This is a genomic window from Brevibacillus gelatini (assembly GCF_050920745.1).
Taxonomy (GTDB): domain Bacteria; phylum Bacillota; class Bacilli; order Brevibacillales; family Brevibacillaceae; genus Brevibacillus; species Brevibacillus gelatini.
Genome location: NZ_CP154342.1, coordinates 79,591 through 127,500, shown reverse-complemented (window position 1 = coordinate 127,500; position 47,910 = coordinate 79,591). Strand labels below are relative to the sequence as shown.

Annotated in this window: 46 protein-coding genes (1 of these 46 only partly in view); 3 read left to right on the top strand and 43 right to left on the bottom strand. The window is 52.3% G+C overall.

Annotated elements, in window-relative coordinates:
- Positions 1–187: 187 nt before the first annotated feature.
- From AAFJ72_RS00750 to AAFJ72_RS00720, 7 genes are all read right to left on the bottom strand, one after another.
- On the bottom strand, positions 188–952 hold the full coding sequence (locus tag AAFJ72_RS00750) for a type III pantothenate kinase (protein WP_432775740.1): 765 nt from the start codon (positions 950–952) through the stop codon (positions 188–190).
- A 12-nt stretch (positions 953–964) separates the two neighbouring features.
- Complete coding sequence (nadC, locus tag AAFJ72_RS00745; RefSeq protein WP_432775739.1) at positions 965–1,810, bottom strand: carboxylating nicotinate-nucleotide diphosphorylase; 846 nt, start codon at positions 1,808–1,810, stop codon at positions 965–967.
- Complete coding sequence (gene nadB / locus AAFJ72_RS00740; protein WP_432775738.1) at positions 1,800–3,422, bottom strand: L-aspartate oxidase; 1,623 nt, start codon at positions 3,420–3,422, stop codon at positions 1,800–1,802. The genes nadC and nadB overlap by 11 nt, the downstream gene beginning before the upstream one ends.
- Positions 3,423–3,571: 149 nt before the next feature.
- Complete coding sequence (locus tag AAFJ72_RS00735) at positions 3,572–3,997, bottom strand: Fur family transcriptional regulator (RefSeq protein ID WP_432775737.1); 426 nt, start codon at positions 3,995–3,997, stop codon at positions 3,572–3,574.
- Positions 3,998–4,035: 38 nt separating this feature from the next.
- A complete protein-coding gene (locus AAFJ72_RS00730) occupies positions 4,036–4,875 on the bottom strand; it encodes a metal ABC transporter permease (RefSeq protein WP_432775736.1) in 840 nt (279 codons plus the stop codon).
- Positions 4,876–4,912: 37 nt separating this feature from the next.
- The gene (locus AAFJ72_RS00725; RefSeq protein ID WP_122905257.1) at positions 4,913–5,683 is read right to left on the bottom strand and encodes a metal ABC transporter ATP-binding protein; all 771 of its coding nucleotides are present in this window, start codon (positions 5,681–5,683) and stop codon (positions 4,913–4,915) included.
- A gap of 180 nt (positions 5,684–5,863) precedes the next feature.
- Positions 5,864–6,844, bottom strand: coding sequence for a metal ABC transporter substrate-binding protein (locus AAFJ72_RS00720; RefSeq protein WP_432775735.1), 981 nt, complete (start codon positions 6,842–6,844; stop codon positions 5,864–5,866).
- Positions 6,845–7,037: 193 nt separating this feature from the next.
- Here AAFJ72_RS00720 and AAFJ72_RS00715 point away from each other — a divergent pair, with 193 nt between their 5' ends.
- Entirely contained in the window at positions 7,038–7,529 is a 492-nt protein-coding gene (locus tag AAFJ72_RS00715; protein ID WP_432775734.1) for a PCYCGC motif-containing (lipo)protein, read from the top strand.
- Between the two features lie 347 nt (positions 7,530–7,876).
- Here AAFJ72_RS00715 and nadA read toward each other — a convergent pair whose 3' ends face one another.
- The 16 genes from nadA to AAFJ72_RS00635 form a co-directional block, all read right to left on the bottom strand.
- Positions 7,877–8,821: a quinolinate synthase NadA gene (gene nadA, locus AAFJ72_RS00710; RefSeq protein WP_122905252.1), complete on the bottom strand. Its 945-nt coding sequence runs from the start codon at positions 8,819–8,821 to the stop codon at positions 7,877–7,879.
- A gap of 211 nt (positions 8,822–9,032) precedes the next feature.
- Positions 9,033–9,902 (bottom strand): HAD family hydrolase, encoded by an 870-nt coding sequence (locus tag AAFJ72_RS00705; RefSeq protein WP_432775733.1) that lies wholly within the window; start codon positions 9,900–9,902, stop codon positions 9,033–9,035.
- Positions 9,903–9,996: 94 nt separating this feature from the next.
- Positions 9,997–11,922: an ATP-dependent zinc metalloprotease FtsH gene (gene ftsH / locus AAFJ72_RS00700; protein ID WP_432775732.1), complete on the bottom strand. Its 1,926-nt coding sequence runs from the start codon at positions 11,920–11,922 to the stop codon at positions 9,997–9,999.
- 69 nt (positions 11,923–11,991) lie between these two features.
- Positions 11,992–12,531: a hypoxanthine phosphoribosyltransferase gene (gene hpt / locus AAFJ72_RS00695; protein ID WP_122905249.1), complete on the bottom strand. Its 540-nt coding sequence runs from the start codon at positions 12,529–12,531 to the stop codon at positions 11,992–11,994.
- Positions 12,528–13,955 carry a tRNA lysidine(34) synthetase TilS gene (gene tilS / locus AAFJ72_RS00690; protein WP_432775731.1) on the bottom strand — a complete coding sequence of 476 codons (1,428 nt, stop codon included), beginning with the start codon at positions 13,953–13,955 and terminating at the stop codon, positions 12,528–12,530. Before tilS ends, hpt begins: the two co-directional genes overlap by 4 nt.
- On the bottom strand, positions 13,927–14,379 hold the full coding sequence (locus AAFJ72_RS00685) for a threonine/serine exporter family protein (RefSeq protein WP_122905247.1): 453 nt from the start codon (positions 14,377–14,379) through the stop codon (positions 13,927–13,929). The genes tilS and AAFJ72_RS00685 overlap by 29 nt, the downstream gene beginning before the upstream one ends.
- A gap of 5 nt (positions 14,380–14,384) precedes the next feature.
- A complete protein-coding gene (locus AAFJ72_RS00680) occupies positions 14,385–15,131 on the bottom strand; it encodes a threonine/serine exporter family protein (RefSeq protein ID WP_432775730.1) in 747 nt (248 codons plus the stop codon).
- Positions 15,132–15,146: 15 nt separating this feature from the next.
- A complete protein-coding gene (locus tag AAFJ72_RS00675) occupies positions 15,147–16,076 on the bottom strand; it encodes a serine/threonine protein kinase (RefSeq protein ID WP_432775729.1) in 930 nt (309 codons plus the stop codon).
- Positions 16,066–16,827: a VWA domain-containing protein gene (locus AAFJ72_RS00670; protein ID WP_432775728.1), complete on the bottom strand. Its 762-nt coding sequence runs from the start codon at positions 16,825–16,827 to the stop codon at positions 16,066–16,068. The genes AAFJ72_RS00675 and AAFJ72_RS00670 overlap by 11 nt, the downstream gene beginning before the upstream one ends.
- A gap of 64 nt (positions 16,828–16,891) precedes the next feature.
- Positions 16,892–19,366 carry a stage II sporulation protein E gene (gene spoIIE, locus AAFJ72_RS00665; protein ID WP_432775727.1) on the bottom strand — a complete coding sequence of 825 codons (2,475 nt, stop codon included), beginning with the start codon at positions 19,364–19,366 and terminating at the stop codon, positions 16,892–16,894.
- Between the two features lie 291 nt (positions 19,367–19,657).
- Positions 19,658–20,023: a S1 RNA-binding domain-containing protein gene (locus AAFJ72_RS00660; RefSeq protein ID WP_432775726.1), complete on the bottom strand. Its 366-nt coding sequence runs from the start codon at positions 20,021–20,023 to the stop codon at positions 19,658–19,660.
- Positions 20,024–20,066: 43 nt separating this feature from the next.
- Positions 20,067–20,375: an FtsB family cell division protein gene (locus tag AAFJ72_RS00655; protein WP_122905241.1), complete on the bottom strand. Its 309-nt coding sequence runs from the start codon at positions 20,373–20,375 to the stop codon at positions 20,067–20,069.
- A 17-nt stretch (positions 20,376–20,392) separates the two neighbouring features.
- Positions 20,393–20,965 carry a spore cortex biosynthesis protein YabQ gene (yabQ, locus tag AAFJ72_RS00650; RefSeq protein ID WP_432775725.1) on the bottom strand — a complete coding sequence of 191 codons (573 nt, stop codon included), beginning with the start codon at positions 20,963–20,965 and terminating at the stop codon, positions 20,393–20,395.
- Positions 20,962–21,246 carry a sporulation protein YabP gene (gene yabP, locus AAFJ72_RS00645; protein WP_122905239.1) on the bottom strand — a complete coding sequence of 95 codons (285 nt, stop codon included), beginning with the start codon at positions 21,244–21,246 and terminating at the stop codon, positions 20,962–20,964. Before yabP ends, yabQ begins: the two co-directional genes overlap by 4 nt.
- Positions 21,247–21,350: 104 nt before the next feature.
- Complete coding sequence (locus tag AAFJ72_RS00640) at positions 21,351–23,381, bottom strand: copper amine oxidase N-terminal domain-containing protein (RefSeq protein ID WP_432775724.1); 2,031 nt, start codon at positions 23,379–23,381, stop codon at positions 21,351–21,353.
- Between the two features lie 253 nt (positions 23,382–23,634).
- Entirely contained in the window at positions 23,635–25,776 is a 2,142-nt protein-coding gene (locus tag AAFJ72_RS00635; RefSeq protein ID WP_432775723.1) for a GDYXXLXY domain-containing protein, read from the bottom strand.
- A 568-nt stretch (positions 25,777–26,344) separates the two neighbouring features.
- On the opposite strand from AAFJ72_RS00635, the gene AAFJ72_RS00630 reads away from it, so the two are divergent.
- Positions 26,345–26,875: a type II toxin-antitoxin system PemK/MazF family toxin gene (locus tag AAFJ72_RS00630; RefSeq protein WP_122905237.1), complete on the top strand. Its 531-nt coding sequence runs from the start codon at positions 26,345–26,347 to the stop codon at positions 26,873–26,875.
- A 409-nt stretch (positions 26,876–27,284) separates the two neighbouring features.
- Here the strand turns inward: AAFJ72_RS00630 and AAFJ72_RS00625 are convergent, their stop codons facing one another.
- From AAFJ72_RS00625 to glmU, 11 genes are all read right to left on the bottom strand, one after another.
- Entirely contained in the window at positions 27,285–27,581 is a 297-nt protein-coding gene (locus tag AAFJ72_RS00625; RefSeq protein WP_122905236.1) for an RNA-binding S4 domain-containing protein, read from the bottom strand.
- A 2-nt stretch (positions 27,582–27,583) separates the two neighbouring features.
- The gene (gene mazG, locus AAFJ72_RS00620; RefSeq protein WP_432775722.1) at positions 27,584–29,071 is read right to left on the bottom strand and encodes a nucleoside triphosphate pyrophosphohydrolase; all 1,488 of its coding nucleotides are present in this window, start codon (positions 29,069–29,071) and stop codon (positions 27,584–27,586) included.
- A 23-nt stretch (positions 29,072–29,094) separates the two neighbouring features.
- Positions 29,095–30,723: a putative polysaccharide biosynthesis protein gene (locus AAFJ72_RS00615; protein WP_432775721.1), complete on the bottom strand. Its 1,629-nt coding sequence runs from the start codon at positions 30,721–30,723 to the stop codon at positions 29,095–29,097.
- Between the two features lie 162 nt (positions 30,724–30,885).
- Positions 30,886–31,428: a stage V sporulation protein T gene (gene spoVT, locus AAFJ72_RS00610; RefSeq protein WP_122905233.1), complete on the bottom strand. Its 543-nt coding sequence runs from the start codon at positions 31,426–31,428 to the stop codon at positions 30,886–30,888.
- A gap of 238 nt (positions 31,429–31,666) precedes the next feature.
- Positions 31,667–32,743 (bottom strand): peptidylprolyl isomerase, encoded by a 1,077-nt coding sequence (locus tag AAFJ72_RS00605; RefSeq protein ID WP_432775720.1) that lies wholly within the window; start codon positions 32,741–32,743, stop codon positions 31,667–31,669.
- A 35-nt stretch (positions 32,744–32,778) separates the two neighbouring features.
- Positions 32,779–36,327 carry a transcription-repair coupling factor gene (gene mfd / locus AAFJ72_RS00600; protein WP_432775719.1) on the bottom strand — a complete coding sequence of 1,183 codons (3,549 nt, stop codon included), beginning with the start codon at positions 36,325–36,327 and terminating at the stop codon, positions 32,779–32,781.
- A gap of 154 nt (positions 36,328–36,481) precedes the next feature.
- Positions 36,482–36,712, bottom strand: coding sequence for an anti-sigma-F factor Fin (locus AAFJ72_RS00595; RefSeq protein ID WP_122905230.1), 231 nt, complete (start codon positions 36,710–36,712; stop codon positions 36,482–36,484).
- 104 nt (positions 36,713–36,816) lie between these two features.
- Complete coding sequence (gene pth / locus AAFJ72_RS00590) at positions 36,817–37,386, bottom strand: aminoacyl-tRNA hydrolase (protein ID WP_432775718.1); 570 nt, start codon at positions 37,384–37,386, stop codon at positions 36,817–36,819.
- A 111-nt stretch (positions 37,387–37,497) separates the two neighbouring features.
- A complete protein-coding gene (locus AAFJ72_RS00585; protein ID WP_432775717.1) occupies positions 37,498–38,103 on the bottom strand; it encodes a 50S ribosomal protein L25 in 606 nt (201 codons plus the stop codon).
- A 90-nt stretch (positions 38,104–38,193) separates the two neighbouring features.
- Positions 38,194–39,144 carry a ribose-phosphate diphosphokinase gene (locus tag AAFJ72_RS00580; RefSeq protein ID WP_122905227.1) on the bottom strand — a complete coding sequence of 317 codons (951 nt, stop codon included), beginning with the start codon at positions 39,142–39,144 and terminating at the stop codon, positions 38,194–38,196.
- 22 nt (positions 39,145–39,166) lie between these two features.
- On the bottom strand, positions 39,167–40,552 hold the full coding sequence (gene glmU / locus AAFJ72_RS00575; protein ID WP_122905226.1) for a bifunctional UDP-N-acetylglucosamine diphosphorylase/glucosamine-1-phosphate N-acetyltransferase GlmU: 1,386 nt from the start codon (positions 40,550–40,552) through the stop codon (positions 39,167–39,169).
- A 195-nt stretch (positions 40,553–40,747) separates the two neighbouring features.
- Here glmU and AAFJ72_RS00570 point away from each other — a divergent pair, with 195 nt between their 5' ends.
- Positions 40,748–41,758 (top strand): CobW family GTP-binding protein, encoded by a 1,011-nt coding sequence (locus tag AAFJ72_RS00570; protein WP_432775716.1) that lies wholly within the window; start codon positions 40,748–40,750, stop codon positions 41,756–41,758.
- 57 nt (positions 41,759–41,815) lie between these two features.
- On the opposite strand, the gene spoVG is transcribed toward AAFJ72_RS00570, so the two are convergent.
- The 9 genes from spoVG to AAFJ72_RS00525 all read right to left on the bottom strand — a co-directional run.
- Positions 41,816–42,103 carry a septation regulator SpoVG gene (spoVG, locus tag AAFJ72_RS00565; protein ID WP_005828662.1) on the bottom strand — a complete coding sequence of 96 codons (288 nt, stop codon included), beginning with the start codon at positions 42,101–42,103 and terminating at the stop codon, positions 41,816–41,818.
- Positions 42,104–42,330: 227 nt separating this feature from the next.
- Complete coding sequence (locus AAFJ72_RS00560) at positions 42,331–42,714, bottom strand: RidA family protein (protein ID WP_122905224.1); 384 nt, start codon at positions 42,712–42,714, stop codon at positions 42,331–42,333.
- Positions 42,715–42,720: 6 nt separating this feature from the next.
- A complete protein-coding gene (gene purR, locus AAFJ72_RS00555; RefSeq protein ID WP_122905223.1) occupies positions 42,721–43,554 on the bottom strand; it encodes a pur operon repressor in 834 nt (277 codons plus the stop codon).
- A 55-nt stretch (positions 43,555–43,609) separates the two neighbouring features.
- Positions 43,610–44,488, bottom strand: coding sequence for a 4-(cytidine 5'-diphospho)-2-C-methyl-D-erythritol kinase (ispE, locus tag AAFJ72_RS00550; RefSeq protein ID WP_122905268.1), 879 nt, complete (start codon positions 44,486–44,488; stop codon positions 43,610–43,612).
- Between the two features lie 240 nt (positions 44,489–44,728).
- The gene (locus AAFJ72_RS00545; RefSeq protein WP_122905222.1) at positions 44,729–44,908 is read right to left on the bottom strand and encodes a small, acid-soluble spore protein, alpha/beta type; all 180 of its coding nucleotides are present in this window, start codon (positions 44,906–44,908) and stop codon (positions 44,729–44,731) included.
- 120 nt (positions 44,909–45,028) lie between these two features.
- Positions 45,029–45,301, bottom strand: coding sequence for a biofilm formation stimulator Veg (veg, locus tag AAFJ72_RS00540; RefSeq protein ID WP_005830485.1), 273 nt, complete (start codon positions 45,299–45,301; stop codon positions 45,029–45,031).
- Between the two features lie 290 nt (positions 45,302–45,591).
- Positions 45,592–46,488: a 16S rRNA (adenine(1518)-N(6)/adenine(1519)-N(6))-dimethyltransferase RsmA gene (rsmA, locus tag AAFJ72_RS00535; protein WP_122905221.1), complete on the bottom strand. Its 897-nt coding sequence runs from the start codon at positions 46,486–46,488 to the stop codon at positions 45,592–45,594.
- Between the two features lie 3 nt (positions 46,489–46,491).
- Complete coding sequence (rnmV, locus tag AAFJ72_RS00530; RefSeq protein ID WP_122905220.1) at positions 46,492–47,040, bottom strand: ribonuclease M5; 549 nt, start codon at positions 47,038–47,040, stop codon at positions 46,492–46,494.
- 177 nt (positions 47,041–47,217) lie between these two features.
- Positions 47,218–47,910: the 3' portion of a ubiquitin-like domain-containing protein gene (locus tag AAFJ72_RS00525; protein WP_432775715.1), read on the bottom strand. 405 nt of this gene lie beyond the right edge of the window; the window shows 693 of its 1,098 coding nt (coding positions 406–1,098); the start codon falls outside the window, past its right edge; it ends in the stop codon at positions 47,218–47,220.

Here is a 47,910-nt window from a genome sequence, read left to right as displayed (position 1 = left end):
GTCCGCTGGTTTTGTAATCATGCGCGCCGTGGGCGTGCCACAGCTTCTTGTCCAGGGAGTCAAGTGCCGCTGCAACGGCTTTGGCTCCTTTTCATTCGTATGCCGAAAAACGCAAAGTCTATACTCCCAGTTTAACACCTTTGGCCTTCTTCATACAAGGAAGGAGGGGATCACCATTCTTCACCATTCATTGATTCCGCTCATAAACCAGGCGCAATCCTTTTAAGGTCAAATAAGGATCGACCACCTGAATGCACGATGTCTCGTCTGCCAAAAGCGAAGCCATCCCGCCTGTCGCTACTACTGTCGGTTCTGTCTGGTACTCCGCTTTGATCCGGCGAACAATTCCCTCGACCTGGCCTACAAAGCCGTAAAAAATGCCTGCCTGCATGGCCGCAATCGTATTTCTCCCGACTACGCTCGCAGGCTTTGCAATTTCGATGCGCGGAAGCTTCGCCGCCCGGCTGAACAGCGCCTCTGTGGAAATGCCGATACCCGGGGCAATCGCTCCCCCCAAATACTGCCCACGCTCGTCCACATAGCAAAAAGTCGTCGCCGTCCCAAAATCGACAACAATCAGAGGGGCCCCGTATTCGTGAATGGCCGCCACTGCGTTGACGATCCGGTCCGAGCCTACTTCGCGCGGATACTCGTACTTGATGTTCAGCCCGGTCTTGACCCCCGGCCCGACGATGAGCGCTTTTTGCCGCAAATATTTGCCGCACATACGCTCAATTACCGTATTCAAAGGCGGCACAACCGAGGAAAAAATGATCCCTTTAACCTGCTGCAAAGTCAGCCCCGCGCTGTCAAACAAACTTTTTACCAGCATGCCGTACTCGTCTTCTGTCTTGTTCCGGTCGGCGGCAATCCGCCAATGATGCCGCAGTACCTCGCCCTCGTACAGACCAAGGACGATGTTGGAGTTGCCTATGTCGATCACCAGTAGCATACAGGTCGCTCCTTACCGTTTGCGCGTATTCAAATCCAGGCTAATATCAAACGCCTTGACCGAGTGGGTCAGAGCGCCGACAGAAATGACATCCACGCCCGTTTTGGCAATATTTCCGATCGTCTCCAGACTGACGCCTCCGGAAGCCTCGACAACCGCCCGTCCATCAATGAGCGTCACTGCTTCTCTCATGGTTTCCAAAGACATGTTGTCCAGCATGATAATGTCCGCGCCCGCTTCCAGTGCTTCACGCACCTGCTCCAGCGACTCCGCCTCCACCTCTACCGTCATCGTGTGCGGAATCGCTGCGCGCGCCGCGGCGACTGCCTGTGCGATGCCGCCCGCTCCCTTGATGTGATTGTCCTTAATCATCACGGCGTCGTACAGGGCAAAACGGTGATTGTGGCCACCTCCGACACGAACAGCGTACTTTTCCAGAAAACGAAGTCCCGGAGTCGTCTTGCGCGTATCCACTACCCGGGCTTTCGTTCCCGCTACCGCCGCCACGTATTCGCTCGTCTGCGTCGCGATACCGGACAGACGCTGCATCAAATTAAGCGCAAGCCGCTCGCCGCTCAGAATGGAACGCACGGAGCCGCTCACCTCCGCCAGCTCCTGACCGACTTCTACCCGCTGACCTTCTTCCACTTTTGCCGTGAACACCAGGTCGGGGTCAACCGTCGCAAAAACTTGCCGGGCAATCGGCAGTCCGGCTATCACGCCCGCTTCCTTTGCGTACAAAATTCCCGTTCCTTGCTCAGACTCCGGGATCGTGCTCAGCGTCGTCACATCGCCAAAGCCGATGTCCTCCTGCAGCCACTCTTCAATCTTGCGTTCCAGCTCTCGTTTATTCCACATCGTTTTTTCCACACTCCTCTTGAACGCCGTCCGCAAACGTCTGGATCAAATGCTTGCGCCATAACAAATCGTCCTTATTCGGAAAATCATTGCGATAATGTCCGCCGCGACTTTCCTCGCGAAGCAGCGCAGCTCTCGTCGTCAGCACCGCTGCGTTCAGCAGGTTCAAAAACTCGAACGTCTCCCGATCCTGCGCCGCATATTGGTAAAACCGCCCCATTCGCTCCAGCTCCGACAGTGCTTTCAACAAGCCTTTTTCGTCGCGTTTGACGCCGACATGCCGCAGCATCAGCTTTTGCAGCTTCACTCTCTGTTCACGTGTACTAAACTTGCGCGCCTCCCGGTATTCCGATACAGCCCGGACCGGGCGAATGTCAGGCAGTGCATGCAGCTGCTTGATCCGCTGCGCGATGCGATGTCCAAACACGACCGCTTCCGACAACGAATTGCTCGCCAGTCTGTTGGCACCGTGCACCCCGGTGCAGGACGCTTCCCCGCAGGCAAACAGCCGTCTGGTCGTCGTCTCCCCGTTCAGATCGGTCTGAACGCCGCCCATGATGTAGTGGCACGCAGGGGCAACCGGAATCCAGTCTGTTACCATGTCCAGCCCGTATTGCAGACAAAAGTTGTAGATCGTCGGGAAGCGGCGCTTGATTAGCTCCTCCGGCTCGTGCGTGATGTCCAGATAGACAAACGACGATTTGGTCTGCTCCATCTCCGAAACGATGGCGCGGGCTACAATGTCGCGTGGTGCCAGCTCTTTTTGCGGGTGGTACTTGTCCATGAAGCGGTCACCGTTGCTGTTGCGCAAAATGGCGCCTTCTCCCCGTACTGCCTCGGAGATCAGGAAGCGCGGCGCTCCCGGATAGTACAGCGCCGTTGGGTGAAACTGGATGAACTCGACATCCTTGATGCGCGCCCCGGCGCGATAGGCGATGCCGATACCGTCGGCAGTGGCGATGTCCGGATTGGTCGTATAGCGGTACAGTTGCCCTGCTCCCCCCGTTGCCAGCACGGTTGCTTTTGCCTCCAGGAAAAACATGTCTCCCTCCGGCTTTTGCACGATAACCCCCACGCACTCCCCATCCTGTGTGACCACATCAATGGCAAAATGGTGCTCCAGCACGCGAATGTTCGCCTGCTCCATCACCCGCTTCGACAGAGCGCGGACGATTTCTGCTCCGGTCGCATCCCCGTTGGCGTGCAAAATGCGCCGCTTGCTGTGTGCACCCTCCTGCGTCAGTTCATACTGGCCTTGTTCATCCCGGTCAAACTCCGTACCGTATGCAATCAGTTCCTTCAGACGCTCAGGACCTTCGTGTACGAGCACTTCCACCGCTTCGTACGAGCAAAGTCCAGCTCCCGCGATCAGCGTATCCTGACGATGCAAGGCCGGAGAATCCGACTTGGCCGTCACGGCGGCAATGCCTCCCTGCGCCCAGCGGGTATTGCTGTCATCCAGCCCTTTTTTGCTTATCAAAACTACATCGGCATACTCGCTCGTCTGCAAGGCCGTATACAACCCGGCGATCCCTGCTCCTACAACGGCTACGTCTGTTTTCATTCGAGGCAACGATTGCAAATCAAAATCCGCAATATAACGGGGAATCATGGCTGCTGTCCCTTCTCTCCGTAACTGATGATTTCCCACCCATTATAGCAAATACCGACCGGATGAAAACTACATTGGGCGAGTTCCTGTTCAGGCGTACAAAAAAGAGCATCCGCACTCAAGCGAACACTCTTTGCAAGACACGATTTTCAGTTGGACTGGGCGACACATTCCTTGCAGGTTCCGTACACTTCAAACTTGTGTCCGGTCACTTGAAAATCATCCGGGACAGCCGCCAGGACGTTCATCGGACAGCCTGGCAGAGAAGAGGTCTTCCCGCATTCCGTACAGATGACGTGGTGATGATGATGCCCGTCGGCAGAGCAAGCGAGACGGTAACGGCCTTCTCCGTCCAGCTCTGTTTCTTCCAAAATCCCCAGTTCAACAAAAGTGGAGATGTTGCGATAAACCGTATCGAAGCTGAGCGTCGGATACTGCTCCTTGATTCGTTCCATAATATCTTTGGCAGACAAGTAGCGCTTTTCGGCTGCGCAGATGCGGATCATCTCCTCCCGCTTGCCGGTATATTTGTACCCGTTCGCCTTCAAAATTTGCAGGGCTTCTTCCACTTTCATCGACAAACACTCCTTCCTTTTGTCTTGACGTGATGACTCTATCGCATGATTACACGCAGCTTTTTGACCCCGAGGACAACGAGCATAATCAAAACAGCCATCAACACAATTGTACCACCAGATGCCCAATCGAAGAGATAGGCAAAATACAGACCGCTCAGCACGGAAATTTCCGCAAAAAGAATGGAGAAAAAGATCGTCTGGCGAAAGCTTCGCGCAATTTGCAGGCTCGCCGCAACGGGAAGCGTAATCAGCGCGGAAATCAAGAGCACGCCGACAATGCGCATGGAAGCGGCAATCGTAAGCGCCACGAGCACCATGAACCACAGATTGATCGATCTGCGCGCGACACCGGACACTCGGGCGAACTCTTCGTCAAAGGAGACAGCAAACAGCTCCTTGTAAATCAAAAAGACGGTGCCCAGCACAACGACTGCCACGCCAATCAGCGCATACAAGTCCTCGATGGAGACGGTGACAATTTTCCCGAACAAATACGAGTACAGGTCAGCGTTGAATCCGTCCGCCACACTGATTAACACCGTAAACAGCCCAAGACCCGTGGACAAAATGATCGGGATCGCCAAGTCCTGATACGCTTTGTACACTTTGCGCAGCCGTTCAATGAACAAAGAGCCGACTACCGCAAAAAGCATCCCGAAAAACAGCGGGTTTACTGCCGAGAAAAAGGCAATTTTTTTCGAGACCAGCATCCCCGCCGCGACACCCGAGAGCGTGACGTGAGAAAGACCGTCGGCCATCATCGACAGGCGCCGGACGATGAGAAACGTCCCGAGCAACGGGCAAATCAGGCCAATCAAAAGCCCTGAAAACAGGGTATACCGCAAAAAATCATACTGCCACCAATCAGCCAGCATGGTCATACTCCTTCTTTTTTATCTCGTTTGCAACGGCTTAATGGTGATGAGACAAAAGGCGCACAGAATCACCATACATGCTCTGCAATATTTTTTCCTGATTGTGCTCAAACTCGTGAGCTGTTCCATGGAAGTGAATCTTCTTCTGCACGCAAGCTACCTTTGTCACCCATTGCGACATGACGCCGACATCGTGGCTCACGATCATCATCGTCAGGCCGTTTTCCTCCTTGAGCGAGCGAAGCAGGCCGTAAAACTGCTCAATCGATTCCTGGTCCACACCGACTGTAGGCTCGTCGAGAATCAGCAGCTCAGGCTCTGCGACAAGTGCCCGCGCGATGAACACACGCTGCAACTGTCCGCCAGACAGGCTGCCGATGCGCTGGTTGAGCTTTTCCGCCAGGCCGACACGCTCAACGGCGGCGCGCACGCTTTCATGATGCCGGGCAGTCAATCTGCGGAAAAGGCCGACCTTGCCCACCAGACCGGAAGCCACGACTTCCTGCACCGTCGCGGGGAAGCCGCCAGCCCCGTGAGCTACCTGCTGTGCAACATAGCCAATCCGGTTCCATTCGCGGAATTTGGACAAAGGCTGCCCGAACAGCTCGACCGTTCCTTTGTTCGGGGTGAGCAGGCCAAGGATCAGTTTCATCAGTGTCGATTTTCCCGAGCCATTCGGGCCGACAATCCCGACAAACTCTCCCCGTTCAAGCGAAAATTCGACTCCATCCAGCACCAGTTTGTCTTCATATTGAAAGGAGACGTCCGTGAGCTTTACCACAGGCACTCCTTGAGTCATTGCTTCCATGCAATCATCATCCTTTAAATCGGATTTGTTCTGATTTGCTACCTTACATCCTACTACGATTTTGCCCGAACCACAACCCTTCCAGCGGCAAAAAAGCCGGAATACGGCAGTCAGGTCAAAAGCGTAGGCGGGAAAAGAAAAAATGCCGCTTTGTGTAGCGACATTTTGTTCACGCTGCTTTTATTGCAAGGCGACCTTCAAAGTCTCCAGGTTGTCACGCATGATGGACAAGTAGTCACGTCCGCCTTTTGCATCGTCCTCTGTCAAACCTTCGAGCGGGTTGAGGGTAGCTGTCTTCACGCCGGCTTCCTTCGCGATGACTTCCGCTACTTTTGGCGAGACGAGTGATTCAAACAAGACGTAGGAGATGTTGTGTTCCTTCACATGCTCCACCAGGCTTTTCAATTCTGCCGGAGACGGCTCGTCAGCCGGATTCAGCCCGGAAATGGCCACCTGCTCCAGTCCGTACCGATTTGCCAAATAGGAGAAGGCGCTGTGCGAGGTCATGAACTCTTTTTTGGCAGCTTGTGCAGCCATGTTTTGAAACTCCTGGTCCAGCTGATCCAGGTCAGCAGCCAATTGGGCGTAGTTTTTCTCATAATCGGCAGCGTGGGCCTGGTCTTTTTGCACCAGCGTATTTTTCACTTTTTCTGCCTGCGCTTTCAGCTTCGTAGGGTCCAGCCAGACGTGCGGGTCAAATTCGCCGTGGTCATGGCCGTGCTCCTCGGTGGCCGCTTCTCCTTCGTGCTCGTGCTCATGTTCATGCTCTTCTGTCGCTTTCAGCAACTCAAGACCTTCCGACGCATTGACGATGACCGTCTTGTTTTTGTCGAGGTTGCCTACCGCTTTATCGACCCACAGCTCCAGGCCGCTGCCGTTGTAGGCAAAAATGTCTGCGCCAGCCAACGCGACCATATCTTTTGCGGTTGGCTCGAAATCGTGCGGCTCCACTCCAATTGGAATGATGTTCGTCACTTCCACGTGGTCGCCCCCGATGCGCTTGGCTACGTATTCGAGCGGATAAATAGTCGTATATACTTTTGGCTTGGCATTCGCATCGCCGCCGGTTTGCGGTGTGCTTGCAGTCTGCTCGGCTGCGCCGCATCCGGCAATGCTGACCGCTGCAATCAGGCTCACGATCGCCATCAGACCCTTTTTCATCTCTATGCTCCTCCTACCCAATTCAAAATGATTCCGATTTAGTTTCATGATCGTTTTTCATTATACGGACAGAAGCCCAAAAAGTAAATAGGATTTATTCCGATTTAATTGTCATTTGCTTGCAACGTTGCGCATCGCTTCACAATTTCTTCAAGCCGTTATGATAAGATAATGGGCAGGAGGTATGTCCAAAATGAAACGTCAATCATGGTTAGCTGTCAGCTTCATCACCGCAGCTCTGCTTGCTGGCTGCGGCTCTGCCGATCAGGCTGCCGAGGATCACACGATTCACGCACAGCACGCCCCGAATGGGGACCTGCAGGAAATGACCGCTTCTGTCGACCAGCTGCCGAAGTTTTTGGATAATCAAGACCCTGTCATTATCGAATCGTACAAAATCGCCGCCGCAAACCGCGAACTGCTCAAATCCATCCCCTGCTACTGCGGCTGCGGAGAGAGCGCTGGGCATCTGCACAACGGCAACTGCTTTATCAAAGAGGAAAAGCCGGATGGCTCCATCGTCTGGGATGACCACGGGACACGCTGCGGCGTCTGCATGGAGATTGCCGTTATTTCCTCCAAGCTGAAGCAGGCGGGTAAATCGACAAAAGAAATCCGCGAATACATCGACCACACCTACAAAGAAGGCTACGGAAAACCGACACCGACTCCTATGCCATCTTGAGCAGCGGGAGATGGCTGTCAGGTTCAGGCGCTTGGTCGCAAAAAAGCTTCCTCACGCTCACGAGGGAGCTTTTTTGCTGAGAACCCGAGCCATGTTAACAGTTACCATCCGGGACATGACCGTTTACCATTATACCTAGATTTCCGATGCATCTAAGGTACCCATGACGATTAACAAAGAGCTGATGAAGGGCAGTACGGTTATTCTGGTTCTGACCGGCGAAAAGACATCCAGCCTCTGGCGCAGTCCTACACTGGCCTTTTGCGTGCCTGCCCAACAAAACAAAGGGAGCAAAGCTTCTGACAAGCCTTGCTCCCTTTCCTATTTCTCGATCCACAGCCACCCGTTTACGCCGGAGCTACTTCCAGCATCCGCTCCAACGAAGCGCGCGCCGCGTCTGCAATATCTTTTGGCACGTAAATTTCCGGCTTCATCGTTTCCAGCGCCTCGACGCATTTTTTCAGGTTGTTCACCTTCATGTTCGGACAGACAAGGTATTTGGACGCGAAAATAAACTTTTTGTCCGGGCTGTCCTTTTCCAGCATGTAACGTGTGCCGTCCTCGGTCCCGATGATAAATTCCTTGTGGGACGATTCGCGGCAATATTTGAGGATTCCGGTTGTGGAGCCTACATAGTCGGCCAAGGCAACCACTTCCGGGCGGCATTCCGGATGCACGACAACCAACGCCTCTGGATGCTGCCGCTTCAACGTCATGATGTCTTCGACAGACAACTGGTCATGCGTATTGCAGTAGCCTTCCCAAATAATCATCTTCTTGTCCGTGAACTGGGATACATAGTGGCCCAGGTTTTTGTCTGGAACCCAGATGATCTCATCGCTGTCCACAGATTCAATCACCCGCTTTGCGTTAGACGACGTACAGCAGATGTGTGTCTCTGCCTTGACGTCAGCAGAAGTGTTGATGTACGCCACGACTTTCGCATTCGGATGCTGTGCCTTCAGCTTGCGCAGCCCCTCTACGTTCACCATGTCCGCCATTGGACAGCCTGCACGCTCATCAGGGATGATGACCTTCTTTTGGGGATTGAGAATTTTTGCACTTTCTCCCATGAAGTGAACCCCGCAGAACAAGATGACATCTGCATCGGTTTCCTTTGCTTTTTGTGCCAGTCCAAAGGAGTCCCCAATGAAGTCTGCTACTTCCTGAATCTCAGGACGTTGGTAAAAATGAGCAAGAATGATGGCATTACGCTCTTTCTTCAGCTGCATCAATCGTTCACGTAACTCAGCGTTGCGCTGGGCTTTTTTTTCTAACGCTAAAGCGTCCATGGAAAAAATCCCCCTACGGTGGTGTCATAATTTACGGTCATTGTAAGCTGATTACCGGGTCTTGTCAATGTAAGCGTTGTTACATGATTTTTCTATGCTTTCCTTTTCCCAGAACCCTATACAAAAGGCCCATAGCTCCCGCGTGTTCTCGCCGCAGGCAGCAAAAAACCGTCCCGGTCAAGGACGGTTTCAGGGGCAGAGCAGTCTCGCCCTATTTCGACGGCTCGCCAATCACGCGTTCCAAAATAAATCTGGCAACGCCATCGTCGTTATGATGCGGCGCGATATATTTGGCAATCTCCTTGAGCGCTGGCGACGCGTTTTCCATCGCGACCGAATAGCCAGCCCCGGTCAGTGCCTCGCGGTCGTTTTCTGCATCACCGAACGCCATCACCTGCTCTGGTGCAATTCCCCATGTTTTGCAAAAATACAGCAGCCCTTCCCATTTGGAGACGCCCTGGGGAATGACCTCGATATTATCCTTGCCGGACGAAGTGATCGTCACCTGCTCCTGCCACGGGCTGAATTGTTCGGCAACCCACTTGAGGCGCTCCGGATTGTTGTCCCAGATGAAAAACTTGACGATTTCCGCTTCTCCGGATTCGATGTGCTGCAGCACTTCCGCAAGCGGCGCGACACGAGCAAGTCTGTAAAACGCAAACTGCCGCATGGAGACTCCTTCCACTGATGCATCCTGCTCAATGATTGCCTCCAGACGCTCCCGATCCTCCTGCACCATCCAGCGATTGCTGTTTGTATCATGCAGCTCGTAGTAAATCGGCTCCTGTCGCAGCGCATGGATTGCATCGATCACTATTTGCTTCGGCAAGAAAAAGCGGCGAACGAGCGTGCCGTCTTTTTCGTAAATGGCAGCCCCGTTGCTGCATACGTATCCGTCAAAGGGAAACGAGTCAATCGGGACTTGGGCCGAGCCAAACATTCTGCCAGTCGACAGCACCAGCTTGCAGCCCTTCTCCTGCAGCTTGAACAGTGCCTCTCTCGTCCCTTCTGTCATTTGCGATGCCTTGTTCAACAGCGTACCGTCCATATCAAATGCGGCCATTTCCGGTGTAAGCAACATCTTGTCTCCTCCTCCATCGATTCGGTTGCGTATGCTTTTTGCCACTGCGCGCTTCTTGTCCATTGATGAAGAAAAGAGGCACCTGAGGCGCCCCTTATTGTTTCGGTTCTTCGTTTGTTTCTTCTTGTTTTGGTTGAATGTTGACGACCACATCACCGTTATCCGGATTGTCGGGATCGTTGTCCATTCTTCCTGTCTCGATCAATTGCTTGATTTGCTCAGCATCGAGCGTCTCTACGCGCAGCAAAGTGTTGGCAATCAGATCAAGCTGATCGCGGTGCTTGGTCAACAGTTCTTTACATCTTGCGTAGCATTCGTTGATAATGTTTTGCATTTCCAGATCGATCTCATAGGCGATCTGATCGGAGTAGTTGCGCTCGTTGCCATAATCGCGGCCCAGGAATACCTGTCCCTGGCTCTTGCCGAACTGCATCGGGCCGAGCTTGCTCATCCCGTATTCGGTAATCATGCTGCGGGCAATCGCGGTTGCGCGCTGGAAGTCGTTATGTGCCCCGGTACTAATATCCCCGAGCACCAGCTCCTCAGCCACTCGTCCACCCAACAGCCCGACGATTTTGTCGAGCAAATCTGTTTTTGTTGCAAAGAAACGGTCTTCTTTTGGCAGCATCACGGTGTATCCGCCAGCCTGGCCGCGCGGAATGATCGTTACCTTATGTACCATTTCTGCATTTCTCAGGTGATAGCCGATAATGGTGTGACCGGCTTCGTGGAAAGCAACCAGGCGTCTTTCCTCTTCGCTGACAACGCGAGATTTTTTCGCCGGACCAGCAATGACGCGGTCGATCGCTTCGTCGATTTCCTTCATGCTGATTTGCTTTTTGTTTTTGCGGGCGGTAAGGAGAGCAGCTTCGTTGAGCAGGTTCTCCAAATCTGCACCCGTGAAGCCCGAAGTACCACGGGCAATCACATCCAGCTTCACGTCATCGCCAAGCGGCTTGTTGCGGGCATGAACCTTGAGCACCGCTTCACGGCCTTTGATGTCGGGACGATCCACTGTAATTTGACGGTCAAAACGTCCTGGACGCAAAAGCGCCGGATCGAGAATGTCAGGTCGGTTGGTCGCAGCCACCATGATGATGCCTTCGTTGCCGCCGAAACCGTCCATCTCTACGAGCAACTGGTTGAGTGTTTGCTCGCGCTCGTCATGACCGCCACCGAGACCAGCTCCACGCTGGCGACCTACGGCGTCGATCTCGTCGATAAAGATAATGCACGGAGCATTTTTCTTCGCGTTTTCAAACAGGTCACGCACGCGGGATGCACCCACCCCGACGAACATTTCCACAAAGTCAGAACCGGAAATGCTGAAGAACGGAACGCCTGCCTCACCGGCAACAGCGCGGGCGAGCAAGGTTTTACCAGTACCCGGAGGACCTACGAGCAGAACCCCTTTTGGAATACGGGCACCGACGGCGTTGAATTTGCGCGGGTCTTTCAGGAACTCAACGACTTCCTCCAGCTCCGCTTTTTCTTCATCTGCACCCGCTACGTCGTCAAACGTAACGCGTTTCTTCTCTTCGTTGTACAGCTTCGCGCGGCTTTTTCCGAAGTTCATCACCCGGCTGCCGCCACCCTGAGCATTGTTCAGAAGGAAGAAAAACAGGATGAAAATGATGACAAAAGGAATGATCGAGGTCAGGAACGTGAGCCAAATGCTGTTGCCCTCCGCTGGATTGAACTCTACCTTTTTCAGTTTTTGTTCATCAATTTTCGTCTCGACCAACTTGACAACATCAGAGTCGTACAAAGGAACGTTGGTAAAAAATTTGTTGCTTTCCTGTCCCGGAATAGCTTTAGCCAGTGTACCCTCTACCCTGTATGTACCGTTTTCAGGACGCATGGATAGCTCTGTAACATTGTCAGCTTTCAGCTGTACCCGGAAATCCTGATATGTAAGTTTCCCAACCTTATCAGTACCGGAGAGGATGAAATTCACGATCCCGACCGTGACAAGAAAAATCAGCAGGTAGAACCCGGTATTACGAAAAAAGCGATTCATTCCTTACCTCCTCTCACGAACAGACACTTTTCACATTTTATCATATTTTGCTAAGTCTCCACAACAAAGCTACTTGGTGTAGACCTCAGGCTTCAATATCCCGATGTACGGCAAATTGCGGTACTTCTCGGCATAGTCCAGACCGTATCCGACGACGAACTCGTCCGGAATGTCGTAACCGCTGTAGTCTGGCGAAATATCTACCTTGCGACGCTCCGGTTTGTTGAGGAGTGTCACAACCTTCACAGAGGCGGCTTCCCGATGGCGCAAAAGCTCTACCAGTCGGCTCAGTGTCAGTCCGCTGTCCATGATGTCTTCGACAATCAGCACATGTCTGTTTTGCACGGAGGTATCCAGGTCCTTCAGGATTTTCACCATACCCGAGGACTCGGTGCCGCTTCCGTAGCTGGAAACCGCCATGAAATCCATTTCGCACGGAATATCCATATGACGGATCAGATCAGCCATGAAAAGAACCGCGCCTTTCAGAACGCAAATCACCAACGGATTTTTGTCCTTGTATTCGGCAGCCAGTGTCTTGCCCAATTCCTTTACCTTTCTTGCAATGTCCTCTTCTGATAGCAAAATCTTCTCGATGTCTTGATTCATGAAAAAACCTCCCGCCAATCTTCTCCAAACTCAACCCGCACGTGCAGAAAACGCCTGGTCTGTTCATTTACCGGCGCTACGGCGGAACGGCGCACGCCTGGTACCAAAATCACCTCATCGCCCGCCGTCAGAAGCGGAAGTTTGTCCCGCCATGCTCGCGGGATTTTGGCATCAATGAGTAGATCTTTCAGCTTCTTTCCATCTGCCGAGCCAAACAGAGTGAGTCGGTCTCCTGGTTTCCGGTTACGCAAATACAGCGCTCCTGGAAGCTGATCGGCGTCAAACACCGCTTCGTTGTCCGGGAGACGCCCCCAATCCATGGGACCTTCAAGGTAAGAAATATGTACCGTGGCATTGCTCTCGTCGATCCGGGTCACCCCTGGAACTGCGAGTTCGTAACTATAGGTATGTATGCAGTCTTGCCGCTTTCTACGACTGAAAAGAATTTGTCCGTACATCCGGCTTACCACCAGCTTGTCGGGCAAATGCAGTTCCGCAGAAGGGCGACTCCCCCCTAGCATGTGCAAAACGGTCTCCACATGCTGCGAAGACCATTCGGTATGTTTTGAGAGATAACTTAATATTAGAGTAATCATTCTCCTTTGTAAAGCAACGTCACAAGTTTGAAACTTGTCATTGTCAATCAGAAATGCTTCCTGTTTCTTTTCAATTGTCACCTCATCCAGACGTTCGCGGGCCAGCCCTGTCAAGCAAGCTTCATCCTGGGAAATCGCCCTGGCCAGATCGAGAATATGCTCGCGGTACTTTTCGTTCACCTTGGCAAGCAAAGGCATCACGTCAAGGCGCAGCAGATTGCGCTTGTACTTGCGCGAGCGGTTGCTGCTGTCCTCGCGCGGGACAAGACCATTTTCCTGGCAATAGGCTTCCAGTTCCTGACGCGTTTTATACAACAGGGGACGCACCAGTTCAATCTGGCTATTTTCCAGCATGCGGCGCTGCGGCATGCCAGTCAGTCCCTGCAGCCTGCTGCCGCGGACGAGCCGAAACAAAATCGTCTCTACCTGGTCGTCTGCATGATGCGCCAATGCCAGCTTGCTTGCCCCGTGCGCGACCCCTACCTCGCGATAAAAACGGTAGCGCAGCTCGCGGCTCGCCTCCTGGCTCCCTTTTCCCGTCTTTTTCATATAAGAGGGGACATCGTACTCAAACAGGTGAAAAACTGCGCCAAGCTCGCTGCACAACGCCTCTGCGTACCGGGCGTCCAGCCTGGCCTCCTCTCCGCGAAAGCCGTGATTCAGGTGTACGGCATGCAGCTTCCAGCCGTAGTCATATTTTTTATTAAGAGAAGCCAATATATGCAAAAGAGCTGTAGAATCGTTGCCACCGGAAACCCCTACCACAATCGTTTCACCGGGAAGCAGAAGCCCGGCAGCCTCAATCTCGTTGTGTACGCTTGCCAGCATAGCGGGCTCCTTTCCAAATCGTCACGACAGAAATACCAAAAATAAGTCCAGATGCAATGGCTCCGGCTACCATCAATGTCTTGGTCGCCAGGGTAATGCCTTCCACGTAGTTGTTGTTGACGAAAGCAAGCATCGACTTGTAAGCCAAAGACCCCGGAACGAGCGGGATGATGCCCGCAACGCTAAAGTTGGTCGAAGGAACGCGAAGCAAGATGGATAAAAATTGACTCAGCAACGAGACGATTGCCGCAGATGCAAATGTCGAGAGCAACACTTCCGCGCCCAGGCTCGGCAAAAGCGAGTACACGCAAAAACCGACCATCCCCGCCAATCCGCCTGCAAAAATGGTGCGGACCGGGACGTTAAACAGCACACACCACGCCATTGACGAGACGAAGCTCAGCGCCAAACCTTGAAAAAACATACTTCTCACCCCACCCAGAGAATAATCGCGGTGGCTACCGCTACGGAGACGGCCGTCAGCATGGCCTCGACTCCCCGCGAAACACCTGCAACCAGATCACCCGCCAGCAAATCCCGCAGCGAGTTGGTGATCGCGATCCCTGGGAACAACGGAAGCATGGCACCGATAATAATGATGCTGATGTGCAACTGTGGAAAGATCGTCACAGCCAGCAAGGCGAACAGCCCGCCCAGCAAGGCAGCCGAAAATTCCGTAAAAAACTTCATTCGAACAAACTGTTCCAAAAATTCAAGGCTGAGATTGACGGTCAGCCCCGCCAATGCGGACGGGATGAGGTCAAACCACGTACCGCCCGCCAGCATGGCAAAGGAGCCGCTGGCGGTAGCGGCTGCCGCATGCTGAAGCCATATCGGGTAAATCGGCTTTTCCTGATCGATTTGGCGCAGCAGGCGATACGCTTGCTCCAAATTGATTTTTCCGCCGACGAACCGGCGGGACACATCGTTTACGAGTGTGATTTTATTCAAATTGGTAGTCCGCTTCGGGGTCCGCACCATCCGGGTATGATCGAACCCGCTGCACCGGAAAGACAAAATAATGCTCGTAGGCGTCGCAGAGCTGTTGACGTCATCCATGCCCGCTGCCTCCGCGATCAAGGCCATCGTCTCTTCCGTGCGGTACGTTTCACCACCACTTTTCAATATAATTGATCCTGCCAACAAGCAAGTATCCATCACCAAATCCGGGGACACAAACCGTCACATCCTTCACATGAACCATGCATAATACAACGTGCCAGCCAATAGCAAAAGCGAGGCGACGAACAAGCCGCTTATGCCTCCCCCTGCCTTGCCTGCGGCGGCCGAAGCCTTTTTTTGCGGCTTCTCGACAGTTCGCTCCCGAAGCACTGCCAACAGCTCCGCTCTCATTTCCTGCGCGGTGGCAAACTTCCCGTGAAAAGCCTTCAACAAAGGCACTCGATAAGGGTACAGGCTGTCACTTTTTCGTATTATATCACAGAGCAATCCCGTGTGAAGCGGTCCACTTTGGCTGCTTTTCCACCTCTCTTTTCCCACTGTCAAACGCACCATCATGACGGCTGCGGAAAACAGATCATAGCCGATTTCAGCCCGTCTGTCCCCTGCGTGCCAAAATGCCCGATCGTACTCCTCGGTAAACTGGCGCACGGCATTTCCCAGTTTTGTCACACCGCCAAAATCAATCAGCCGCACCGTCTTGTCCGTCCGGCTCACCATGATGTTCTCCGGCTTGAGGTCTCCGAAAATGTAGCCGTGCCTGTGCAAGACGTCGAGACGGGCCAAAAGCTGGACGATCATGACGGGCACCCATTCCTCCCCTTCCTTTTGAATGTACCTATCCAGCTGTTCGCCCTCCAGGTATTCCATGGCGTAAAACGTGCACGGCTTTCCGTTTACGACCAGGTCGTCCACATCACAGAGGAGCGGTCCCACTTTGGAATCCCGCCCCTGCTGTATGCTTTTTAGCACGTTTACTTCCATTAAAATATCCATGCCTTCCGCGCCGACCTTGACAGCGCGGCGCACGCCGTCCTGGGACACGAGGTAGACAGTGCCGTTCGCACCACGTCCCAACTCCCGCAGAACGTGGTACGACCGACGGTTCCATTTGCCCTGAAAATGTTTGGGCAGATCAGGAGTCGCAGCCTTAGAAGACATGGTCGCGCAGACTTCCGTTCATGTCGTCATTTTCTGCTTCGTCGCGATAGCGCTCCTGCAGCGAGCCTGGGAGTTTATCCTGCTCAAACAAGGCAATCGCTTCGACAATGGCGGGTCCAGTCGGTGTAATTCCGCTCATCGTCAAATCGCTGGTCAGCTGATGAGCCTGTTCCACCTTGTCCGTCCATGGAATGCGTATATCCAAATATTTATGTTTCCCAGGAAATGAACCAACAGCCATTCTGCTTTTCCCGCTTCGGGATTGCAAGCTGATGCTAAAGTCGTGAATGGCTTGCTGAACTGCCGACAGCTTTGGCTTCATGCTGCCGGATGTATCGACCAGCATCACGACGTTCAGACTGCTTTTTTCCCCCAGCTCGTCCACCATGCCTGCTACCTGCACGCGCTTGTCGGGAGCCAGTTCCTCTATTCCGGAATCGCCCAAAATCTCTTTCAATTCTTTATTGACCACCTGATGGATCGTTCTCGTCATCGCCTTGCGCGTCAACATCTGTACTGTTTGCGCCAGCTGCTGCGGGTAGACGATGTCGCACAGCCCGCCTCCGGCTTCGGCGATTTCACGGATTTCACGCTCCCCTTTTTCGCCCATTTCGCTTTTGTCAATGACACCAATGACGTTTACCGTAATCCCTTGCTCACGGGCAAGAGCTGCCGCTGCTACCGGGCTCATCCCCGTATTGGAGCAGCCGTCTGTTACTACCAGAATCTGACGAAGTGTCGCTTCTTTCACAAATAATCTCCCCATTCAGCCTGTTTTAGCAACAGTATCGACGCTCTGAAGGGAAAACATACCCTTAGCTTACAATCCGCGGCCGCTCCAGCTTCTCCATTCCGTGCACCTGGATGGCTGACCACTGCGGTACAAAGCGGTCAATCCGCGCCACGAGGACGGTCATGTCATCGACAATTTTGCCGGAGTGCTGGCGAATGACTTTTTCCAGCAGCAAATCGGCGACTTCCTGCGGGTCGTTTGTCTGCAGCTCACCAATGATTCGCTTCATCCACATTTGCCGGTTTTCAATATGCCGCGGCGCTTCGTAGATGCCGTCAGACATCATGACCAGCAGATCGCCCGGCTTGAGCATTCTCGACACGACGTCGACCTCGATTTCTTCGAGAATGCCGACGGGCAGGTTGTTGGCGGTAATCGTGAAAACATCGTTTTTACGTTTGACGAAGCTCGGCGTGGAGCCGATTTTGATGAAACGGGTGTGGGCTGTCTGCAAATCAATCAGCGCCAAATCCACCGTCGCGAACATTTCGTCTGTTGAGCGCAGCGCCAGGATGGAGTTGACCGTCTTGATCGAGATTTTTTCGTCCAAGCCCGAACGCAGCAGCTGCTGGAGCATGTCGAGAGCCGACTGACTCTCCAAAAAGGCCCGCTCGCCGTTGCCCATGCCGTCGCTGATCGCCAGGGCCATCTTGCCATTGCCGAGATCCATCGTGCGGAAGCTGTCGCCGGACAGCAGCTTGCCGTCCTTGGCAGCGCCCGCCACGCCGATTTCGATTTCATACGTTTTGGCGGAAGCGAGGCACATCGTGCAAGAACCGTCTTTTTGCGCTTCACATTGCCGCTCGCGTACCACGATGTTCTCGCCCAAAATTTCCGTCAGCATCGGCGCGACGATTTTGCCGCACTCGTCATGCCCGTAGCAAGTCGGCTGGCTGATTTCGATGTCGACCTTGCCTTCTTCCAGGCTGTGAATTTCCACCCGTCGCACAGACAGTCCCAAGCCTTCCAGCGCCTTTGAAACCTGCTTTTCCTGCAAAGACAGCTCCATCCCTTCCCGCTGGATCTCGCGGGCAAAGTCGCTCATGACCCGGGAAACGCCCGAGAGTTGATCGGCTACCAGCTTGCGACTTTCCTTCACTTGTTTTTTCAACTGGTCAAAAGCCAGCTGACGATCGTACTCCTGCTCGATCACGGTCAGCACCTTTTCCGTCTTGACGCATTTTCGCTCCCAGTCGCGCGGCGGGGTTACGCCCGCGAGTGTGCCATTTTCGTACACTTTTTCCATAAGATAGCGCATGCCTTCGTATGTGGCTTGCGTGTCCTTTTCCCAGCATTGTTCCTTTTTCCAGCATTTTTGGCAGGTGAACTCGGAGACGCGGCTGAGGAAGGCATCTGCCTGTTCCTCCAGTTCCTCCGGATCGGCCGTTTGCGCAAAGCTGCGGGAGAGCTGGGTAAACAAATCGGAGAACTGCTGAATTTTGCCCGCCGTCACGTCGCGGACTCTGCGCATGTATTCCTGATGGGATTGCAAATTTTCGGGCGTGCCTGGAATGAAGCGGGCTACCTTTTTCCAGAGCACGGCAGGCGTGAGGATGAAGGCGACAATAGCCAGGGAAGTTTCAAGCAAGGAGTAGTAAAGCGTCTCTTCCGCACCGCCGTAGATGGCCAGAATAGCCGTCCCGATCAAAAGACCTGCGGAGACGCCTACTTTTCCACCTTCCTTGAGCAACCCTGCCAAAAGACCGGAAAACGCCAGCAAATTGATTTGCAGAAGGGCACTTACATTTGCCAAACTGAGGATAAGACCCGTCACGACGCCAACTGCGGCACCAATCGTCCCACCGCCGACGAAGGCAAAGACGAGCAGCAAATAGCGGGAGAGGACGTGTTCCATCGAGATGCCTTCTACCGTCCAGTCGACTGTGCCTGTCATCAGCGACGCCAGAAGAATCACGAGGGAGACGATCTCTTCATTTTTCAGCGGCTCGTAGGGCTTGGCCGAATGAATGATCGAGAGCGACTGGATGAAAATGAGCGTCAGCACGAAGCCGAGTACAGCTTCAACCGCGACCATGACCAGCTCATACGTGTTTACCTGATTGGTCAGCATGGCGTACAGCAGCCGACTGACAAAGATTGTAATGACCACGAGCAGAGGCGTGCGCGAAAAGTCTTTTTTGCGCAGCCGCTCCATCATTTTGCAGGCAAAGAGAGCCAGCACCATACCGAGAATCGTCTGCAACCCGATTGGAACCGATTGGCTGAAGGCCCCGAGAACAAGCGCCAGTCCTGTGACGAGCAGGCAATCCCTGCGAAGATAGTACATGACGATAAAATACGGGATAGCAAAGGGCGTCAGCTCTTCCACGATCAAGGCCCGTCCGAGCAAAAATCCCATCAGCAGCGGAAGCACATTCCATCTCTGTACAGCGTCGGAGACTTTGTCTCCCCATGTTCGTGCGGTAGCATCCATTCGTTCAGACACTTGCCGCGCCCATGCTTGACCAGTCTGGGATACATTTTTGTTTGCGATCATTTTCGTTCCACCCCGTTCTTGTTCAATGTGTTACCCATTATACGGAGGTGGAGTTGTAAATTTTGTCAAAAAACCAATGCGCATTCACAGAATCGTGCGACAAATTAACCAGCGAGTTCGGACAAAAAAAACCGACGTTATGGCGGATAACGTCGGCTGACAGGTGATTCGCGCTTTGCGAAACGGGCTTACGATACCTTATTCGTCACTACTTTCAAATGACCTTCCTCTTTTTTCTGTCAAAATACGCTTTTGGTAAAAAAAGAAAAGTCATAATTTTCCGATTGCAATCTATCGACCGCGTCCCTTTTTGTCCTCGCTCTTTTTCAAAGAGGATAAGCGGTCTTCACTTTCTTTGAGGAAGCGGTTCAACTTATCCTCAAAGCCTTCTGTTCGCTCCCGTGGCTGGCGGGGCTGCCGTTCTTTTTCCTGTGCCTTTTTGATCGACAGTCCGATCTTGCCGTCTTTGACGCTGAGAACCTTGACGGTGACCATATCGCCGATTTTCAAAAACTGGTGAATATCTTTGACATAGACGTCGGCAATCTCGCTGATGTGCACCAGTCCCGTCACATTTCCCGGCAGCTCTACGAACGCGCCAAATTTCGTAATGCCTGTGACTTTTCCTTCCAGCTTGCTCCCGATCTCGACTCCCATGAACGCGGAAAGCCTCCCTCTCCTAGAAGATCTCACTGTGAGCTTATTCCGGAATCACGTAAATGCTTTCGCCCTGTTTCGTGTAATAAATCCGTTTGCGCGCCAGTTCCGCCAGGTATTCCTGATCGTTCAGCCGACTGGCCTCATAAGTCAGTTCCTCTTGCTTTTGCTGCAAGACAACCGTTTCCTGCTTGAGTGCCTCCAGTTCACTTCTCTTCTCGGCCAGCACTCCGCTCTGCAAATAGAGCGTATAGCCAGTCCAGACGAAAAAGCAGAGGATAAAAAAGAAAAAGAGCCGCATTCTCCGTCTTTGCCCTTTTCGATTGCTTGGAGAGGTTTTTGCTTCTTTCATCATCTCGCCACCTCGGTTTACTCCCGCTTTCTCTTTGAGTGAAACCAATTCTTCCAATTGGTCCAGATTCCTGTTGTTTTTCCGTACATTTTTTTCCCTAAATGTTGACCCCATCTGGCAAAAGGAGCGGTGACAAAACGCGTCACTTTCCACAAAAAGCCGAGGATCATGAGCAACATGGAGTACAAAAATGTCAGTACCATGAGGATCACTCGGTAAATAAAGAACACGGGACGTACAACCAGGGTGTCAATGACTTGCAGCACGGTTCGATACAACCACTGACAAAATTTTATCACGCGATGCAGGAAAAGGATATACTTCTTACTTCCTAATAAAAAATACAGCCACGCGCCAAAAATCATTCCGAAAAAGATGGGGAAGCGAATAATTCCGTCGTTTACTTTCACTAATATCCAGAAAACGGCGAACATACTGCCTACCCAAAACAGGATGTCAAAGAAGAAGACCAGCCAAACCGGCAGCCTGCTCTTCCTTTTGAACACATGGTACGTATCAAATCCCATTCCCATAAGCGCTCCACACGTCGACATGGCCAAAACCGTCTGTAGTTGCGTGATGATATTCACTTGAACAACTTGCCGAAGAATCCTCTCGACCGATCCCCGGCCTGCCCCTGTTCCAGATAGGCCATTTCGTAAACCAGGCCCTCAATTGCTACTTCTCCGGTTTCCAGACTCAGATTTTTCATATGCAGGTTTTGGCCCCGTATGGTTAAAAAGCCGCCGTCCGTCTCCAAGAGGAATTCTTCACTGTCAAAGCTTTCGACGTTTTTTACTCCCGAAATCGCCAAACTGCGTCGATTTATCATTACGATTTCGTGGCGCGGCCGCTTCGTGTGCTCGTTCATGATAACTCCTCCTAACGTGCCCTTCTTGTACTATCGTATGGAGGGGGATGTCCGTTTAGAACAAAAAAACCCCGCACGAATGCGGGGGTACTTCTGCCAAAAGCTTATTTGTACATGGTGTAGTTTCCGTTTACGTAGATGATTTTGTAGCCGGTGCGATCTGCAATCGCTTTGAGCGGCAAGGTCGGGATGTTGTTTTTCAACTGGACGGCTGTCGGCAAGGTGACGTTTTGTCCGTTGACGTTCATGATGTTGGAGCCGACCTTGAACTGCATCACGGTTTTGCCGCTTGTGACTTTGGCGGTTGTTTTCGTATAGCTGATCGAAAAGCCGAGTGCGTCGCGGAAGAACGTGGTCGGGATGAGCGTGTGCCCGTTGACTGTGTAAGGGGCTACAGCCAAACCAGTCGTTTTGCCTGACTTGGTAAACGACGCGACATTCACCTTGAAGCTCACGCCGTTCAAAGCGACCACATTGGCCGGACGGGCGAAGAGCAAGCCTTTTTCTTCGGAGGTGTAGACGCCGATGCTGTAAACGCCCGGAGTGGCCGGATTGACAATCCCTGCTGTTTCCGCGATATTGACCTGTACCGCCGATCTTGCCGGGATGTCCGTCGAAGGCACGATAATCAGGTTTTGCCCGCGCGCTCCAACGTAGTTTGCGGCTACGCCGTTTACCGTTACTGTATTTGCTGGCACGTAGGCTGGTACACGGAATCCGACCGGGAACACGATTTCAATGAAGCCCTGGTTGCGGGCGATGGGCGCACCGAGTCCTTTGATGCCGACCTGCAAGCCTGACGGGGTCGCAGCAGTCGCTCTGGTCAGGCCGATTGTAGCCAATGTATTGTCTACCGCGACAGGTGCCGGGGCACCGACAATTTGAAAATCTTTGGATTTGTACGTTTTGTTGTCAATTTTGGCCGTAATGTTATAGCTTCCGGACGATTTCGGATTGGTCAGATAGCCTTCGTACGCAAATTTGACGGTCAGGCGGTTTGTGCTGGAAAAATTGCTGGGCGTGCGGAAATACACCTTGTTCCCGTTCGCGCTAAGTCCCGTCACCTGACTGCCGTTGACGGTTACGTTAGAGCTGGAGAGTACAGGCGGAACCATTCCCCACTCAGGAAACTCTACCTCGATTTCTGTATTGCTGTACAGCTTGGACGTCAGATCAATGTCAAACGTGTAGCTGGCTCTCGCTCCTGCCGAATTGTCGGACAAGGAGACGGAGAACGGCGTGCTGCTTGCGCCCGTAATTTCTACATTTTTGGATTTGTACTCCTTGTTGTCATACTCGACGGTGTAGTAGTAGGACTTGCCGGGAGTGGACGGGTTGACGATTCCGGCAGACGAGCTGAATTCCAGCTTGATGTAGTTGTCGCCGTCTGCGCCGCTCGGAATTTCGATGCGAATCGTGTCGCTGTCGATGATCGAGACGTAATCGGCTTTGTAGCCGTTCACTTTCACATCCGACTTGCTGATGCTTTTCGGCAGCATGTCTTTCGTTGGGAAATCAACGTAAATGTACTTGCCTTCTTTCAGCTTGCTGCTTTTCGACGCCAGTGTGAATTTGCCCAGCGTCAGGGAAATGCTTTCTTCTGCATTTTTGTTGCTGTGCGAAGCTTCGAAGTCTCCCTTGCTGCTACTGCTGCTGGACGACGATTTTCCGATGGTGATTTTTTTGCTCTTGTACGTGGATTCGCTGCTCGTCTTGACTTCAATCGAATAGCTTCCCTTGTCATCGGGGTTGGTGACGTTGTCGATTGTCACGGTGACAACGGAGCCTTTCTTGATGCGTTCCCCAACCTCGATTTCTACCACGTTTTTGCTGACTGACACGCTGTCAATCGTGACCTTGTCGCCATCATCCTTGACGGATACGTCGGATTTTTTCAGTTTCTTGTCGACCGTGAAATCAGATGGGAAACGGACGTAGATGAGGTCTCCCGCCTTCAGTTCCTTGTCGATTTCAAACTCAATCGTATATTCCGTTTCTTCATCAACATCTGTATCGTCTGCCGAAACCTCCTCAATGGAAAGAGCTTGAGCGGCTTTTGGCTCCATCACAAATGGACTTGTTAGCACCGTAGTCGCCAGCAGGACAGAGATACCTTTCTTCGCGCTTTTGTTCAACGGTAACGCCTCCTTCTCCTGTGAAAAACTTTCCTGATCGTTTCAGGTGGGCGAACAGCTCGCCGTTTTTCCAATATGGATGTGACCGCAAGCGGCCTGCAAGCACATGGTGATGATATGTGCTGTCATTCTCTCTATGATAGGAAAAGTTCGGCAAGAAAGGGTTACAGACTGGTAACGAACAGCATACCCACGCAAAAAAGCTGCCCGATGATGTTGTCGGACAGCTTCTTGCTTTTGGTCGGTTCGTCATTTATTTCAGCGACAGGCTTTCCAGCAAAGCGTCTCCGTTGGCCCCGACTTTGATCGTGGCAAACTTCGCATTTCGCTCTACGACGAGGCCGGTTCCTTCCGGGACGAAGTAGCTCTCGATCCCGTACTCGATCTGGCTTCCTCCGACTGTCTTCCCGTTGATGATGACATCAGTCGGTTCAGCCGTATACGGTTTGTTCCAATTTCCTGCTGTTTCGTAGTATCCGGCGTAGTCGTACACGTTATCGCTTTGCTTTCGCAGCACCACGCGAATTTTTTCTCCAGAAGAAAAATCTTCGCCCTCCAGTGTCGAAATCGTGTAGCCGATCCTGACGTAATCGCCCTGCAAAAGCGAGCGCGGATCAACGGGAACAAGCTCCAGCTTGATGGTCGCGCCTTTGGACAAAATCGACTCGCTGCTGTACACCTGGTAGCCAGTCAATAGAAATTGCAGCAAAATAATCGGCACCAGGCTCACCCGCCTACGGGTAAATACGGCTGGCGTCGGTGCAGCCCACTCTCCTTGCATCCGCCGCTCCAGCCAGTAGCTGACTGCAAAAAACACCACGCTCAAAAGGAAGAGGCTAAGCGACTTGTGCAGCAAGCTCCACAGCAGGTCGTAGTATTTCATCAGCAGGAAGGCAAACCAGAAGGCGAGAACAATCCCGAAAGCACTCTTGCCTTTTTGGCGCAAGGTCTGGTACAGCAAGCAGGTAGTGAAGGCAAAAAACCCGAGATTAGCCAGCAAATTCGCGGCAAGCGAATCAAAATGTGTCTCTGTCAAGGCAATCAGCGCAAGCAGGGCATAGACGAGAGAGCTGTTCTGCAAGACAGCAGGCAAACGTTTGACGTAGTACATCGCCATTTGAAACACAAACACGATCAGCAACACCGTTGTTTCCGACACATGCAAGTCCGTCAGTTTGAAAAACAGCACCAGCAAAAAGGCCAACTGGGTCAACAGCCGCGCCGGAATGCTTGCTACTGCCTTCCATACGTAAAGCAAAGCGGCAAGGAACAATATCCAGTAATACTGTTCCAAAAACAACGAAGAAGCGGCTCCAAGCATGTAGCCCATGGTGAGCAACGTGTAGCGCACCGTCGAATCCATCTTTTTCATGAAGAGGACAGGGCCGACAAATCCGATCAGAGACAGGAAGAAAATAACGTAGAGGACCGGTTCCTCCATATCGAAAATAAGTACGAGCAATCCGGTCAACGAGATTGCTCCGATGGATGCCGCGACCGTCGTCACGAGTACCGTAAAGGCCTCCTGGAAAAACTGCACCCATTTGCTTTTATGATGGGCCGATTCCTTGCGCAGCCAGTTGATGCCGACAACCGCTCCCCAGACGAGGCCTGCAGCCGCCAAGAGCGCAAGGAGGAAAAAGCCTTCGGAGTAATGCTCCAGCATCATCCGGAAAAACTTCGCGAGCACAAACAGCGCCAGCAAGGCAGCCGTGACAATCAGCATGCCGCGATTGGGCAGCCATTTCAGGAAGACGAAAAACAGAAGCACCCCCATGAGCAGGTACAGCATTTCCGGCAGCGCTCCGTACACATCGGCGAACGCGGACAAGAACAAGCTGACGGAAAAAACGAGAAAGGACAAATAGTAAATGGGCCCAGACCGCAGCTTCTGTGTGGCGGTCAAGTAAAACAGCACGATGTTGCCAAGCGCGATCAGCCAATAAACCATGTACCACCACTCTTCCTCGCGAGTCACGTGCACGACGGAGGGATGGAGGAAAAAGCCGAGCGCCAGGTGCGCAAGGACGTAGCTGATGACATAAAACGGCTGGTAGCGCGTGAAAATGGCAAAAAGCAAATTCGGGATGAGCCAGACCACAAACAGCATGTAGCTATCGGCGTGGGAGTTGTAGATTTGTCCCAGCAAAGCGACACACAGGCCGAATGCCAGCCCTCCGGCCACCAGCAGCCAGTTGCTGAGAAACGAGTGACGCGTAAGCACAATGGATGCCGCATACGAAAACAGATAAAAAAGAGCCAATACTGCGGCACTGACGCCAATTTTCTCCCATCTGTCCATTACAGGCCAGTTGGAGGCAAAAAAGTAGAACAAAGCTGAAAGCAAAAGCGAAATGGCCAAAAAGTATCCCGTCTGAACAGCTTTTTGTTCCACCTGCACCACATCCCTTCTCACTTGCCTTGATGTACTCTCATTATATCCTGCTTATGGGCAAAAGCGTCCTGGGGTTTTTAGACTGTTAGTGAAAATGGACAAGTTGTCGACCGTCAGCAGAATCAGAAGCTACACTTTGGTTAACCGAAGGAGAATGGGCAATAAAAAGGTGTATCCCATTATATGTCGGGAACACACCTCGATTTTGTGTTGTTATTTGTCTCATTTACGTCTGATTAAAATATAATTCCAGCGAATCATTCAGCAACTTCACACGAGTATTAGCGCAATTGTTTACGCATTCCGTTGCATAACTTCGCATTTTACAGTGCATTTTGCTTCGTGATAAACTCCATTTATCAAAAGAGATGGACGAGGCGTAACATACCACGAATTAATGTTTTGGGAGCCCTGCAAACAGAAGACCAGTTAGATGCTCGTCGTAACTATCAAGCTGTGTGCGAGAAACCAACAATATAGACAACATTCTTTTCCAGGCATCGCCGTTAATCACACTTATCGTTAAAAAGCGAGAGAAAGCAAAGAAAGTCGCAATGGGGGAATTAAAATGAGTGAGACAAATCAGGGGGAATTAAATACACGTTTGCAACAAGCGAAAGATGCCTTGGACGAATTCTATAAAGCAAAGGAAACTACTACTGGAAAAGAATATGATCTAGCCTGTGACTACCTTGATTGGGTCAATCGAAAAACCGGTATTGTATTGAATGAAAAAGCATTTACAATACCTGAAGGCATTAAAATAAAACGCGGTGACGTGTATTGGATTCATTTTGGGTATAATATTGATGAAGAGCTAGGTGGGAAGCATCCTGGAATTGTCTTAAGAAAAGGAGGCAATACAGCTATTGTAGTCCCCCTCTCTACGCAGGAGCCTACTCCCGATCAGTTGGCAAGTGGCATTTACGTTGAAATTGATCGAGTTTATAACTTTAAGAAATTAAGACGTTGGGTTAATGTCTTAAACTCAATGCCAATCAGCATCCAGCGATTTGATTTTTCAACGGTCGGCAATATTAAGGGATATGAACTTGATAAAATAAACGCAGCAATGAAAAAGTCAGGTCTTTGGACTTGACTTTATTCTATGCAAAATGGTAAATTATATCTTGTTGCTGTTAAGTACTAGCTATGGTATCCTTATTTCAGGAATTACTTAAAGTAACATGGATGAACGTGAAGGAGCTTTATGCTCAGCTAAGAAGAATGTGAAGGAAGCCTGCTCTTTAATTAGAGCAGGCTTCAGTTGTTCTCCGGTCTTTTCTGAATCGTTTTTTAGCTTTTGCATATAATATGGCTGTGCAGGACTACAATTAGTCAGCGCAATGAGAGTGAAGAAAGGGTCTCCCATTTTCAGGGAGACCCTTGACCCTTTAGAGGGAACTCGCTGTCATGCTCTCTGGGGGCGACAGCCCTCCCTCCCATTTGTCGATCCGTCGATAGCCCAACTGCCCCAAACGGCAGTCTGCACGACGACAATTACACTGTTACTGTCCTTTGAGATAAGCGTCTTCTTCCTTCTCGTCACGCGGTACAGGCACTTCGCCGATGACGGTGTAGAGCGAAGCCGCTTCTTCTTTGCGCGGGTTTTCCTTGATGTCCTCGACTTTGACGGTGACGATCTTCTGTCCGAAGCGGATCGCCAGCTTGTCGCCGATTTTGACGTTGCTGGACGCTTTGGCCGGACGGTCGTTGATTTCTACCCGGGCTTTGTCGCACACTTCTTTGGCGAGTGTGCGGCGTTTAATCAGGCGGGATACTTTCAAATATTTATCCAGTCTCATCCTTACTCTCTCCCTTTTGTCTGGTGTTTGGCTTCCTCCCACCATTTGTCCATTTCCTGCAGGTCTGTCTGCTCAAACGTGCGACCTGCCTCTTGCAGCTTGCGTTCGATATAGGCAAAACGTTTTTTGAACTTGTTGTTCGTCAAGGCCAGCGCTTCCTCCGGATCAAGCTTGAGGAAACGGGCCAGATTGACGACGGCAAAGAGCAGATCGCCCAATTCGCCCGCGCGTTCTTCTGCGGAAGCCTCCCGCAGCTCGCGGTATTCCTCTTCTACCTTTTTGTAGACGTCCGCAATATCGTCCCAGTCAAAGCCGACCTCTGCCGCTTTTTTCTGGAGCTTGTAGGCGTACATCAGGGCAGGGAGGTCGCGCGGAATGCCTGACAGCCTGGACGCGGCGGCTACGTCAATGCCTTTTGCCGCTTTTTCCTGGGCCTTGATCTCCTGCCAGTTCGCCAGTGCTTCCTCCGAATCGTTCGCATTCTTTTCCCCGAATACGTGCGGATGGCGGCGAACCAGCTTTTCATTCAAGGTCGCCACCACATCGTCGACGGTAAAATACCCGTCCTCTGCGGCCATTTGCGAATGCAGCATGATTTGCATCAATAGATCGCCCAGTTCCTCGCACATTGCCTCCGGATCTTCGTCGTCGATTGTCTCCAGCACTTCGTACGTTTCTTCGATCAGGTTTTTGCGAATGCTCTGATGCGTCTGCTCACGATCCCACGGGCAGCCGTCCGGGCTGCGCAAAATCGCGACGATTTCTTTTAAATAGGAAAACTGGCGGTACAATACCGTCTGGTCCGTAGTCGGCGGAACGTACACCAACGACAAATTGCCAAAATGCTCGATTCGATCCAGCTCGTACAGCGGCACGCTCTCGATGCGCTCTTGTCCCGCTACCCCTACTGCTGTCGCCACTGTCACCACGTAATCATCCGGCAGCACTTCCATCAAGGTCAGCTTCACGTCAGAGGCGACAAAAGCGTCGTACACCTGGGCGATAATCGTGTGCAGGCCCGGCGACACTTGATGGGCAGCCAGCGCAGTTCCGTCGAGCAGGGAAAAGCCTTCAATCGGGTCGATTTGCAGGCGGGCAAAAAGCGGATCGATAAAGCTCTGTCCGCCGCCAATCTCAATCTGCACCCCGCGCTTCGGACCTTCCGCAAGCAAAAGCTGAACCGTGCGCTCTGCCACCAGCGGATGTCCGGGAACAGCGTACACGATGCTGCCCGCTTCCTCTGCTTTGGCAAAAAGCCGCTCAACAATCTCGGCGTACACTTCTTCAAAGCCGTCGTGCTGCTCATACACCTCGTCAAACGATGTCAGCGCGATGCCTTCGCTTGCCAACTGGGCTACTACAGGATGTTCTTTTGTCCGCAAATAAAGCTGTCTGGCTTCTTTGAGCGTCCGATAAATGCCGTATGGCAACTGGTCGAGATCGCCTGCGCCCAGCCCTACTACGGTAATCGTTTTTTTGTTCGTATCCAATCGTTTCGCCTCCGACATGCCTGTTATTTAGGGAGAAGCTGGAACCGTGTCAACAGCCCAGCAATTCGCTTTCCTTTTGGCAAAAAGTGAATATCGCTGCGCGTGAGTCCGCCCGTCTTCAGCAGGGCCAGCAGGTACACCAGCGCTCCGGTGCCAACGGAAATCAGCGCGACCAAAGTCTGATACAGCCGTTCGGACATCCCTGTCTTGCCGAGCAGGGCGGTTGCTCCCCATTCTACGAGCAAAACGACCACCGACATGACAATGACAGACAAAAACGGCTTGTGAACCGTCTGGCGCAAGCCAATGTGCGCTCCGGTGTATTTTTTTACCGCGAGCACATTCAGCCCCATCGCCACAAGATAGGCAATCACGGTAGACAGGGCGGCACCCGCGATTCCCCAGAAAGGAACGAGTGCAAGGTTGAGGACGAGCTTGACCATGACGCCGATAAACAGGTTGCGCGCCGGCCGCATGACGCGCCCCAGCCCTTGCAGGATGCCCGCGCTGGCGATGCTCAGTGTGGCAAACATAATCGTGAACGATTGTACGGCGAGTGCTTCGGTTCCGTTTTTATCGCCGTAGAGCATGACGTTGACCGGCTCTGCGAGCAAAGCGAGGCCGAACGAAGCCGGGAGTCCCAGCAAAAACGTCAGGCGAATGGCGATTTCCGAGCGGCTCGCGATCATGTGGTGCTGTCTCTGCGCCACAGCTTCGCTGATCGCAGGCACAAGCGCCAAAGACAGCGACGTCGCGAAGAACGTACCAAACTGGATGAGCGGCTGGCCGCGGTCAAATGCCCCTTTCAACAGCTTGGCCAAATCTTCCGGTGTGCCGCTTATTTGCAGCATGTTGACGACGGTAATGGAGTCGACCAGCGGAACGAGCGGCAAAACCAGCGCGCCCATGCAGATCGGAACAGCGTACATCAACAGGCTGCGCAGCACCTGACGGTTGGTCCAGGTTCCTACTCCCGCCCGCTGCTCGGGGATCAGGTGGGCGCCCTGCTTGTCTTTTCTCCAGTACCACAGCAGGACGAGAATGGCGGCCACGCCCCCAGGGAAAGCGGCAAATACTGCCCCGGTCCCTGCGAGATAGGCGTCCTGGTAAACGTTCATCGCCCAGAAAGCGGCGAGCAATATGAAAATAACCCGAATGAGCTGCTCGATGACTTGCGATACTCCGGTCGGCATCATGTTTTGGTGTCCCTGAAAATATCCCCGCAAAATCGCTGCCATCGGCACGAGCGGCAGTGACCAGGCTACAGCCCTTAGCGGAGTCGTCAGATGCTCATCTCCCATAAACCGGGCGATGAGCGGAGCGCCTCCGTACAGCAGCAAAAAGAAAAACAGGCCGAGCACGACCAGCGAAATGCTGGCAACGCGAAACGCTCTTCGCGCCCCCAGAGCATCACCGATTGCAATGCGCTCAGAAACGATTTTGGAAATGGCGATAGGAAAACCTGCCGTCGCCAGAATCAGGAGCGTCGTGTATAGCGGGTATACTTGCATATATACGTACAAGCCGATATCTCCGGCAATGTTTTGGTATGGAATGCGGTATACTGCGCCAAGCAGCTTGGAGACAAGACCGGCAACCCCGAGTATTGCGGCGCCTTTCACAAATTGAACGGATGCCTTTTCTTGAGCCATGTGCGTGAATTTTCTCCTCTCCAACCAGAAACTTCGTCCATTATACCACAAGCAAATCGGCGAGAAAAAAAGCGAAAAAAGCATTGCTCGCAAAAGGCTGTGCTGGATTGTCGGCAGAAAAAACAGCCCCGATTTTTTCCGAGGCTGTTTCACGCACGCTTGCTACTGTTCCATTTGCTTCGCCAGAAAACCTGCTGCGGTCTCCGACATTTTCATCTCCAAATCACTCATCTTGGTCGATTCGTTTTTGTTCAGGAGAATCACGGAACCGATCGGGTCTCCTCCGGCTACAATCGGAGCGACGACGAACGAACCGTATGTCTCGCTCATATCGCGGCAAATCTCATAGGAGCCGGTGTTTTTCTCCAGTCGTGTCTTGCGCTCCTCCAGACATTTTTCCACAATGCTGCCAATCGGTTTTTCCAGGTACTCCTTCTTCGATGCTCCAGCTACGGCAATGATGCTGTCCCGGTCTGAGATCAATACCGTATGATTCAGGCTCTCATACAGGGAGTCGGCGTATTCTTTTGCAAAATCACCCAGTTCTCCTATCGGTGAATACTTCTTGAGAATTACTTCTCCGTCACGATCCACAAAGATCTCAAGCGGGTCGCCTTCACGAATGCGCAGTGTACGACGAATCTCCTTAGGAATCACGACCCGACCGAGGTCGTCAATTCGACGAACGATACCAGTTGCTTTCATGTCATGTTGCCTCGCTTTCCCTGAGAAGTGGGTAGTGAATAGATGGTGGTTGGTTACTTGTATTTTTTCCTCAAATTCTAATTTTAACTATGAGCGCTTGTATCAATTTTTACCAGTTGCTTTGGTTACTCTCCCCCGGGTGGTAGCGAGTGGTTATAGTATTTGCCCTTGTTTCAAGAATATGCGAGAAAACGAAAAAACAGGGAGATGGGTTCCCTGTTTTCGCTTCATACGTTATTTACTTTTTCTCTGCCTCGTTTTTGGACTGCGGCAGGTTGTACTTCACGATCAGCTTGTCCAGCTCGTTTTTGCCGAAGTCATCGTAGCCAGCCTCCAGTGCGTTTGCACGGAGCTCTTCCTTCATTTCATCGAAGGTTTTTTCCTTGCGGTTTTCAACCTTGATGATGTGATAGCCAAAGCTTGTTTTGACCGGAGGGCCCACTTCCCCGACTTTTTGATTCAGCGCGGCATCCTTGAACTCAGGCACCCATTGGCTTACGTCGGCATTTTCGTACAGGCCGCCGGTTTCCTTGCTGCCTGGGTCGTCGGTAAACTCTTTCGCCAGCTTCGCGAAGTCCTCACCCTTTTTCAGACGGGCTTCGAGGTCGTTGGCGATTTTCAGCGCTTCCTCCGGCTTGCGCTGCTCGGTGGAAATCAGGATGTGGCGTACCGACGCGATGGTACGGGACCCTTTGTCCATTTGGTCATACTTCTGTTTCAGTGTATCGTCACTGATGTTCTTTTTCAGCACCGTGATCGATTCGTTGATGAGCGTCATCTGGTTGATAACCATTTCCTTGGTTACGCCGTGACCTTCCATCAGCTTGTTGAACTTGGCTTCGTCATTGCCCAGGAAGTTGATGTACTGACCTTTGATTTTTTCAAAGGTCTTATCCGCCATGTCCTTTGCTTCCTTTTTCATCGCGTCATCGGAACGGCTCGCCAAAATTTTCGTTGCCGTATACTCGCGAGCAAAAGCTTTCAGTGCTTCGTTGTCAGCAGCCTCGATCATGGTACCTTGCTGCGGATTCATGAAGTTGATGACGCGCAGGAACTCCTCGAACTCCTGACCTGTCACTGTGCCGCCCTGATACTCCACGTAAGCAGCCTTCGCATCGCCTGCATATGGCAGGGTCAGCTTGGGAAACTGCGTGAGCGGATCATTGGCATCAGCAGTCTGATTGCCTTGTTTATTTCCTTCTGTCTGACTGGCCTGATTTTGGTTTGGTTGCGCATTTTCTTCTGCCTTGCCGCAGCCTGTCATGAGCGCCACGACCAGAACAGCAGAAGATAAAATCGCTACAGAACGTTTCATCGTAGGAATCTCCCTTCCCGGCTATCCCCTGTCCCTCAGGACACAGGGCTTTCCGTACCAGTGTCTTTTCGCACCTGGTGAAATTGGCGCAGCAGTTTTTCCACCAACTGTACGCCCTCGTCTTCTCTCAACCCTTTTACTTTAACAGTAATGACGATCTGTTGTCCACCTGAGAGTCCCAGCCTGCGGCTCCAGTTGCTGGCAATCGCGAACAGAGCGCCGCCGTCAATGTTGTTGTTTTGGCTAGGATGCAAAACCAGCTTGATTTCGTCCGGATTTTTTTGGCTGATCTCGGTGATGTGATGCTTGAGGGCGTAAACCCGCAAACGGGAAATGGTCAGCAGATTTTCAACCGGCTTGGGAACAGGGCCAAAACGGTCAAGCAATTCCTCTGCCAGATCGTTGACATCATCCAGCGTGGAAACCGCCACGAACTTTTTGTACATCTCGATTTTTTGCCGGCTGTCGGTAATGTACATGGAAGGAATGTACGCATCGAGCTGCAGGCTGATTTCCACAGGTGTCACAGCTTCCTGCTTGACCTCACCCCTCAGCTCGTCAATCGCTTCCTTGAGCATCTGGCTGTACAGGTCAAAACCGACCGTATTGATAAACCCGTGCTGCTCCGCGCCCAGCAGGTTCCCGGCACCGCGAATGGACAAGTCGCGCATTGCGATCTTGAAGCCGGAGCCAAGCTCCGTAAACTCCTTGATGGCCTGCAGACGTTTTTCCGCAACTTCTGTCAGCACCTTGTCCCGCTGATACGTGAAGTAGGCGTAGGCGATCCGGTTTGAACGGCCAACCCGTCCGCGCAACTGATACAGCTGGGACAAGCCCATTTTGTCGGCGTTGTAAATGATGAGCGTATTGACGTTCGGGATGTCGACCCCTGTCTCGATAATCGTCGTGCTGACCAGCACATCAAAGTTGCCTTCCAGAAAATCGAGAATGACACCCTCCAGCTCGCTTTCGTTCATCTGTCCGTGCGCAACCGCAATCCGCGCATCGGGGACGAGCATGGAAATTTGTTCCGCCATCTGCTCAATGCCTTGTACCTGGTTGTAGAGGAAAAATACTTGGCCGTCGCGCGCCAGCTCGCGTTCGATGGCTTCGCGCACGAGCGCAGGGCTGTATTCCATCACGTATGTTTGTACCGGGAAGCGGTTTTCCGGCGGCGTCTCGATGACAGACAGATCGCGCACCCCGATCATCGACATGTGCAACGTACGCGGGATCGGCGTCGCTGTCAGCGTAATGACGTCGACGTTTGTCTTCATTTGTTTCAGCTTTTCCTTGTGGCTCACACCGAAGCGCTGCTCCTCGTCGACGATGAGCAGTCCCAGTTCACGGAACATCAAGTCTTTGGAGAGCAGGCGGTGCGTCCCGATGACGACATCGACCGTGCCTTCCTTCAATCCTTTTAGCGTGGCGTTCTGTTCCTTGCGCGAGCGGAAACGGCTCAGCACCTCCACGCGAATCGGATAATCGGCAAAACGCTCGCGGAACGTCTCGTAATGCTGCTGGGCCAAAATCGTCGTCGGCACCAGTACCGCCACCTGCTTGCCATCCATGACGGCCTTGAACGCTGCGCGGATCGCAACCTCGGTTTTCCCGTAGCCTACGTCCCCACATACTAGACGATCCATCGGGCGTTTGCGTTCCATATCCGCCTTGACTTCTGCAATCGCCCGCAGCTGGTCCGGCGTCTCCTGGTACGGGAACATCGCTTCAAATTCCCGCTGCTCGGACGTATCGGGAGAAAAGGCGTGCCCAACCGCTGCTTCACGTGCAGCGTACAGCTTGATTAAGTCTTCGGCAATGTCCTTGACGGAGGACTGGACTTTGTTTTTGACTCGCTTCCATTCGCTGCCGCCCAGGCTGTAGATTTTCGGCTGGGCTTCCTCGCTCGCCACGTATTTTTGCACATGGTCGATCTGGTCAATCGGAACAAACAGGCTGTCTCCGCCTGCATATTGAATGTGCAGGTAATCTTTATGAATTCCGAGTATTTCTTTGGTTTCAATTCCAAGGTATTTTCCAATCCCGTGATTCACATGCACCACGTAATCGCCGGGCTTTAGCTCCAAATAGTTTTTAATCCGCTCCGCGTTGTTCATCGTCTGCTGAACTTTGCGCGCCTTGCGCTGCTTGGCGGTAAATACTTCGCCCTCCGTAATAACAGCCAGCTTGTTTAGCGGCAGCTCAAAGCCTGTCTGGAGATTCCCCAGGATGATCGTCGGCCGTCCCGGCGGCACTACCTCGACCGCTTCTGTCAATACATCCGCTTCCATCTCGTAATCGTGCAGGACGCGTTCCAGACGCTTTGCGCGCTCCAGATCGGCGGCGACAAACACAATCTGATCCTGGGACTTTTTCCAGCGGGCCAGTTCTGTTTTCAGCACGTTCATCTGTCCGTGGAAGTTCTGCATGGTGCGACAGTTCAGGTTGATGATGTTTTGCGGCTGGGTTTTCGGAGACTGCCGGAGGAACAAAGACAGGTGGACAATCTGCCGCTTTTTCTGGGAGACGATGTCTTCATACGTGCGTGACAGATTGAGGTTCGCCATGTACTCGCCCTGGGCGATGCGTCCGGTCAGCCACTCGGCTTCTTCTTTTTGCAGCTGGGCAGCCGTATCCAAGACGCGCGATGGCTCATCCATAATCAGGAAAGTCTCGGGCGGCATGTAGGACAACAGCGTGTCCTGCGACGGGTAAATCACGGAAATGTACGAGTACAACTGGGAAAAGCGCTGCCCTTCTTTCATCCGTTCAATATCGGTGCCGATGCGCTCCACCACTTTTTCCTTGGCTGCGCCATCTTTCAGCTTGGCAACGGTTTCACCGAGCTTTTGCTCCAAGCGGACAGCCGATTCCATCAGCAATGGTGTAGACGCAATCATTTCTTTTGCCGGGCCTAAAAGGTAAGACTGGACCGATTCCAGCGAGCGCTGGGACAGCATGTCAAACGTCCGGATCGAGTCAATTTCCACATCGAACAGCTCAATGCGCACAGGCCACTCCGAGTCGATCGGGTACAAGTCGATAATTCCGCCGCGAACGCTCATCTCGCCTTTTCGCTCGACCATATCGACGCGCTCATAGCCTAGCTCAATGCAACGGGACAAAAACGATTCAACATCCAGCTCGTCACCGACCGACAGCTCAATCTGCGCTTCCTTCCACACCTGTGGCGGAACAACCAGACGGCGCAGCCCCGCAAAAGGCGCAACCAAAAAACCCGTAAAGCCTTGGGCCAGACGGTTGAATACATGAATGCGCTGGGCCAGCATCTCCGGACTGGCGATGGCAAGCTCAGAGCCGATCAGCTCATTTCCGGGATAAAGCAGCACTTGATCGGAGGGAACCAGCTCACTCAGGTCCTCGTATACTTTTTGCGCCTGGTACATGTTATGCGTGACGACACAGACCGGACGCCCGGTCATTTGCTGTAGCGCCACCATCAGTGCCTGCCGGGCCGAACCTGCCAGACCGGAGACAAGCTGCTCATGCAGGCCTTTCTCCAAACCAGCCACAATTGTCCCGACGTTCGAGTCTTGTTTCATCGGGTTAATGATGACTTGCATTCACTAATCCCCTCTCTAATTCTTCTGTCATCTGCAGCCAGAGCCTGACTGGACTTGTGATTTCTGCCGCAGGTCGACCATGCGAAAAGAAGCCTTAGCTCCCCAAGCTAAGGCCTTGTCAGTGCATGCCTTCCCAACGAGTATCCACTCATTTTTATTGAAGTGGGTTTCCAACTAGCGAAAGCTCTGGATGCTGAATCAGCGCTTCACGGCAATAATCGCACGTGATGCTGACGACCGTATCTCCACTTTGTTCTCTCGATATTATAAGAGCACGTTCCTCCGGGGTCAAGAAATCAAACCCGAGCTGCGCTTCTGTCACTTGCGATTCGTCAAATTCGGCGATCTTCATGCCGCAGCAGCGACACGTGTAGCGTATGCTCATGTATATGCCACCCCCATACCTTTCATATCGTTAGTATGGTCGGCCGAGTGGAAAATCATACTAGCGCAAAACGCCGCCCCGTCATGGCTGCTTTGGCGCACCGCTTATTTTTGCAGGCTGTTGAAATGGTTCATGACCTTGAGAAAAGGCTCTCTTGTCCACATAACCGCCGCATCAGCCGCATGCTCCACCGCTTCCTGGATCCTGGCTCTTTCCGCAGCAGGGAAAGACTGGAGCACGTAGTCACTCACACTTCTTCCTGGCTCCGGACGCCCGATCCCGACTTTGATGCGCTTGAATTCCTGTGTGCCCAAATGCTGAATCAGCGACTTGATGCCGTTATGGCCGCCTGCACTGCCTTTTTCCCGCAAGCGCAGCTGTCCGGTTGGCAGGTCGAGGTCGTCAAAAATCACAACCAGATCATCGGGAGTGAGCTTGTAAAACTTCAAAACCTCTCCGACCGATTCTCCGGAGAGATTCATGTACGTCTGCGGTTTGACGAGCAGCACCTTTTCGCCTTCCACCCTGCCTTCTCCGACGAGGGCGCGAAACTTGTTTTGCGAAACAGGAATGCCCCATTTGTCGCTAATCTTATCTATGGCCATAAAGCCGGCATTATGTCTCGTGTCTTCATATTTTTTTCCTGGATTTCCCAATCCGATGATTACTTTCACGTTCATTCCCTCCTACTCTCTCCCCCATTGTACTAGAATGGTATCGCGAACAAAAGAAAAAGGACCCGGCAGTAAAATACCCGGTTCCTTTCGCCATGATTCGCCTTTTCCTTATTCGCCGGCGGATGCTTTTTCCGCTACTGCCTCGGCCTCTTGCTCGGCTTCGATAGATTCTTCGGACTTGGCTTTTACTGGCAGGACGCTAATCAGCACTTCTGTGGGCTCAACCAAAAGCTCGACCCCGGCCGGCACTTCCAGATCTGTTGCCAGTACAACGTCCCCGATGTTGAAACCATCGACATTCACCGTAAACGACTCGGGGATGTTGCCAGGCAGGCACTGGACTTCTACGTTGTGGCGCACAAGCGTCGCTACCCCAAGCTCAGGATCTCCGGTCATGAGCAAAGGCACTGACGTGTGTATTTTTTTATTCATATCGATCTTCATGAAATCGGCGTGCAAAATGTTGCCCATGACGGGATGGCGCTGCAATTCGTTGACCATCACATCATAAGTGGTCCCATCGACAACCAATCGGAACGGCTTGTTTGTCGTCTGGTGACGCAGGGCTGCATCCAGCTCGCGTCCGTTGATTTGAATCGACTGACTGGTCACATCTTTTCCGTACACAACGCCAGGCACCCAGCCGTTACGGCGCAGCATCCTCACAGAATTGCCTGTTGTCTGTTTTCGTACTTGCGCTTGGATCGCTTCCACAAAAAAACCTCCTTGGACCGCTAGTAAAAGTTTCCTCACTAGCTTGTCCAAAGGAGGTTTATTTCAATCCCCAAACAGGGGATGTCTCGCTTAATCGAACAGCTTGCTGACAGACAGTTCCTCGTGTACGCGAATGATCGCTTCGCCAATGATCGGCGCTACCGACAGGACGGTGATCTTGTCAATCATTTGCTCTTTGGTGAGCGGAATGGAGTTGGTGACGATCAGCTCTTTGATCTTCGAGTTGGCAATCCGCTCAATCGCTGGACCGGACAGGACCGGGTGCGTGCAGCATGCGTATACTTCACGCGCCCCTGCTTCTACCAGCGCATTGGCAGCCAGCGTGATCGTTCCCGCTGTATCGATAATATCGTCAATGATGATCGCTGTCTTGCCTTCGATGTTACCGACAATGTTCATGACTTCCGCTACGTTTGGTTCAGGACGGCGCTTGTCAATAATGGCAATAGGCGCTTCCAGACGTTCTGCCAGCTTGCGGGCACGCGTAACGCCGCCGTGGTCAGGCGAAACTACGACAATATCTTGCAAGCCTTTTTCGGAGAAGTGTTTGCCCAAAATCGGCACACCCAACAGATGATCGACAGGAATATCGAAAAATCCTTGAATTTGCGTTGCATGCAGGTCCATGGTAATCACACGTTGCGCTCCTGCTGTTTCAATCAGGTTGGCAACCAGTTTGGCTGTGATCGGATCGCGTGCGCGCGCCTTGCGATCTTGTCGTGCGTAGCCGTAGTAAGGAATTACGACGTTGATGCTTTTTGCGGAAGCGCGTTTCAATGCGTCGACCATTACCAAAAGCTCCATCAAATGCTCATTAACGGGAGCAGACGTTGGCTGAATAACAAATACGTCACAACCGCGAACGCTTTCATTCAATTTAATTTGGCACTCGCCATCACTAAAACGCACAGCTTGTGCGTTACCGAGCGGCACACCGATGTGTTCAGCGATTTCCTTTGCCAATTCAGGGTTTGCGTTGCACGTAAATACCTTCAGTTTGGGGTCGCGGTAATTAGCCATGATCTTTTCTTAGAACCTCCCGTTATGATTGCTTTTTGCCCTTGCGAGGCATTCTGCTAGCGTAATCTGGTTTATTCACTTGACGCTCGCGTGCGATCGCAAGCGCATTGTCTGGCACATCCTGATTAATGGTCGAGCCTGCTGCTACATACGCATTTTGTCCCACAGTGACCGGAGCGATCAGATTGGTGTTGCAGCCGATGAACGCCCCGTCCCGGACGGTCGTCTTATGCTTCACAGCTCCGTCGTAGTTGACGGTGATCGTTCCACAGCCGATATTCACACCATCGCCAATCTCCGCGTCACCTACATAGCTGAGATGAGGTACTTTTGAGCCCTCGCCGATTTTGGCGTTTTTCAGCTCGACGAAGTCTCCGATCTTGGCTTTGCGACCGATCTGTGTTCCCGGACGAATATAGGCAAATGGCCCGACGGTTGATTCCGCTTCCACACTTGCCTCTACCATGACCGCATACGAAATGGTAACGCCAGAGCCAACCTGCACATCCGTCAAGTCAGCCTGCGGCCCAATCACGCAATCGGCACCGATGGTTGTCCGCCCGCGCAAAATCGTTCCCGGCTGGATAATGGTATCGGGCTCGATGACCACATCTGCTTCAATATACGTGGAGGCCGGGTCAATGATGGTCACACCATTGCGCATATGTCTGGTGGCAATCCGCTTCCGCATGTACGCTTCCGCTTCCGACAGCTGCACACGGTCATTGACGCCCATTGTCTCGTCAGGGTCAGCGGCCTCGTATGCCACTACCTTTTCGCCTGCCTCTCGCAAAATACCGACAACATCTGTGACATAGTATTCGCCTTGCGCGTTGTCATTTTTCACTTCCGCCAAAGCTTTCCATAATTTGCGATTGTCATAACAGTATATGCCTGTGTTAATTTCCCGGACCGCCCGTTCCGCTTCGGTCGCGTCCTTATGTTCCACGATTCGCAATACTTCGCCCGCCTCGTTGCGCACGATGCGCCCGTAGCCTGTCGGATCGGGGAGCACGGCGGTCAGTACAGTCGCAGCCGCTTGCTGCTCTTCGTGATAGGTCAGCAAGGCGGACAACGTCTGTGCAGACAAGAGAGGGACGTCTCCGTACAAAAGAAACGTAGTACCTTCTTTATCCTGTAAAAACGGCGCTGCCTGCGAAACGGCATGTGCCGTTCCCAACTGTTCTTCTTGCAGTGCATACGTGACGCCCTCGCCCAGTTTGGCGCGGACCGCGTCAGCACCATGACCTACGACGACAACGATGTCCTCAACCTGCATGGAGCCAAGCGTGTCCACCACATGCTGGACCATTGGCTTCCCGCAAACAGGGTGCAGGACCTTGTACAGCTTCGATTTCATCCGCGTGCCCTGACCAGCAGCCAGAACCACGGCATGGATCTTAGACATGTCAACCCTCCATCGTAGAAGTTCCACAATGACTATATCTTAATCATATGTGGATTTCAAGACAATCCATGCAGGATTATCGGCGTTTCCCTGACATTGCCTGAAAGTTGCGGATCTACCAGACAACATTTAATAATCTGACAAAAAGTGATATATTGAGGGGCGTAAGAGGATAAGAAAAGGAGGCAGGAAGGAATGCCAGCAGATGTCTACTTGCTGACCGGATATTTGGGCAGCGGCAAAACGACTCTTTTGCAAAAATGGCTGACCCATCTACGCGTCCATAACGAAAACGTAGTCGTCCTGATGAATGAGATGGGCGAGGAAGATATTGACGGCGAACAGTTGCAGGGCTTTGGCTTCCCTGTCAAAAAGCTGCTCGACGGCTGCATATGCTGCTCGATCAAGGGAGAGCTGACCGAGGGCTTGCGCGAGATTTTGAACTCGCTTGAGCCGGATCGCATCCTGATTGAAACAACGGGAGTCGCAGACCCGATTGATGTAATCGACACGCTGACCCATCCGGAGCTGTACGATCGCATCGAGCTGAAAGGCACGATCAGCGTCGTGGACGCGTCCCGCTTTTTGGACCTGAACTCGCGCTTCTCCTCCACAGGCTCGCTCGTCAAAACAATACGCAACCAAATCAAATACGCCGACCTCATCCTCCTGAACAAAACAGATATGGTCAGCGCTGAACAGCTCCAACGAGTCAAGCAGAAGCTCTCGGAACTGAACCCGCAAGCACCGATTCACACGACGGTTCAGGCGAATATTGACCTCTCCCGCCTGCAGTCCATCAAACGGGTTCCACATGTACGGGATGCAGAGGCTGTACCCACTGTTCCTGTGCAAAAAACACTCGGCCGCATGTCGACATTGGACAGGCTCAAACAATCGCTCGGCCTGAAAACAAGCACACCGTCCCTATACAATAGTATTGAAACTTTTTCCTATACCTTTACAGGACCAGTAGACGAGAAAAAATTCGAGGACTTCCTCTACGATTTGCCCAAAAACGTCTATCGGGCAAAGGGGTACGTACTGTTCCACGGAAAAAAGGAGCTGATCTCCTTCCAGCACACCGACAACCAGGTGCTGTTTTTTCCATTCGAGAACTTCGGACCGAAACTGGTGGCCGTTTTCATTGGGGAGGGAATGGATCAGGAGGAAATAAAAAGAAAATTATCCAAATGTTACACCTAACCAGATGCCGAAGCACCCTGCCAGCCATGACAGGGTGCTCTTGTATTGGGGTACTATTTACGCCCCCGCTTCGATCGTGCTCTCTTCTTCTTGACCCACGCGTTCATATTCGGTCAAGACAGCAGCTTGAATCTTTTCACGGGTAGTCGAAGAAATCGGATGGGCGATATCGCGGAATTCTCCGTCAGGTGTACGTTTGCTTGGCATTGCTACAAACATGCCGTTGTTGCCGTCAATGACACGGATGTCATGCACCACAAATTCATGGTCAATGGTAATGGATGCAATCGCTTTCATCCTGCCATCCGTATTCACTCGGCGCAGTCTTACGTCTGTAACTTCCATCTAGTTCACTCCCTTTATCTATGAAACGCGTTTAGGAGTATTTCCACCCTCTGGGTAAATATTCCTGCTAATGTTATGCAATTTTTTAAAAAATATATACATACGTTCATAACTTTGCCGTTTTCCCATGCTTCTTTTCGCTGCCAATTCAACAAAAAAACAACCTAATGCAACGGCATCAGGCTGTTTCATGCTTCTATTTATTCGTTATTCGGGCTGAGTCGTGTTTACGCTTCGATATGAGCGACGATCTCGATTTCCACCTTTACGTCGCGCGGCAGGCGTGCCACTTCCACTGTAGAGCGTGCCGGCTTGTGGTCGCCAAAATATTGAGCGTACACTTCATTCAACTGCGCAAAGTCGTTCATGTCCTTGAGGAAGACCGTCGTCTTCACCACGTTGGCCAGCGTTCCTCCTGCTTCCGCCAGGACGGCCTTGATATTGGAAAATACCTGGTGAGTTTGTTCCACGATGTCGCCTTCTACGAGCGTGCCGTCTGCACGCAGCGGAATTTGACCGGATGCAAACAGAAACGGACCTACTTTTGCAGCCTGGCTGTACGGGCCGATGGCTGCCGGAGCCTTGTCAGTTGAAACAAAAGAGATTGCCATTCTTATCTACTCCCCTCTATTTTCAAAAAAACTGCCCAGCTCAATTTCGATCTGCTTGCCCTTGAAGTCGACATCCCGCAGTCTGGCAAGAGATACGTATTCATCAATCAAACGCTCGGAAACATCCGCTGTCGTCTCTACCAGCACCCCGCAGCCCACAACAGTCGCCCGGAACTCCTGAAGCAGATCAATCATGCCGCGCAGCGTGCCGCCCGCCTTCATGAAGTCGTCCACAATCAGAACACGCGACTGCTCGGCCAGTCCGCGGCGAGCAAGAGACATCGTCTGAATCCGCTTGCTCGAACCGGATACATAATTGATGCTGACCACAGAACCTTCCGTCACCTTGTTGTCACGGCGCACAATGACAACAGGCACGTTCAAATACATCGCCGTCGCATAAGCGAGCGGAATTCCCTTGGTCTCCACCGTCATGACGACATCGACGTTTTTGTCCGCATAAGCGGTGGCAAACAGCTTGCCGATCTTCGCCATCGTCGCCGGATTGCCAAGGATGTCGGACATGTACAAATATCCGCCTGGCAAAAGTCTTTCCGGATTGGCCAATTGCTCGATCAATTCGCGCATGAAGTGAAGGGCCTCTTCCGTTTTTACCTGGGGAATATACTTCACTCCGCCTGCCGCTCCCGCCACCGTTTTCAACAAGCCGACACCCTGGACCTCAAAAGCTTCCTTGATGATCGACAAGTCTTCACTGATGGATGATTTCGCCGCGCCGTATTGTTCTGCAAACAGAGTGAGAGGAGTCAGCGTATGGGGATGGGCGAGCAAGTGCTGCGTCATGTCAACCAGACGTGCACTTCTGCGCAATTTCTTCATGGCTCTTCCTCCAAAACCGAATATTATGCTGCTAATGTATCATTTTTATACGTGTTCATGCAAGTATTTCCCCTTCCTGAGAGCCTAACATTCGGACAACAAACACATCTTTGACAAATCCTCTGAGCGCATTGTAGATCCGATGCACTTTCGCTTCCTTTTGCACGAGGGCAAATACTGTCGGACCGCTGCCGGACATCAGCACGCCATCCGCTCCGGAGGCGATCATCAGCTCCTTGATTTGCCGCACTTGCGGATAGAGCGAGAGCGTGACGTTTTCCAGTACGTTTCCGAGCGACTGGCACATCAGGGAAAAATCTTGCCCGGATATGGCCCGGAGCATTTGTTTGGTATCGGGATGGTTGTCGATTTTGTCGACACGCAAGTTTCCATATACATCAGGAGTGGATACACCGATTGGCGGCTTCGCCAGGATGACCCAGCAAGGAGCGGGCGTTCCCAGATGCGTGATTTTTTCGCCGCGCCCTTTTGCCAGCGCAGTTCCTCCATAGACGCAAAAAGGGACGTCAGAACCGATCTCTGCGCCGATTTCCGCAAGCTCGTCTACGGTCAAACCGAGGTTCCACAACTGGTTCAAACCGCGCAGCGTCGCTGCCGCATCGCTGCTTCCGCCTGCCAGTCCGGCCGCGACCGGGATCTGTTTGTCGATATACAATCGTACGCCTTGGCGCACTTGATAGCGTTCTTGCAAGAGCACTGCCGCTTTATAAGCATGATTGCGAATATCATCCGGTACGAAGCTGGCAGAGCAGTCCAGCGTAATCTCACCATCTTCGCGCAGAGTCAGGTCTACACGATCTGCCAAGTCGACGGTAGTCATCACCATTTCCACTTCGTGATAACCGTCCGGCCGTTTGGCAAGCACATCAAGGGTCAGGTTGATTTTGGCCGGAGCTTTGACCGAGATACGCACGTTGTTCACCTCTGCCTACTTTACTAAATTTCCTAGTCTTCTATTGTAGCATAGCCAATCTCTCTCCTGCCACTTGAACGCCCAAAAAGAACAGGAGCGAGATCATTGCGGTTATTTCGAAAATTCAGCAGTGTTTTTGGCAGCAAAAAAGCCGGGTAGCCCCGGCCCTGTCAACGAGTCTGTATGGTTTTCTCCGTGAGATTGGATGTGTCCGCCTGCGGCCAACCAATGGCTAACAGCCTATAAACGTCTTGCCGCCAGCGCCTCTTCGGCAATCTGTACAGCCCGCTTCACCATGTTGCCCGCGTCACGCGTCGTGATGCCTCCCCATCCTTCCGCTTTTACCTTGTCGTAAAAGCCAAGCTCCTTGGCGAGTTCGATCTTGAACTGCTCCGACATCATTCCTCGTCTGCGTCCCATAGCATCCTCCCTTCCCCGTTGACAGGTATAGTGTGCGCCAAGTCCAGGCTTTTCATCTTGTTTCCCAAGTATTTACAACCTTTTGATAGCAAAAATAAAACAGTAGAACCCACAAGGGCTCTACTGTTGTACAAATGTGATGCGGATGTGCTCGTTTTCGCGGCACACCGTCAACTCTACTGTTTCCGTCAAGATGTCAGCGTAGCTGTAAGAGACCCGCTCAAAGAGTTGATCGTCATCAAGCTTTACTACAAACACAGATGGGTATGTTTCTTCGAGGATGCCACTTCGTTCGACGGTTTTTCGGCGACCTCCATTCGCTTTCAAAAGGATGCGCTCGCCAATGTGCCCGTCTAAACTGCGTTTAATGTCAAGTAACGCGTTTCTTGCCATTGTTCCATCCACCTCGCTTACATCTATTATAACAGCTCACATTTATTTTGTCAAAGAAATAAAAAATTATAGCAACCCCGCAGATATTTTGTCAACGGGGTTTTTTTCATTAAAAAAGTAGATATTTGTCACCACTTTTGCATAGTATGTGCAAGTCCTCGCAAAACCTTGCTTCCACAAAGCTTTCCCGCGATAGCTCGACCGCTGCAAAGCCCGTTTTTCACGCCCGAGTCGACAAAAAACCCCTGTTTTTGGCTTTTTTTCGCACAAAAACAGGGGAGGATTTTGTCTTATTGCCCGATCAGGCCGCGCCGCAAGCCTTCGTTGGCCAGGCGGGCGAACTCTTCGATGCTGAGCGTTTCACCGCGTCGGGTCGGTTCGATGCCGATGTCGGCGAGCATCTGTATTACTTCATCCTTTTGAGTTTTAAGAAACAGACCGTTCATCAGGTTGTTCAACAACGTCTTCCGGCGCTGGGCGAACGAGCTGCGCACCACGCGGAAAAACACATCCTGGTCGTCCACATCGACGGGCGGACGATCCCTGATCTTGAGCCGGATCACCGCAGAATCGACGTTGGGACGAGGAATGAACACACTGGCCGGAACGATCATCGCGACTTCCGGTTCTGCATAAAACTGGGCCGCTACCGAGAGCGAGCCGTAGTCTTTCGTTCCCGGCTTGGCCGCGATTCTCTCAGCCACTTCCTTTTGAATCATCACGACGATGTTCTCAAGCGGCAATCTTTCTTCCAGGAGCTTCATCAAAATCGGCGTCGTCACATAGTAAGGCAGGTTGGCGACGACGCTCAGCTTCTCTACCCCGGAGAGCTTCTCTTGAATCAGCGCTTTCAGATCAAGCTCCAGCACGTCTCCATGCACGACTTCGATATTGTCATAGGGCGACAGCGTGTCTTGCAAAATCGGCAGAAGCCGCTGGTCGATCTCAATCGCCATGACCTTGCCGGCAGCTCGTCCCAATTGTTCGGTCAAAGCGCCGATGCCGGGCCCGATCTCGATTGCGCCTTTTTCCTTCGTCAGATCAGCTTCGGCGACAATGTTGTGCAAAATGTTGGTGTCTACCAGGAAATTTTGTCCCAGACTTTTTTTAAACGAGAAGCCGTACTTCTCCAAAATTTCTTTCGTTCGCGTAGGTGTGGCAATATCCTTTCCCGTTGCTTGCGTCATCGCTTACTCCCTCTCTTTGTTGATGGCTTCAATCGCCGCCTCGAATTCCGCACGACTGATCTGAAACGCATTGAGCCGTTGCAGCATTTGCTTGGCGTTGGCGTATCCGATGCCGAGTGCTTCGCCCAGCTTGATTCTCCGCTCCTTGGCATCGCTGCCGGACGTCAATCCGTGTTTTAAAAGATCGTCAGCCGTAATCTCTCCGGCCGTTTCAGCCATCTCCGTACGCACTTCCGAGAGGGCGCGAACAATCACTTCAGGTGTTGCGTTCTCTACTCCGATATCGCCCTTTTTCCACCCGTCCTCTTGCGTGATAAAGGCGTGCTTGCAGCCCGGCACCGATCGGCTGATAATTTTGCGGATGCGCTCTCCCTGGTAATCCGGGTCGGTAAAAATAATGACGCCGCGCTTTTGCTGGGCCAGCCGGATTTTTTCAATCGTTCTTGGGTGGATGGCGGAGCCGCCTGTTTCAATCGTGTCCGCGTTAACCGCTCGCTTGATGGCAGCGGTATCGTCTCGCCCCTCCACCACGATTACTTCTTTTATCTTCATCATGGTACTCCCACTTTCGTACAATGTCGCGTTTGGTCATAGTGTTCCAAAAAAATCAGGCAAAAAGCCCTTGATTTGCGAAACGTTTCTGCCTTGCAAACGTCTAACTATCAAACAGCTTATCACGACTATTCCCAAAACGCCAAAGACAAAAGACAGGAGCTGTTTGCCCCTGTCCTACGGTTTCTGCGGCCCGATTATATAAACGGTTTTGTTGCGCTTGCGGCCAAATTGAACAGCCTCTCGCTCCGTGTTGACAAACACGTCAATTTTTCCGCCGCGCATCGCTCCGCCTGTGTCTTCTGCCCGGCGATACCCGACGCCCTCGATGTACACCCACCAGCCATACGGAATCACTTTTGGATCTACAGCGATGGTATGACCTGCCTTGGCTTTCACGCCCGTCGCCGTGCGGCCGTAGCCTGGCGAACCAGGGTTTTTGCCTCCCCCCGCAGGAGAATAGGCGGTCAGGGTAACTCCTTTCAGCACTTTTTTCGGCCTGAATACTTTTCCACCACGCGAGACCATGCCTGTTGCTGAAGCGACCAGGACCCGTTGTGACGGATCGTTGTTTTGCAGCGCAGGAACCGCTGTTCCCACCGCGACGATCTGGTCTTTCTTCGGTACAAGCACGTCTCTTGTCACCAGTTCACGGGAGACCTCCTTCCCGTCTTCCATGACCAGCTTGTAGTGTGCAATTGCCTTACCCTCTTGCCCGTTCTGCAAGATACGGGACTTGCCTTTTTCTAACGATGAATCGTTTTTGCGTATTTCCTGAAAAGTAACTCGCTCCTCGACTTTTACCATCTTCTCGACGACGCGCTTGATCGTGATTTTCGAGTCCTTGGTCAGCGAGGCGGTCAAGGCCGG

Coding starts and splice junctions, on each gene's coding strand:
- AAFJ72_RS00545 (WP_122905222.1), bottom strand. CDS start 44,908: ATGGGACGCAGACGAGGAATGATGTCGGAGCAGTTCAAGATCGAACTC.
- purR (WP_122905223.1), bottom strand. CDS start 43,554: ATGAAGAAATTGCGCAGAAGTGCACGTCTGGTTGACATGACGCAGCAC.
- spoIIE (WP_432775727.1), bottom strand. CDS start 19,366: ATGATCGCAAACAAAAATGTATCCCAGACTGGTCAAGCATGGGCGCGG.
- veg (WP_005830485.1), bottom strand. CDS start 45,301: ATGGCAAGAAACGCGTTACTTGACATTAAACGCAGTTTAGACGGGCAC.
- nadA (WP_122905252.1), bottom strand. CDS start 8,821: ATGGACGCTTTAGCGTTAGAAAAAAAAGCCCAGCGCAACGCTGAGTTA.
- AAFJ72_RS00660 (WP_432775726.1), bottom strand. CDS start 20,023: ATGGGAGTCGAGATCGGGAGCAAGCTGGAAGGAAAAGTCACAGGCATT.
- AAFJ72_RS00750 (WP_432775740.1), bottom strand. CDS start 952: ATGCTACTGGTGATCGACATAGGCAACTCCAACATCGTCCTTGGTCTG.
- nadC (WP_432775739.1), bottom strand. CDS start 1,810: ATGTGGAATAAACGAGAGCTGGAACGCAAGATTGAAGAGTGGCTGCAG.
- tilS (WP_432775731.1), bottom strand. CDS start 13,955: ATGCTGGCAAGCGTACACAACGAGATTGAGGCTGCCGGGCTTCTGCTT.
- AAFJ72_RS00720 (WP_432775735.1), bottom strand. CDS start 6,844: ATGAAAAAGGGTCTGATGGCGATCGTGAGCCTGATTGCAGCGGTCAGC.
- AAFJ72_RS00625 (WP_122905236.1), bottom strand. CDS start 27,581: ATGAGACTGGATAAATATTTGAAAGTATCCCGCCTGATTAAACGCCGC.
- spoVG (WP_005828662.1), bottom strand. CDS start 42,103: ATGGAAGTTACAGACGTAAGACTGCGCCGAGTGAATACGGATGGCAGG.
- AAFJ72_RS00735 (WP_432775737.1), bottom strand. CDS start 3,997: ATGAAAGTGGAAGAAGCCCTGCAAATTTTGAAGGCGAACGGGTACAAA.
- rnmV (WP_122905220.1), bottom strand. CDS start 47,040: ATGAAGATAAAAGAAGTAATCGTGGTGGAGGGGCGAGACGATACCGCT.
- glmU (WP_122905226.1), bottom strand. CDS start 40,552: ATGTCTAAGATCCATGCCGTGGTTCTGGCTGCTGGTCAGGGCACGCGG.
- spoVT (WP_122905233.1), bottom strand. CDS start 31,428: ATGAAAGCAACTGGTATCGTTCGTCGAATTGACGACCTCGGTCGGGTC.
- AAFJ72_RS00595 (WP_122905230.1), bottom strand. CDS start 36,712: ATGAGCATACGCTACACGTGTCGCTGCTGCGGCATGAAGATCGCCGAA.
- mfd (WP_432775719.1), bottom strand. CDS start 36,327: ATGCAAGTCATCATTAACCCGATGAAACAAGACTCGAACGTCGGGACA.
- AAFJ72_RS00715 (WP_432775734.1), top strand. CDS start 7,038: ATGAAACGTCAATCATGGTTAGCTGTCAGCTTCATCACCGCAGCTCTG.
- ftsH (WP_432775732.1), bottom strand. CDS start 11,922: ATGAATCGCTTTTTTCGTAATACCGGGTTCTACCTGCTGATTTTTCTT.
- AAFJ72_RS00675 (WP_432775729.1), bottom strand. CDS start 16,076: ATGTCTTCTAAGGCTGCGACTCCTGATCTGCCCAAACATTTTCAGGGC.
- AAFJ72_RS00605 (WP_432775720.1), bottom strand. CDS start 32,743: ATGAAACGTTCTGTAGCGATTTTATCTTCTGCTGTTCTGGTCGTGGCG.
- AAFJ72_RS00580 (WP_122905227.1), bottom strand. CDS start 39,144: ATGGCTAATTACCGCGACCCCAAACTGAAGGTATTTACGTGCAACGCA.
- AAFJ72_RS00570 (WP_432775716.1), top strand. CDS start 40,748: ATGCCAGCAGATGTCTACTTGCTGACCGGATATTTGGGCAGCGGCAAA.
- AAFJ72_RS00705 (WP_432775733.1), bottom strand. CDS start 9,902: ATGTTGCTTACACCGGAAATGGCCGCATTTGATATGGACGGTACGCTG.
- AAFJ72_RS00655 (WP_122905241.1), bottom strand. CDS start 20,375: ATGAAAGAAGCAAAAACCTCTCCAAGCAATCGAAAAGGGCAAAGACGG.
- AAFJ72_RS00560 (WP_122905224.1), bottom strand. CDS start 42,714: ATGGCAATCTCTTTTGTTTCAACTGACAAGGCTCCGGCAGCCATCGGC.
- rsmA (WP_122905221.1), bottom strand. CDS start 46,488: ATGACGCAAGCAACGGGAAAGGATATTGCCACACCTACGCGAACGAAA.
- AAFJ72_RS00685 (WP_122905247.1), bottom strand. CDS start 14,379: ATGTTTTTTCAAGGTTTGGCGCTGAGCTTCGTCTCGTCAATGGCGTGG.
- AAFJ72_RS00615 (WP_432775721.1), bottom strand. CDS start 30,723: ATGGCTCAAGAAAAGGCATCCGTTCAATTTGTGAAAGGCGCCGCAATA.
- nadB (WP_432775738.1), bottom strand. CDS start 3,422: ATGATTCCCCGTTATATTGCGGATTTTGATTTGCAATCGTTGCCTCGA.
- hpt (WP_122905249.1), bottom strand. CDS start 12,531: ATGAATCAAGACATCGAGAAGATTTTGCTATCAGAAGAGGACATTGCA.
- yabP (WP_122905239.1), bottom strand. CDS start 21,246: ATGAACGAGCACACGAAGCGGCCGCGCCACGAAATCGTAATGATAAAT.
- AAFJ72_RS00725 (WP_122905257.1), bottom strand. CDS start 5,683: ATGGAAGCAATGACTCAAGGAGTGCCTGTGGTAAAGCTCACGGACGTC.
- AAFJ72_RS00730 (WP_432775736.1), bottom strand. CDS start 4,875: ATGCTGGCTGATTGGTGGCAGTATGATTTTTTGCGGTATACCCTGTTT.
- AAFJ72_RS00630 (WP_122905237.1), top strand. CDS start 26,345: ATGAGTGAGACAAATCAGGGGGAATTAAATACACGTTTGCAACAAGCG.